The 57,148-nt window shown below is 55.8% G+C and carries 53 protein-coding genes (2 of these 53 running past the window's edge); 45 read left to right on the top strand and 8 right to left on the bottom strand.

The window, feature by feature from the left end:
- The 5 genes in view from EAO39_RS20845 to rfbC are tightly spaced (at most 37 nt apart) and all read left to right on the top strand, a layout consistent with a single transcriptional unit that may run on beyond the window.
- Positions 1 to 613, top strand: partial view of a type III pantothenate kinase gene (locus EAO39_RS20845; protein ID WP_120971595.1) — the 3' portion only. It extends 164 nt beyond the left edge of the window; only the last 613 of its 777 coding nucleotides appear in the window; its start codon lies off the left edge, out of view; it ends in the stop codon at positions 611 to 613.
- A gap of 37 nt (positions 614 to 650) precedes the next feature.
- Complete coding sequence (rfbB, locus tag EAO39_RS20840; RefSeq protein ID WP_120971594.1) at positions 651 to 1,715, top strand: dTDP-glucose 4,6-dehydratase; 1,065 nt, start codon at positions 651 to 653, stop codon at positions 1,713 to 1,715.
- Positions 1,712 to 2,611, top strand: coding sequence for a dTDP-4-dehydrorhamnose reductase (gene rfbD, locus EAO39_RS20835; protein ID WP_120971593.1), 900 nt, complete (start codon positions 1,712 to 1,714; stop codon positions 2,609 to 2,611). The genes rfbB and rfbD overlap by 4 nt, the downstream gene beginning before the upstream one ends.
- Positions 2,612 to 2,637: 26 nt before the next feature.
- Positions 2,638 to 3,525 carry a glucose-1-phosphate thymidylyltransferase RfbA gene (gene rfbA, locus EAO39_RS20830; RefSeq protein WP_120971908.1) on the top strand — a complete coding sequence of 296 codons (888 nt, stop codon included), beginning with the start codon at positions 2,638 to 2,640 and terminating at the stop codon, positions 3,523 to 3,525.
- Entirely contained in the window at positions 3,522 to 4,073 is a 552-nt protein-coding gene (gene rfbC, locus EAO39_RS20825) for a dTDP-4-dehydrorhamnose 3,5-epimerase (RefSeq protein WP_120971592.1), read from the top strand. The genes rfbA and rfbC overlap by 4 nt, the downstream gene beginning before the upstream one ends.
- 29 nt (positions 4,074 to 4,102) lie before the next feature.
- Here the strand turns inward: rfbC and EAO39_RS20820 are convergent, their stop codons facing one another.
- The 3 genes from EAO39_RS20820 to EAO39_RS20810 all read right to left on the bottom strand — a co-directional run bounded on the left by EAO39_RS20820 (position 4,103) and on the right by EAO39_RS20810 (position 6,815).
- Entirely contained in the window at positions 4,103 to 5,197 is a 1,095-nt protein-coding gene (locus tag EAO39_RS20820) for a zinc ribbon domain-containing protein (RefSeq protein WP_120971591.1), read from the bottom strand.
- A gap of 90 nt (positions 5,198 to 5,287) precedes the next feature.
- Positions 5,288 to 5,671: a VOC family protein gene (locus EAO39_RS20815; RefSeq protein ID WP_120971590.1), complete on the bottom strand. Its 384-nt coding sequence runs from the start codon at positions 5,669 to 5,671 to the stop codon at positions 5,288 to 5,290.
- Positions 5,672 to 5,702: 31 nt separating this feature from the next.
- Positions 5,703 to 6,815 carry an SPFH and helix-turn-helix domain-containing protein gene (locus EAO39_RS20810; RefSeq protein WP_120971589.1) on the bottom strand — a complete coding sequence of 371 codons (1,113 nt, stop codon included), beginning with the start codon at positions 6,813 to 6,815 and terminating at the stop codon, positions 5,703 to 5,705.
- 383 nt (positions 6,816 to 7,198) lie between these two features.
- Here EAO39_RS20810 and glyQ point away from each other — a divergent pair, with 383 nt between their 5' ends.
- The 19 genes from glyQ (at position 7,199) to EAO39_RS20720 (ending at position 28,938) form a co-directional block, all read left to right on the top strand.
- Positions 7,199 to 8,137: a glycine--tRNA ligase subunit alpha gene (gene glyQ, locus EAO39_RS20805; RefSeq protein WP_120971588.1), complete on the top strand. Its 939-nt coding sequence runs from the start codon at positions 7,199 to 7,201 to the stop codon at positions 8,135 to 8,137.
- A gap of 89 nt (positions 8,138 to 8,226) precedes the next feature.
- Positions 8,227 to 10,341, top strand: a complete 2,115-nt coding sequence (gene glyS, locus EAO39_RS20800) for a glycine--tRNA ligase subunit beta (RefSeq protein WP_120971587.1) — start codon at positions 8,227 to 8,229, stop codon at positions 10,339 to 10,341.
- Positions 10,342 to 10,422: 81 nt separating this feature from the next.
- Positions 10,423 to 11,718 carry a nucleotide sugar dehydrogenase gene (locus EAO39_RS20795; protein ID WP_120971586.1) on the top strand — a complete coding sequence of 432 codons (1,296 nt, stop codon included), beginning with the start codon at positions 10,423 to 10,425 and terminating at the stop codon, positions 11,716 to 11,718.
- A gap of 15 nt (positions 11,719 to 11,733) precedes the next feature.
- The gene (locus tag EAO39_RS20790; protein ID WP_120971585.1) at positions 11,734 to 12,681 is read left to right on the top strand and encodes a Gfo/Idh/MocA family oxidoreductase; all 948 of its coding nucleotides are present in this window, start codon (positions 11,734 to 11,736) and stop codon (positions 12,679 to 12,681) included.
- A complete protein-coding gene (gene wbpD / locus EAO39_RS20785) occupies positions 12,678 to 13,256 on the top strand; it encodes a UDP-2-acetamido-3-amino-2,3-dideoxy-D-glucuronate N-acetyltransferase (protein WP_120971584.1) in 579 nt (192 codons plus the stop codon). Before EAO39_RS20790 ends, wbpD begins: the two co-directional genes overlap by 4 nt.
- 58 nt (positions 13,257 to 13,314) lie before the next feature.
- Positions 13,315 to 14,403, top strand: coding sequence for a DegT/DnrJ/EryC1/StrS family aminotransferase (locus tag EAO39_RS20780; protein ID WP_120971583.1), 1,089 nt, complete (start codon positions 13,315 to 13,317; stop codon positions 14,401 to 14,403).
- A gap of 62 nt (positions 14,404 to 14,465) precedes the next feature.
- Positions 14,466 to 16,307, top strand: coding sequence for an acyltransferase family protein (locus tag EAO39_RS20775; RefSeq protein ID WP_120971582.1), 1,842 nt, complete (start codon positions 14,466 to 14,468; stop codon positions 16,305 to 16,307).
- A gap of 6 nt (positions 16,308 to 16,313) precedes the next feature.
- The gene (locus EAO39_RS20770) at positions 16,314 to 17,588 is read left to right on the top strand and encodes an oligosaccharide flippase family protein (RefSeq protein WP_120971581.1); all 1,275 of its coding nucleotides are present in this window, start codon (positions 16,314 to 16,316) and stop codon (positions 17,586 to 17,588) included.
- A 33-nt stretch (positions 17,589 to 17,621) separates the two neighbouring features.
- Positions 17,622 to 18,890 (top strand): hypothetical protein, encoded by a 1,269-nt coding sequence (locus EAO39_RS22795; protein ID WP_162989668.1) that lies wholly within the window; start codon positions 17,622 to 17,624, stop codon positions 18,888 to 18,890.
- The gene (gene wecB / locus EAO39_RS20765; protein WP_120971580.1) at positions 18,880 to 19,995 is read left to right on the top strand and encodes a UDP-N-acetylglucosamine 2-epimerase (non-hydrolyzing); all 1,116 of its coding nucleotides are present in this window, start codon (positions 18,880 to 18,882) and stop codon (positions 19,993 to 19,995) included. The genes EAO39_RS22795 and wecB (EAO39_RS20765) overlap by 11 nt, the downstream gene beginning before the upstream one ends.
- Positions 19,995 to 21,287 carry a glycosyltransferase gene (locus tag EAO39_RS20760; protein ID WP_120971579.1) on the top strand — a complete coding sequence of 431 codons (1,293 nt, stop codon included), beginning with the start codon at positions 19,995 to 19,997 and terminating at the stop codon, positions 21,285 to 21,287. The genes wecB (EAO39_RS20765) and EAO39_RS20760 overlap by 1 nt, the downstream gene beginning before the upstream one ends.
- Positions 21,287 to 22,438, top strand: coding sequence for an N-acetyl sugar amidotransferase (locus tag EAO39_RS20755; protein ID WP_346427113.1), 1,152 nt, complete (start codon positions 21,287 to 21,289; stop codon positions 22,436 to 22,438). The genes EAO39_RS20760 and EAO39_RS20755 overlap by 1 nt, the downstream gene beginning before the upstream one ends.
- Complete coding sequence (gene hisH / locus EAO39_RS20750) at positions 22,435 to 23,049, top strand: imidazole glycerol phosphate synthase subunit HisH (RefSeq protein ID WP_120971578.1); 615 nt, start codon at positions 22,435 to 22,437, stop codon at positions 23,047 to 23,049. The genes EAO39_RS20755 and hisH overlap by 4 nt, the downstream gene beginning before the upstream one ends.
- Before the next feature lie 3 nt (positions 23,050 to 23,052).
- Entirely contained in the window at positions 23,053 to 23,850 is a 798-nt protein-coding gene (locus EAO39_RS20745; protein ID WP_120971577.1) for an AglZ/HisF2 family acetamidino modification protein, read from the top strand.
- A gap of 8 nt (positions 23,851 to 23,858) precedes the next feature.
- Positions 23,859 to 24,902, top strand: coding sequence for a polysaccharide biosynthesis protein (locus EAO39_RS20740; protein WP_120971576.1), 1,044 nt, complete (start codon positions 23,859 to 23,861; stop codon positions 24,900 to 24,902).
- A 5-nt stretch (positions 24,903 to 24,907) separates the two neighbouring features.
- A complete protein-coding gene (locus EAO39_RS20735; RefSeq protein WP_120971575.1) occupies positions 24,908 to 26,038 on the top strand; it encodes a capsular polysaccharide biosynthesis protein CapF in 1,131 nt (376 codons plus the stop codon).
- Positions 26,039 to 26,097: 59 nt separating this feature from the next.
- Positions 26,098 to 27,228, top strand: a complete 1,131-nt coding sequence (gene wecB, locus EAO39_RS20730; protein WP_120971574.1) for a UDP-N-acetylglucosamine 2-epimerase (non-hydrolyzing) — start codon at positions 26,098 to 26,100, stop codon at positions 27,226 to 27,228.
- Positions 27,229 to 27,255: 27 nt separating this feature from the next.
- The gene (locus EAO39_RS20725; protein WP_205589455.1) at positions 27,256 to 28,434 is read left to right on the top strand and encodes a glycosyltransferase family 4 protein; all 1,179 of its coding nucleotides are present in this window, start codon (positions 27,256 to 27,258) and stop codon (positions 28,432 to 28,434) included.
- A gap of 3 nt (positions 28,435 to 28,437) precedes the next feature.
- Positions 28,438 to 28,938 (top strand): WbuC family cupin fold metalloprotein, encoded by a 501-nt coding sequence (locus tag EAO39_RS20720; RefSeq protein ID WP_120971572.1) that lies wholly within the window; start codon positions 28,438 to 28,440, stop codon positions 28,936 to 28,938.
- On the opposite strand, the gene EAO39_RS20715 is transcribed toward EAO39_RS20720, so the two are convergent.
- Positions 28,924 to 30,126 carry a glycosyltransferase gene (locus EAO39_RS20715; protein WP_240467148.1) on the bottom strand — a complete coding sequence of 401 codons (1,203 nt, stop codon included), beginning with the start codon at positions 30,124 to 30,126 and terminating at the stop codon, positions 28,924 to 28,926. The two genes, EAO39_RS20720 and EAO39_RS20715, sit on opposite strands and share 15 nt — an antisense overlap.
- A 47-nt stretch (positions 30,127 to 30,173) precedes the next feature.
- On the opposite strand from EAO39_RS20715, the gene argB reads away from it, so the two are divergent.
- The 14 genes from argB (at position 30,174) to EAO39_RS20645 (ending at position 45,853) form a co-directional block, all read left to right on the top strand.
- Complete coding sequence (argB, locus tag EAO39_RS20710; RefSeq protein ID WP_205589461.1) at positions 30,174 to 31,064, top strand: acetylglutamate kinase; 891 nt, start codon at positions 30,174 to 30,176, stop codon at positions 31,062 to 31,064.
- Between the two features lie 177 nt (positions 31,065 to 31,241).
- Positions 31,242 to 31,961, top strand: a complete 720-nt coding sequence (locus EAO39_RS20705) for a response regulator transcription factor (RefSeq protein ID WP_120971569.1) — start codon at positions 31,242 to 31,244, stop codon at positions 31,959 to 31,961.
- Between the two features lie 136 nt (positions 31,962 to 32,097).
- Positions 32,098 to 33,588: a sensor histidine kinase gene (locus tag EAO39_RS20700; RefSeq protein WP_120971568.1), complete on the top strand. Its 1,491-nt coding sequence runs from the start codon at positions 32,098 to 32,100 to the stop codon at positions 33,586 to 33,588.
- Between the two features lie 194 nt (positions 33,589 to 33,782).
- Positions 33,783 to 34,478: a nucleoid occlusion factor SlmA gene (gene slmA, locus EAO39_RS20695; protein WP_120971567.1), complete on the top strand. Its 696-nt coding sequence runs from the start codon at positions 33,783 to 33,785 to the stop codon at positions 34,476 to 34,478.
- Between the two features lie 223 nt (positions 34,479 to 34,701).
- Positions 34,702 to 35,517 carry a TetR/AcrR family transcriptional regulator gene (locus EAO39_RS20690; RefSeq protein WP_240467147.1) on the top strand — a complete coding sequence of 272 codons (816 nt, stop codon included), beginning with the start codon at positions 34,702 to 34,704 and terminating at the stop codon, positions 35,515 to 35,517.
- Positions 35,518 to 35,585: 68 nt separating this feature from the next.
- The gene (locus EAO39_RS20685) at positions 35,586 to 37,382 is read left to right on the top strand and encodes an acyl-CoA dehydrogenase C-terminal domain-containing protein (RefSeq protein WP_120971566.1); all 1,797 of its coding nucleotides are present in this window, start codon (positions 35,586 to 35,588) and stop codon (positions 37,380 to 37,382) included.
- A 51-nt stretch (positions 37,383 to 37,433) separates the two neighbouring features.
- Positions 37,434 to 37,880 carry a DUF2147 domain-containing protein gene (locus tag EAO39_RS20680; RefSeq protein ID WP_120971905.1) on the top strand — a complete coding sequence of 149 codons (447 nt, stop codon included), beginning with the start codon at positions 37,434 to 37,436 and terminating at the stop codon, positions 37,878 to 37,880.
- 69 nt (positions 37,881 to 37,949) lie between these two features.
- Positions 37,950 to 40,373: a 3-hydroxyacyl-CoA dehydrogenase/enoyl-CoA hydratase family protein gene (locus EAO39_RS20675; protein ID WP_120971565.1), complete on the top strand. Its 2,424-nt coding sequence runs from the start codon at positions 37,950 to 37,952 to the stop codon at positions 40,371 to 40,373.
- A gap of 22 nt (positions 40,374 to 40,395) precedes the next feature.
- Positions 40,396 to 41,592, top strand: a complete 1,197-nt coding sequence (locus tag EAO39_RS20670) for an acetyl-CoA C-acyltransferase (protein ID WP_120971564.1) — start codon at positions 40,396 to 40,398, stop codon at positions 41,590 to 41,592.
- A gap of 14 nt (positions 41,593 to 41,606) precedes the next feature.
- A complete protein-coding gene (locus EAO39_RS20665; protein WP_120971563.1) occupies positions 41,607 to 42,545 on the top strand; it encodes an alpha/beta hydrolase in 939 nt (312 codons plus the stop codon).
- A gap of 38 nt (positions 42,546 to 42,583) precedes the next feature.
- Positions 42,584 to 43,417, top strand: coding sequence for a thioesterase family protein (locus EAO39_RS20660; RefSeq protein WP_120971562.1), 834 nt, complete (start codon positions 42,584 to 42,586; stop codon positions 43,415 to 43,417).
- Between the two features lie 58 nt (positions 43,418 to 43,475).
- On the top strand, positions 43,476 to 44,264 hold the full coding sequence (locus EAO39_RS20655; protein WP_120971561.1) for an enoyl-CoA hydratase: 789 nt from the start codon (positions 43,476 to 43,478) through the stop codon (positions 44,262 to 44,264).
- A gap of 216 nt (positions 44,265 to 44,480) precedes the next feature.
- Positions 44,481 to 44,987, top strand: coding sequence for a thioesterase family protein (locus EAO39_RS20650; protein WP_240467146.1), 507 nt, complete (start codon positions 44,481 to 44,483; stop codon positions 44,985 to 44,987).
- A 269-nt stretch (positions 44,988 to 45,256) separates the two neighbouring features.
- Positions 45,257 to 45,853: a polymer-forming cytoskeletal protein gene (locus tag EAO39_RS20645; RefSeq protein ID WP_120971560.1), complete on the top strand. Its 597-nt coding sequence runs from the start codon at positions 45,257 to 45,259 to the stop codon at positions 45,851 to 45,853.
- 104 nt (positions 45,854 to 45,957) lie between these two features.
- Here EAO39_RS20645 and EAO39_RS20640 read toward each other — a convergent pair whose 3' ends face one another.
- On the bottom strand, positions 45,958 to 46,428 hold the full coding sequence (locus EAO39_RS20640) for an acyl-CoA thioesterase (RefSeq protein WP_120971559.1): 471 nt from the start codon (positions 46,426 to 46,428) through the stop codon (positions 45,958 to 45,960).
- Positions 46,429 to 46,515: 87 nt separating this feature from the next.
- On the opposite strand from EAO39_RS20640, the gene EAO39_RS20635 reads away from it, so the two are divergent.
- Together EAO39_RS20635 and EAO39_RS20630 are read left to right on the top strand one after the other, a co-directional pair.
- The gene (locus tag EAO39_RS20635; protein ID WP_240467145.1) at positions 46,516 to 48,315 is read left to right on the top strand and encodes an ABC transporter ATP-binding protein/permease; all 1,800 of its coding nucleotides are present in this window, start codon (positions 46,516 to 46,518) and stop codon (positions 48,313 to 48,315) included.
- Positions 48,316 to 48,412: 97 nt separating this feature from the next.
- On the top strand, positions 48,413 to 49,354 hold the full coding sequence (locus EAO39_RS20630; protein WP_120971557.1) for a 2-hydroxyacid dehydrogenase: 942 nt from the start codon (positions 48,413 to 48,415) through the stop codon (positions 49,352 to 49,354).
- Positions 49,355 to 49,517: 163 nt separating this feature from the next.
- Here the strand turns inward: EAO39_RS20630 and EAO39_RS20625 are convergent, their stop codons facing one another.
- From EAO39_RS20625 to EAO39_RS20615, 3 genes are read right to left on the bottom strand one after another with little or no spacing between them, the layout of a single operon-like run.
- Positions 49,518 to 50,555 carry a DctP family TRAP transporter solute-binding subunit gene (locus EAO39_RS20625; protein ID WP_120971556.1) on the bottom strand — a complete coding sequence of 346 codons (1,038 nt, stop codon included), beginning with the start codon at positions 50,553 to 50,555 and terminating at the stop codon, positions 49,518 to 49,520.
- A 42-nt stretch (positions 50,556 to 50,597) separates the two neighbouring features.
- The gene (locus tag EAO39_RS20620; RefSeq protein ID WP_120971555.1) at positions 50,598 to 51,896 is read right to left on the bottom strand and encodes a TRAP transporter large permease; all 1,299 of its coding nucleotides are present in this window, start codon (positions 51,894 to 51,896) and stop codon (positions 50,598 to 50,600) included.
- Positions 51,893 to 52,459 (bottom strand): TRAP transporter small permease, encoded by a 567-nt coding sequence (locus EAO39_RS20615; protein ID WP_120971554.1) that lies wholly within the window; start codon positions 52,457 to 52,459, stop codon positions 51,893 to 51,895. Before EAO39_RS20615 ends, EAO39_RS20620 begins: the two co-directional genes overlap by 4 nt.
- Before the next feature lie 283 nt (positions 52,460 to 52,742).
- On the opposite strand from EAO39_RS20615, the gene EAO39_RS20610 reads away from it, so the two are divergent.
- The 5 genes from EAO39_RS20610 to EAO39_RS20590 all read left to right on the top strand — a co-directional run.
- Positions 52,743 to 53,693, top strand: coding sequence for a LysR family transcriptional regulator (locus tag EAO39_RS20610; RefSeq protein ID WP_205589454.1), 951 nt, complete (start codon positions 52,743 to 52,745; stop codon positions 53,691 to 53,693).
- A 444-nt stretch (positions 53,694 to 54,137) separates the two neighbouring features.
- The gene (locus tag EAO39_RS20605) at positions 54,138 to 55,037 is read left to right on the top strand and encodes a transporter substrate-binding domain-containing protein (RefSeq protein ID WP_120971903.1); all 900 of its coding nucleotides are present in this window, start codon (positions 54,138 to 54,140) and stop codon (positions 55,035 to 55,037) included.
- 115 nt (positions 55,038 to 55,152) lie between these two features.
- Entirely contained in the window at positions 55,153 to 55,905 is a 753-nt protein-coding gene (locus tag EAO39_RS20600) for an amino acid ABC transporter permease (RefSeq protein WP_120971552.1), read from the top strand.
- A gap of 1 nt (position 55,906) precedes the next feature.
- Positions 55,907 to 56,578, top strand: coding sequence for an amino acid ABC transporter permease (locus tag EAO39_RS20595; RefSeq protein WP_120971551.1), 672 nt, complete (start codon positions 55,907 to 55,909; stop codon positions 56,576 to 56,578).
- Between the two features lie 146 nt (positions 56,579 to 56,724).
- Positions 56,725 to 57,148: the 5' portion of an amino acid ABC transporter ATP-binding protein gene (locus tag EAO39_RS20590; RefSeq protein ID WP_120971550.1), read on the top strand. The gene runs 314 nt beyond the window's last position; only the first 424 of its 738 coding nucleotides appear in the window; it begins with the start codon at positions 56,725 to 56,727; the stop codon falls past the right edge of the window.

The following is a 57,148-nucleotide window of genomic DNA, read 5'->3' as shown; positions in this document are numbered from 1 at the left end:
GCTGGGCTGCGTAGTGGCTGGTGATGCCGCCAAACGCCGTGTGCATGACCAGATCGAAATGATGCTGGGCTGGAATCTAGAGCCGCTGTGGGTGGTACCGTCCGCCCAGGAGGCTGGAGTGGTCAATGGCTATGACTACCCCTTGCGTCTGGGTGCCGACCGCTGGGTAGCCATGATTGGTGCGCGCCACCATATGCTGCAGCAAGGCCCCGCGCGGCCCTTGATCACCGTCATGGTGGGCACGGCAGTGACGGTGGATGCGCTGGACACAGAAGGAAACTTCCTTGGCGGTTTGATCATTCCGGGCCATGGCATCATGCTCAGAGCCCTGGAAGGGGGGACTGCAGGCCTGCATGTTCCTACGGGTGACGTTCAGCGCTTCCCAACGAACACCAGTGATGCGTTGACCAGCGGCGGCACCTATGCCATTGCGGGAGCCGTGGAGCGCATGTATCAGCATCTGTCCGAGCAATGCAATGCGGAGCCCATGTGCATCATGGCTGGTGGTGCCGGCTGGAAGATGTCACCGAGCATGACCCGACCGTTTCAGTTGATGAACAACCTCATTTTTGATGGCTTGCTGGTGATGGCGCAAAAGCGCTGGGGCCAGTAATTCTGAATGATTTACCGCTGACCGGCAGGAGCGAAAAATGATTTTTGTGACTGGCGGAGCAGGATTTATTGGCGCCAATTTTGTGCTGGATTGGCTCAAGCATGGCGACGAGCCAGTCGTGAATCTGGATAAGCTGACCTATGCCGGGAATTTGGAAAATCTGTCTTCTATTAAAAATGATCCACGACATATTTTTATTCAAACCGATATTGGGGATGGAGCGCTGATTTCTCAGCTGCTGGATCAACACCGACCGCGTGCCATCGTCAATTTTGCGGCTGAAAGCCATGTGGATCGTTCCATTCATGGACCAGAAGAATTTATCCAGACCAATGTGGTAGGAACCTTCCGCTTGCTGGAATCCGTGCGTAGTTATTGGAATGGTCTGGCGTTGGCTGATAAATCCGCATTTCGCTTTTTGCATGTGTCCACGGATGAGGTCTATGGCACGCTGTCGTCTACAGACTCTGCATTTACCGAAGACCATAACTACGCGCCCAACAGCCCTTATTCGGCCAGCAAGGCGGCATCGGATCATCTGGTACGCGCGTGGCATCATACCTATGGCTTACCCGTGCTGACCACGAATTGCAGCAATAACTATGGTCCGCTGCATTTTCCCGAAAAGCTGATTCCGCTGATGATTGTGAACGCACTGGCAGAAAAGCCATTGCCTATTTATGGCGATGGCATGCAGGTGCGTGACTGGTTGTATGTGCGCGACCATTGCAGTGCCATCCGCCGTGTACTGGATGCCGGCAAGGTGGGCGAAACCTATAACGTAGGCGGCTGGAACGAGAAAGCCAATATTGATATCGTCAAAACAGTTTGCGGGCTGTTGGACGAGTTGCATCCCCGTAAGGATGGTAAATCGTATGTCGAGCAGATCAGTTTTGTGACCGACCGACTGGGTCATGACCGCCGTTATGCCATTGATGCGCGAAAAATCGAGCGAGAACTGGGGTGGACGCCTGCCGAAACGTTTGAAACCGGTATTCGCAAGACGGTCCAGTGGTATCTGGACAACCCGCAATGGGTGGCCAATGTGCAATCTGGTTCTTATCGTGACTGGGTGCAAAAACAGTACGCAGACCAGCCATGAAGATTTGGCTCTTGGGCAAAAATGGACAGGTCGGTTGGGAGCTACAACGCAGTCTTGCTCCGCTGGGTGAGGTCATCGCTCTGGGGCGTACTGCCGAAGAGGGGCTTTGCGGGGATCTGGCCGATCTGCAGGGGTTGCAACGAACCTTGCGCCATATACGGCCAGATGTGATCGTCAATGCAGCAGCCCATACAGCTGTGGACAAGGCGGAATCAGAACCGGATCGGGCTCACCGTTTGAATGCTCTGGCGCCAGAGTTGCTGGCGATGGAGGCCAAAAGCCTGGGAGCCTTGCTAGTGCACTACAGCACCGACTATGTGTTCGATGGCAGCGGCATGCGGCCTTGGGTTGAGAGCGATGTCACCGCTCCTTTGTCGGTATACGGCCGCACCAAGCTTGAAGGCGAGCAGCGCATACAGGCCAGCGGATGTCGGCATCTGATTTTCCGTACCAGCTGGGTTTATGCCGCACGCGGCGGTAATTTTGCGAAGACCATGTTGCGTTTGGCGCAGGAGCGCGATGAGCTGAATGTCATCGACGATCAGTGGGGGGCGCCAACGGGGGCCGACCTGATCGCCGATGTGACGGCACATGCGATACGCCAGGCAATGAGCCAAAAGATGGATCTGGGTCTATACCATTTAGCGGCATCAGGGGAGACCAACTGGCACAACTACGCGAGCTATCTGATTGGTGAAGCCCAAAGAGTGCGCCCAGATATAGGCTGGAAGGTGGGGCGGATTTCAGCGGTGCCTGCAATGGCCTTCCTAAGGGGCGCGCAGCGCCCCTTGAATTCGCGCCTGGACACTCGCAAGCTCGCGGCTGCCATGCAACTCAGATTACCGGCGTGGCAACATGGAGTCGATCGATTTTTGTACGAAGTTTTATGCCTCTGAATGCGGGCAACAAGGGAAGGCGAGGTATGGAGCAAGTACGAAAAGGCATTATTTTGGCCGGCGGTACAGGCTCTCGCCTCCATCCCGCGACCCTGGCGATCAGCAAGCAACTGTTGCCGATCTACGATAAACCGATGATCTATTACCCGCTGAGCACACTGATGCTGGCCGGGATTCGTGAAATTTTGGTAATCAGCACGCCGCAGGATACACCGCGTTTTGAGCAATTGCTCGGAGATGGAAGTCAGTGGGGACTGACGTTGAAATATGCGGTTCAGCCTAGCCCCGATGGCTTGGCTCAGGCATTTTTGATTGGCGAAGGGTTTCTCAATGAGGCGCCTTGTGCGTTGGTGTTAGGGGATAATATTTTTTATGGGCATGACTTACAGGGCATTGTGAGAAGTGCTAATCAGGCGCATGAATGTGCCACGGTGTTTGCCTATCATGTGAATGATCCGAATCGTTACGGCGTCGTTGAATTTGACGGGAATGGCCGCGTTGTCTCCATAGAAGAGAAACCTCTGCAGCCCAAATCAAATTACGCTATTACTGGCCTGTATTTTTACGACTCGCAAGTTGTCGAGATTGCCAAATCTCTCAGACCTTCTGCGCGAGGAGAGCTGGAAATTACCGATGTGAACCGAGCTTATCTCAATCGTGGTCTGTTGAACGTGCAGTTGATGGGGCGCGGCTATGCATGGCTGGACACAGGAACGCACGATAGCTTGCTGGAGGCGGGGCAATTCATTGCAACATTGGAGCAGCGTCAGGGATTGAAAGTGGCATGCCCAGAGGAAATCGCTTTTCGATCTGGATGGATTGATGCTCAGCAGATCGTGGAACTGGCCAAGCCATTAATGAAGAATGGCTATGGGCGTTACCTGATGCAATGCTTGGAAGGTCGCGTGAGATGAAGCTCGTATCTACCGAAATTCCAGAGGTCAAACTAATCGAGCCACAGGTATGCTGTGATGATCGCGGGTTCTTTTTCGAAAGTTTCCGCCAGGATTGGTTCAATCAGTCCACGGGTAGCAACTACGAATTCATTCAGGACAACCATAGCCGCAGCAGCCAAGGTGTTTTGCGTGGTCTGCATTACCAGCTGCCACCTCACGCTCAGGGCAAACTAGTGCGTGTGGTCAGTGGCGCGGTTTTTGATGTGGCGGTGGATATTCGTAGCAGCTCGTCTACTTTCGGTCGATGGGTTGGGGTGGAGTTGACGGCAGAAAACCACCGCCAGCTGTGGATTCCACCGGGATTTGCCCATGGGTTCTTGGTACTCAGTGAATCGGCCGATTTTGTTTACAAGACCACCGCTTATTACTCACCGCAAGCGGATCATGGTGTCCTCTGGAATGATCCCGATATCGGCATCGATTGGCCCAAACTTGATGTCCCGTTCTCGTTATCTGATAAGGATCAGAAGCAGCCTGTGCTCAGCAGAGCTGATACGTTTGCATAATAGAAAAAAGCCGCCAAAAGGCGGCTTTTTTATTGCTGAACTAATAGAGGTGCGATCAGCAGGATCAGCAGCAGTACGGCCAGCGCGGCAAACATGATCTTCACCCAGCTATACGGTCTCTCGCCTGCAATTTGGCCGGTATAGCCGTTGGCCACAATCTGGTAGGTCTTGCTGCCGTAGGTATAGCCCACCAGCCAAACCGGCACCAGCGTGTGCTTGAAGGTGCGGCCTGAGTATTCGCGCTGCACTTGCAGATTGCGCTGCGTGTCGCCAGGCACTTGTCGGGAGCACAGACTGCGCAGCTGTGAATCCATATCCTGCTCGTTGAGCTGGGCGGCCTTGGACAGATCAACCTGATAGCGCTCCACCGTCCAGCCGCGCACGAACTCGGGTGTATAGGGCTTGAGGTCGGTGGTGGTGGGGAAGGGCTCTACCTGGCGCAGCAGCTGGGGATGCACGCCGACGGTTCCGGGTACCAGTTCATCATCAAAGAAATGCTGCAGGCTGCCTGCCGCAGGCTCCCAGCGCACATGCTGGACTTGCCGCGTTTGCGTGTTGCCGCTGGCGTCGCGATAGGTTTCGGTGGTGTAGTAATAGAAACCTGCTTCGGCTTGCCAGCGGGCGGCTGCATGGGCGTCAAAAGTCCAGTAGGGCAGATAGACGCCATGCAGCGTATCCGTCAGTGCTGCGCTTTTGAGCTTGCTGGGTGCAAACCAGCGGCTGCCATACCACTGGCGAATCTTGTCGCGAATCTGCCCGTCGCTGATCTTGAAAGGCAGAATGCTTTGCGGCGTGATGGCGTCATTGCGCTCTTCGTGCGCCACGATGGAGGGCGAGCCGCAAAAATCACAGCGCTGCGCGACCTTGCGATCCAAAAACACCGAAATCGCCCGGCAATTCTGGCACTGCACCTCATAGCGCTCCTCGGTTCCCCAGCCCCGGCCTGCGGCCGGATTGCGCAGGGCTTGCGCCAAATCCAGCTCAGCCACCTCGCGGCCCAGCTCTTCACGCGTATCCTCGCTCCAGGGTACTTGGGTGCCGCAATAAGGGCATTTTAGAGCCTGGGCTTTGGCATTCCATTCCAGATTGGCACCGCACTCGGGGCAAGGGTGCTTGCGTACCATGGAGGGCGGTGCAGCTTCAGGTGCTGCAGTGAAGGAAGAGCTGGAGGAGGTGGAGGCGGGAGGTGTAGCCACGGCAACAATGGAAAGAGGTCAGGAGGCTGGCGCGGCTTGCTGCACTTCGTAGAAGGTGACGCAATTGCCGTCCTCATCCAGAAAGCTGAACTCCTGGGTGCCCCAGGGCTGGCAGCAGAGGCCGCCGTTGGGGTGAACCGCGTTTTGGGTCAGGCACTGTGCATGGAGAGCCGCAATGCCCGCCACCTGAATGCGGCAGCTGGTCAATTTGGGAATGGCGGCATCCGTGCAGGCCCAGAAGTGCAGTTCCAGCCCGCCCAGCGAGACGATGCCGTACTCGCCGGGTTGGGCGTGTATGGATTTGGCGCCCAGCACGCGCGCATAAAACGCAACCGTGCGCGCAATATCCAGCGATGCCAGCACAGGCGTGGTACTGATAAAAACAGGGTTGGGACCAGTCATGGCAATCGCTACCTGCTATGAAGCTCTTGAATCAACCGCGCAGAAAGTCGTCAAGTGCAGCTTGGGCGATACGCCACTGGCTGCCAATCTGGCGGGCCTTGAGGTTGCCGGCCTGGATTTCGGCCATGACATCAGCTTCCGCCACGCCCAGTACTTGGGCGGCTTGGGCCGGGGTCAGCACCTGAAGTCCGCCTGTGGCGGGTGCCGCCGTGACCTGTGCCGCCTGAGCGGCCGCAGGCGAGAACGGGTCTGTGGCAGCTGTCGCACCGGCAGGCAGGCCGGCAGCACCGGTTTGCATGCTCTTCATCATCTCCTGGGCCATGCCAAAGCCCATGGCCATGGTGGCGGGAATGGTGGCTGCCGCCGCGCCTTCGCCACCGTTGGCCATGGCCTGACCCATCTGGTACTTCACATAGTCATTGAGGTTGCCGATGGCGCCCATGCTGGAGCGCTTGTCGATGGCTTGCTCCACCTCGGGTGGCACGGAGACGTTTTCCAGCAAAAAGCTGGTGATCTCCAGGCCGTACTTGTCGCTCATGGCTGGATTGATCAGCTGCAGCAGGGCATCGCCGAGTTCGCTGTAGCGCTGTGCCACGTCCAGAGCCGGCACCTGGGCCTTGGCCAGAGCTTCGGAGAAAATGCTGACGATGCGCGAGCGCATGGTGTCGGCAAACTCGTCGAGGCGGAAGTTCTGGTCCGTGCCCGCCACTTCCTTGAGGAACTTGGCCGGGTCGATGATGCGAAAGTCGTAGGTGCCGAAGGCCCGCAGACGCACCACGCCGAAGTCCTTGTCGCGCATCATGATGGGGTTGGACGTCCCCCATTTGTTGCCGGTGAACAGGCGGGTGTTGATGAAGTAGACGTCGCACTTGAACGGCGAGTTGAAACCGTACTTCCAGCCCTGGATGGTGGACAGAATGGGGATGTTTTGCGTCGTCAGCGAGTGCTTGCCTGGGCCGAACAGATCGGCGAACTGGCCGGTGGAGACGAATTGCGCCTGTTGCGACTCGCGCACGATGAGCTGGGCGCCGTTCTTGATTTCCTTGTCGTCATCGGGCCAGCGGTAGGACAGCGTGTCGCGCGAATCATCGGTCCATTCGATGATTTCAATCAGTTGCTTGGTGATGATTTTCATCAAGTCCATGGCAGGCTCCGAAAGTAGATGGCTACGAATTAGCAATAGTCCATTCTAGGAGGCAATGCCTGCCAAGCCTGCATCAAAGTCTGCTCAGCCTCTGGAAATTGTTAAAAAGTGAGCGGCTTGCGTAGGTCTTTATTGGGCGATATCCGTAAATGGCTGTGAGTTTGCTGTAGCTGCTGTATCAGGGCCTGCCAGCCTGCTGCACATTTGGAAATGTGCGGTTGCCGTATGGACTCGAAAATGCGCCTTGTGGGGCCGCGCATACGGACTACGCCTAAGTAGGATTACAGAGACTTAGAATCACCGTTCACGCGCGGTGCAAGCCGCCAGACATACCCATATAAATAAGCGCTCCAGGTAGCTCCTGATACGCGACCGACCAAGTCATGCTGACCTTCCAACAAATCATTCTGAAACTGCAGTCCTACTGGGCCGACCATGGCTGCGCACTGCTCCAGCCCTATGACATGGAAGTGGGCGCAGGGACCTCGCACACCGGCACTTTTTTGCGCGCCATCGGCCCCGAGCCATGGAAGGCCGCCTATGTGCAGCCCAGCCGTCGCCCCAAGGACGGCCGCTATGGCGAGAACCCCAACCGCCTGCAGCACTACTATCAGTTCCAGGTCGTGCTCAAGCCAGCGCCGGACAACATTCTTGAGCTGTACCTGGGCTCGCTCGAAGCCCTGGGCTTTGATCTGAAGAAGAACGACATCCGTTTTGTGGAAGACGACTGGGAAAACCCCACGCTGGGCGCCTGGGGTCTGGGCTGGGAAGTCTGGCTCAACGGCATGGAGGTGACCCAGTTCACCTACTTCCAGCAAGTGGCCGGCATTGACTGCAAGCCCGCTACCGGCGAAATCACTTACGGCCTGGAGCGCCTGGCCATGTATCTGCAAGGTGTGGACAACGTCTACAACCTGACCTGGACCGACGGCCTGAGCTATGGCGACGTCTATCACCAGAACGAGGTCGAGCAGTCCACTTACAACTTCGATCACTCGAACGTGGATTTTCTGTTCAGCGCCTTCACGGCCCATGAAGAAACAGCCGTCAAGCTGATCGCTGCCGAGCTGGCTCTGCCCGCTTATGAGCAAGTGCTCAAGGCCGCCCATACCTTCAATCTGCTGGATGCACGTGGCGCCATATCGGTAACCGAGCGCGCAGCCTATATAGCCCGCATCCGCAACCTGGCCCGTGCCGTGGGCAAGAGCTATCTGGACAGCCGTGCTCGCCTGGGCTTCCCCATGGCGCCCAAGGCCCATGCCGAGGAAGTGCTGGCCGAACTGGCCAAAGCCGCCGAGCAGCAAGCCAAGAAGGCCGCGTAACTCCGCTGTTGCGCTGTCCCAAGCCCACTATATAAGCAATTTCAGCTTTCAGCCCTTATCTGTCAAGCGCTGATAGCTATCAAAATATTATGAACGCATCGAATTTACTGGTTGAACTGTTTGTTGAAGAGCTGCCGCCCAAGGTGCTGCAAAAGCTCGGCGACGCTTTTGCCACCGTGCTGTTTGACCAGCTCAAAGCCCAGGGCTTGCTGGCCTCTACCGAATCGCGTCTGACGGCCTATGCCTCGCCGCGCCGTCTGGCCGTACACATCACCGAAGTCCTGCCACAGGGCGAAGACAAAGCCGTCTCGCAAAAGCTGATGCCCGTCTCCGTCGGTCTGGATGCAGAAGGCAAGCCCACGCCCGCACTGCTCAAGAAGCTGGCGGCATTGGGTGCTGACGAAGCCACCGCGGCCGATTTGAAGCGCCAGGGCGAAGGCAAGGCCGAAGCCCTGTTCTACGAATCCACTGCCAAGGGCGTGACGCTCACGGACGGCGCGCAAAAAGCGCTGGACGAAGCCCTGGCCAAGCTGCCTATTCCCAAGGTCATGCGCTACCAGTTGCAAGATGGCTGGAGCAGCGTGCACTTTGTACGTCCGGCCCACGGTCTGGTTGTGATGCACGGCACCGAGGTGCTGATCGGCGTGAAAGCCTTGGGCCTGACTGCCGGCTCCGCCACGCACGGCCACCGCTTTGAAGCCGCTGTAGACCCCGTTGTTATTCAAAACGCCGACAGCTATGCCGAGCAATTGCGCGAAGAAGGTGCCGTGATCGCCAGCTTCACCGAACGCCGTGCCGACATCGCCCGCCAGCTCAAAGCGGCTGCCGAGCGCGTAGGTGGCGGCGTAAGCGCTATTGAAGACGAAGCGCTGCTGGACGAGGTGACGGCCTTGGTCGAGCGCCCCAATGTGCTGGTCTGCGAATTCGAGAAGGAATTTCTCGACGTGCCGCAGGAATGCCTGATCCTGACCATGAAGGCCAACCAGAAGTACTTCCCGCTGCTGGATGCGAATGGCAAGCTCAGCAACCAGTTTCTGGTGGTCAGCAATATCAGCCCGCAAGATGCAAGCGCCGTGACCGGCGGCAATGAGCGCGTGGTACGCCCGCGCCTGGCCGACGCCAAATTCTTCTTTGACCAGGACCGCAAGAAAACCCTGGCCAGCCGCGTGGAGCTGCTGGATAAAGTGGTCTATCACAACAAGCTTGGCACCCAAGGCGAGCGCATCGCCCGCGTGCGCCAGATTGCCAAGACCATCGCCCAGCAACTGGGCAACTCAGGTCTGGGCCGCCAGGCCGACCAGGCTGCCATGTTGGCCAAGACCGATTTGGTGACCGACATGGTGGGTGAGTTCCCCGAGCTGCAAGGCATCATGGGTCGCTACTACGCCCTGAACGATGGCCTGGATGTGGCAGTGGCCGATGCCATCGAGGACCATTACAAGCCCCGCTTTGCCGGCGACGAGCTGCCTCGCGGCGATGTTGGTGTAGTTGTGGCCCTGGCCGACAAGCTGGAGACCTTGGTCGGCATGTTCGGCATAGGCAACCTGCCCACCGGCGACCGCGACCCCTTCGCCCTGCGCCGCCATGCCTTGGGCGTGATCCGCATGCTGGTGGAAAAAGATCTGGAACTGGATCTGCAAACACTGTTGGTCAGCACCTTGCCCGCCTTTGGCGACAAGATTCAGGATGCTACGCCTCAGCTGGTTGAATTCATTTATGACCGCTTGGCCAATATGTTCCGTGAACAGGGCTTTAGTGCTCAGGAAGTGGAGGCTGTGCTGGCTTTGCAGCCTCAGCGCCTGTCCGACGTGCAAAAGCGTCTGGATGCCGTGCGCGCGTTTGCTGCACTGCCAGAAGCTCCTGCACTGGCAGCTGCCAATAAGCGCGTGGGCAATATTTTGAAGAAGGCTGAGGGCTCCGTGAACGCGCAAGTTAGCGAAGCGCTGCTTGTGGAGCAGGCAGAAAAAGATTTGTACGCTGCATTGCAAGTTGTGGCACCGAAAGCCCAGCAACAGTTTGCAGCAGGTGATTACACAGCCAGCCTGCAAACCCTGGCAGCATTGCGCGCTCCGGTTGATGCGTTCTTTGAACACGTCATGGTCAATGCGGAAGATCTGTCACTCAAGGCCAATCGTTTGGGCCTTTTATTCAGGCTGCATGAAGCGATGAATCGGGTGGCGGATCTGGCAAAAATGGCCGTGTGATCTGCAGTTTATTTACCATGGCCAGGGTTATGTTCGATGCCATGGCCGTGGCGCAAGCGATTTTTAAGGAAAACTGATTCCATGAATTTTTCAGATGCCACTATCGCCATTATCGGCCTTGGGTATGTTGGTCTGCCGTTGGCGGTGGAGTTTGGTAAGCATCGTCCGGTGCTTGGCTTTGATATCAATCGGGCGCGCGTCGAAGAATTGCAAAGCGGCAAAGATCACACCTTGGAATGCACATCCGAGCAGTTACAAGCTGCGGCATATTTGCGCTATAGCTGCCAATCGAACGAATTGAAAAAATGCCATATCTTTATTGTGACAGTCCCGACTCCAGTGGGAGAGGCTAATCGGCCAGATCTCACTCCCCTGATCAAGGCCAGTCAGACCGTGGGAGCAGTTTTGAAAAAGGGTGACGTGGTGATTTACGAATCCACGGTGTACCCTGGTGCCACTGAAGAAGTCTGCGTGCCCGAACTGGAGCGCATCAGCGGTCTGAAGTTCAATCAGGATTTTTTTTGCGGCTACAGTCCCGAGCGCATCAATCCCGGGGACAAGGTCAACACACTGACCACAATCAAAAAAATCACCAGTGGAAGTACTCCTGCAGTGGCGGATGCTGTAGATGGTCTGTATCGCGAAATCATCATTGCGGGCACCCATAAGGCCAGCAGCATCAAGGTAGCGGAGGCTGCCAAGGTGATTGAAAACACCCAGCGTGACTTGAATATTGCGCTGGTCAATGAGCTGTCCGTTATTTTTGCCCGCTTGGGCATTGATACCCTGGATGTCTTGGAAGCAGCAGGCAGTAAATGGAATTTTCTGCCTTTCCGTCCAGGCATGGTGGGTGGGCACTGCATTGGTGTTGATCCCTATTATCTGACTCACAAGGCAGAGCAGGTTGGCTACCATCCTCAGGTTATTCTGGCTGGGCGACGTATCAACGACAACATGGCGCGCTACGTAGCGCGCACTACTATTCAGCGCATGCTGCAAAACGGTATGGACGTGCCGCGTTGCCGTATCGGTGTGCTTGGAATGACCTTTAAGGAAAACTGTCCGGACATCCGCAACAGTAAGGTTGCTGACATGGTGCGTGAGTTCGAAAGCTGGGGTGCTCAGGTTGTGGTGGCGGATGCCTGGGCCGATCCGGCCGAAGTGCAGCATGAATACGGTATTTCCTTGGGGCAGATTAGCCCTGAGCAACCGGTCGATGCCTTGGTTGTGGCCGTGGGACACAACGAATATCGCTCCCTTACACCTTTGCAGCTCAAAGCCCTGACACGCAGCAATCAACCTGTGCTGGCCGATGTGAAAAGCCTGTACGACCGTCATGCAATGGCCGATACCGGCTTTAGCGTGTTCCGCCTGTAAACATTGCACAACATCATGAAAAACTTCGCCCTTATTGGCGCTGCTGGCTATATCGCACCGCGCCACCTCAAAGCCATCAAAGACACTGGCAACAACCTGCTGGTGGCCATGGACGTGAACGATTCCGTCGGCATCATGGACAGCCACTTTCCAGATGCCGAGTTTTTTACCGAATTTGAAGCCTTTTCCGCCTATGTGGAAGACTTGAAACTCCAAGGTCGAAAGCTGGACTACGTTGCCATCTGCTCGCCCAACTACCTGCACCTGCCGCACATGAAGTTTGCGCTGCAAAACGGCATCGACGTCATTTGCGAAAAACCACTGGTGCTGCACACAGCCGATCTAGATACCCTTCTGCGCTACGAGGCCGCCTACGGTGCCAAGGTCAACTCCATCCTTCAACTACGTTTGCACCCCTCCATTTTGGCACTGCGCGAAAAGGTGCAGAACGCGCCTGCTGGCAAAGTTTTTGATGTGGATCTGACCTATCTCACTTCGCGCGGCAAGTGGTACCTCAAATCCTGGAAAGGCTTCGACGAAAAATCTGGCGGCGTGGCCACTAACATCGGTGTGCACTTCTACGACATGCTGCACTTCATTTTTGGCAACATCGTCAAAAACGAAGTCCATTACCGCGACGACAAAACCACAGCCGGTTATCTGGAGTATGAACGCGCCCGCGTGCGTTGGTTCCTCTCGATTGATGCCAATCACCTGCCAGCCAATGCAGTCAAGGGGGAAAAGCTCACCTATCGCAGCATCACAATTGAAGGCGAAGAGTTGGAGTTTTCCGGTGGCTTTACCGATCTGCATACACAAAGCTACCAGCGCGTGCTGGAGGGCAAAGGCTATGGCACAGAAGATAATCGCGCCGCCATTGCCACGGTGGAGGTCATTCGCACTGCGCCCATTACCACCAGTCCTGTCAACCCGCACCCACTGCTAGTCAAGGTGAGTGCATGATTTACTCCAAGCACGACAGCGCAATTGTCGATGAAGGTGCCCAGATCGGAGAGGGATCGCGCATCTGGCACTTTGTACACGTCTGTGCTGGCGCCCGCATTGGCAAAGGTGTCTCGCTCGGTCAGAACGTGTTTGTAGGTAACCAGGTCGTCATCGGCGACCGGTGCAAGATTCAGAACAACGTCAGCGTGTACGACAACGTTACGTTGGAAGAAGGCGTTTTCTGTGGTCCCAGCATGGTGTTTACCAATGTGTACAACCCTCGCTCTCTCATTGAACGCAAAAGCGAATACCGGGACACTTTGGTAAAAAAAGGTGCCACTCTGGGGGCGAATTGCACCATTGTTTGTGGGAGCACTATTGGTGAATATGCTTTCATCGGCGCAGGAGCCGTAGTCAACAAGGACGTACCAGCCTATGCCTTGATGGTCGGTGTTCCCGCTCGCCAGATTGGCTGGATGAGCGAATTCGGCGAGCAGCTGGACCTGCCGTTGAAAGGGATGGCCGAGGCGACTTGTACGCATAGCGGCGCTCGCTATGTGCTGCAAGGCAGTGTGCTGACCCAGATCCCTTGACCTTATTCCCCTGCATTGTCCCTAGCGGAATGTTGTGGGGGCAAAAAATCATAGACCCATGGACTTCATCGATCTCAAAACCCAATACCAGCGGCTAAAACGCGACATCGATGCAGGCATCGAACGCGTCTTGGTGCATGGCCAATACATACTGGGGCCCGAAGTGGCCGAGCTGGAAGAAAAGTTGGCTGCCTATACAGGGGCCAAATATTGCATCAGCGTGGCCAACGGCACCGATGCGCTGCAGATCGCACAGATGGCGCTGGGCATTGGGCCGGGTGATGAGGTCATCACTCCCGGCTTTACTTACATCGCCACTGCTGAAACCGTGGCGTTGCTAGGCGCCAAGCCGGTTTATGTGGATGTGGACCGCCGTACTTACAATCTGGATCCCGCGCAGCTTGAGGCAGCCATTACTCCGCGCACCAAAGCCATTATTCCCGTTAGCCTTTATGGCCAGTGCGCGGATTACGACGCCATCAATACCATTGCACAAAAGCACGGTATTCCCGTCATTGAGGATGCGGCGCAGAGCTTTGGTGCTACGTACAAAGGCAAGAAAAGCTGCAACCTCACCACAATAGCCTGCACCAGTTTTTTCCCCAGCAAGCCTCTGGGTTGCTATGGTGACGGTGGCGCCATCTTCACCAACGATGATGAGTTGGCCTTGGTCATGCGCCAAATTGCGCGCCATGGCCAGGATCGTCGTTATCACCATGTGCGTGTTGGAGTGAACAGCCGCTTGGATACCTTGCAGGCTGCCATTTTGTTGCCCAAGCTGGCCGTATTGGATGAAGAAATCGCGCAGCGGCAGCAAGTCGCCCAGCGGTATACCCAGTTGCTTGGCCAGCATGGCATCAGCGCTTCTCCCCATATTGAGGTGCATAACACCAGTGCTTGGGCGCAATACACCATTCAGGTGGATCGCCGAGAGCAAGTGCAGGAGCAGCTCAAAGCTGTAGGCATACCCACTGCCGTGCACTATCCGATACCTCTCAACAAACAGCCAGCTGTGGCTGATGTTCACGTGCACTTACCTGTGGGCGATGCTGTAGCGCAAAAGGTGACAAGCCTGCCCATGCATCCTTATCTGGATGAAAGCAGCATTCTGCGAGTTACCCAGGCTGTTGCCAGCGCTTGTAGTTAAAAAAATACATGTAAACCATTGTCAGGCGGTCGTTGGCTGCTATTGATTTTTAGCGCCACTTTATGAGTACCACCCATTACCGCCCAGAGATTCAGGGTTTGCGTGCTATCGCAGTGCTTGCTGTGCTGCTGTTCCACTACAACCCCGCCTGGCTGCCCGGCGGGTTTGTGGGGGTGGATGTTTTTCTGGTCATTTCGGGCTACCTTATCGTCCGCATCCTGCTACAGAAAAAGGTCCAGCCTGACTATCGGTTGACAGCTACGCTGCGCTACTTTTACATCAGCCGCATCAAACGCATTGCGCCAGCATATTTCGCGATGCTGGTGCTGGTGTCGATTTTGGCTGCAGTATTACTGCTGCCTCAGGATTTAGCGATTTACAAAAAAGGACTGAATCAAGCTGTTTGGTTTCACAGCAATAGCTACTTTGCCGGTTTTGGTGATTACTTCGCCCCAGCCACTCACGAACAGCCCTTGCTGCATACTTGGTCGCTGGCAGTGGAAATCCAGTTTTACCTGCTGGCGCCGTTTCTGGTTCTGTTGTTACCAGTCAGAGCGCTCAAGTGGATATTGGGCCTGTTACTTGTCGGTCTGACGGTCCTGACGCAATACAGGCTGAGCGTGCTGGGCATTCATCAAGATACCTATTACAGCCTGTATGCCCGCCTGCCCGAGTTTTTCGCAGGTGGTTTGATTGCTGCGCATGCACACAGTTACAAAGGTGGGCGGCACGCTTGGGCTGCGGCTGCGGGCTTGGTGCTGGTATTGTCGGCAGCTGTAGTGCAGCCTCGGTTAGGTCCCTTTCCTGGCCTGCCCGCGTTGTTGCCTGTGATGGGCGCAGCATTCATTCTTTTGCAGCCAGCGCAAGGCTTTACGCGGCGCCTGCTCGGCAGCCGTCCCATGGTCTGGGTGGGCGAACTATCGTATTCGCTCTACCTGTGGCATTGGCCGGTACTTGCTTTGCTGCGCTACTACACCGGAGAACAATTACTGGACATGTCCTCCAGTATGCTGTTCCTTGCTGTTACTTTATTGTTGGCCACCTTGTCTTTCTATCGGGTGGAGGTTCCGCTGCGAGTCAGCCGTACGGGCGCTCGCCAAGTCGTGGGCTATGGTCTGCTGACATGCGCAGCTTTGGTAACCGTACCGAGTGTGGCAACGCTCAATCGGGCGTTGTCACCGCCGCCGCTGCCCATCGAGTATCAGCGTTATGCCGATCCATCTGTTATCTGCCATGGACAGATCATTGGGGACTGCCTGCAGGGCGACTTGAATAGCGATAAAGAGGTGCTCGTGTTAGGCGACTCCCATGCTGCCATGCTTAACCTGTTTTTTGACCAATTGGGCAAGGGGTTGGGCTTCAAGGCCAGAATCATTACTGCCAGCAGCTGTGTACCTATTCAGGGGTTTGATTATCAGCGGATTGCGGAGTGGGCTCACAAGCCATGCTTAGAGCAGATCAAGCAAGTAGAAAAATATCTACATAATACCAATATGATATTCATTGCCGCTTTTTGGAGTTGGCAATTTTCTTCTGTTGAATTCAAAAATGCGTTGAATGCATTTTTGATGACGCAAAGCCAAGCAGGATCAAAGATTTATATCCTAGAGCAAGAACCTTTGCTGAGTAAGAATCCATTAAGGGCGATTCGCATAAAGGCGTTGGGGCTGGACCCGGAAATAGAGATCGACTCTGCATATCAGAAGAGCAATACCACATTGCAAGAAATTGCCGCACATCATTCAGGAGTGGTTAGTCTGAATTTCGAGAAGACAAAAATATTTTCGGAAGCACCATTTTATAAAAATATGCCTATTTACATGGATGAGCATCATCTGAATGAAGAAGGTGCCAAAACCTATGCCGCTGTGGTTAGTGCTGCATTCAAGAAAATAATGGATTGAAGCTGAATGCGAAAACTTTTCCCCAAAAGCGCTTATACACGCAACGTACTCACGCTGATGACTGGAACTGGCTTGGCACAGGCTATTCCCATTGCCATCAGCCCCATTCTCACACGTCTTTACAGTCCTGAAGAGTTTGGATTGTTTGCTCTCTATATGTCTGTCGTTTCCATTCTGGCAGTCATGGTCACTGGCAGGTATGAATTAGCGATTGTGTTGCCAAAGCGTGATCGCGATGCTATGCATATAGTCATGCTATCTATTATGCTAAGTTTTTTTGTCAGTATTATTTTATTTGTGATTATTTGGTTATTTAATGCGCGGATCACAAACTTGCTGAAAGTTCCTGAAATTTCTCCATGGCTGTATTGGATGCCGCTATCTACTCTTTTGATGGGTACATATCAAAGCTTGAGCTATTGGAGCAATCGTAAAGCTCAATACAAGCGCTTGGCTATTAGTCGTACAGCACAAGGAAGCAGCACTGCATTGCTACAACTAAGCTCTGGATCTATGACGAGTGAGGGGGCTGGGTTAATTGAGGGGGATATAGGAGGAAGAGCTTTATCTTGTGCTGTTTTGGCAAAATCAGTTTTTCATGAAGATAAAAAAATAATATTGAATATTAATAAGAAAAGAATATTTTTATTGGCGAGGAAATATCTAAATTTTCCCAAGTATTTAATATTTGCTCATGGTATTAATGCTGCATCTTTTCAATTACCTAATTTATTTCTGGGTGCTTTGTTTAATAGTGCGGCACCAGGTTTTTTCGCGTTGACTCAGAGAGTCATGGGGGCTCCTTCTGCACTTGTCGCTGGTGCTTTAGGGGATGTTTTTCGGCAGCAGGCCAGTCATTATTATGTATGTGAAAAAGAATGCGCGGAAATTTTTATTAACACACTAAAAAAATTGTTGTTGTTATCATTTTTCCCTTTTGTTATTTTTTTCTTTTTTGCACCAGATCTTTTCTCTTTTATATTTGGTCAAAAATGGGAAATTGCTGGTGTATATGCGCAAATCCTTACTCCAATGTTTTTCATGCAGTTTGTTGCGAGCCCTTTAAGTGTTATGTTCATGATTGGGGAGAAACAAAAAATTGACTTGATGTGGCAAGTAATTTTATTTACCGCTGTGTTTTTTTCATTACGTATCGGAGGTTATTATTTTGATGTTTTTGGTACTTTGATTATTTTCTCTTCTGTTTACTCATTAATGTATTTTTTGAGTTTAATTATTTCTTATAAAATAGCAAAAGGTGGATTCGCTCATAAGCAATGATTAATTCACTAGTTATTTTTATAAATGAATTTAATGTCGAGTATTCGATTTTATGGAGTTCAAAATTCTGAGGTGAATGCGATTAAAGTTATAAAAATGAAAAAGTCCAATTTTTTTGAATACCTCTTTGATCCAGAAAATTCATTAATAATTTTCATTTGGGCTATTGGTATCACTTATGGAGTGATACCTTTATTTATTTCGATATTTAGGGAGAATTCTGAATCATTTGGATTTTTATCTGCTATTACTATGGTCAGTATTATGGCGTTGTGGGTAGGAGGTAAAATTAATATTTTTGATTCTAGGTTTTTTAAGCATTCACTTCGGCTGAGCTTGTCTCCAAGAAAATTCGTTTTATTTACTTTCGGTGTATTTTTTATTTTTCTGATAGTGACTTTTTTGACCGCTCCATCTATTCCTATTTGGAGCGCTTTGATGGGTGCCGATAGCAATGAATTGAGTTCGCAAAGAGGAGCCTTTCTCAAAGGTAGAGAGGGCGTTGAGATAATATTATTATATATAAGTACTATTCTTGTAAATACAATTGTACCGTATTCAATTATAGTTTTATTTGTAAGAAAATCAAAACTGCGATTTGTTGCAACTTTTTTGTTTTTTGTTTTTTGCATTAGCTTTATGCAGAAATCATTGTTTTTGAATTGTATTTTTCCAATATTTGCTTTCCTGTCTATAAATAGGAGGTTGCATAGAAAATTCATTACTTTTTTCTTGGGGCTTATTGCAGCCCTTCTTTTGGTGACCACAGCGCTTTCTTTGCGTGGAGAGTCATTAGATCAGAATAGTGGTGGCGATTATTTTTCTGCCACTTATTCACCAAATAGTGCTCTTGATTATTTTTTGTGGAGGTCAATAGCTGTGCCTATTTTTACGGCTACTGATACATTAGTCGTTCATGAAAAAAATTTTCAAGGTGAAAATTTATGGGGTGCCACAAGTAGCTCTATTTCAGCACTATTTGGAATTGAACGTATAAATATTGAAAGGTTTGTTTTTGAACATCAGTTTGGCTCTTGGAACGAAATAGCAAATGCAAATTCAGTTTTTATGATTGATGCATTTGTTAATTTTGGTTGGTGTGGAGTTATAATTTTTGGTGTTTTTGTAGGACAAATTTTTCGATGGTTTCGTTTGTCAAATGATATTGCATTTAAGTCACTTTGGCCAATTTTTGCATTTGTATTATTCTCGGCACCTTTAATAGGTATGCTGTTAAGTAACGGATTTGCATATATGTTATTTCACTCCCTCTTTATACGTGTTCAAAAAGATGCAAATTAAAAATAGACGTACTTCTTTTAAAGTAATTACAGTTGTCGGCGCTAGACCGCAATTCGTCAAAGCGGCAGCACTAAGCCCTTCTTTACGTGCGACGAAAATGATCGATGAAATTATCGTCCATACCGGACAGCATTTCGATCATTCAATGTCCGATATATTTTTTCATGAGATGAATATACCTGCCCCTACAGTAAATTTAGGCGTGGGAGGAGGAACTCACGGGCAAAACACCGGACGAATGATCGAGGGACTTGAAAAAGTATTTTTGGAGCATAAACCAGATGGAGTTTTGGTTTATGGAGATACAGACTCCACATTGGCTGCATCAATTGCAGCCTCAAAATTGGGTTTGTATCTTGCGCATGTAGAAGCAGGGCTTAGATCATTTCGCCGTGCAATGCCAGAAGAAATTAATCGAGTATTGACAGATCATGTGTCGGATGTTCTCTATGCCCCAAGTGCACATGCAGTAGAGTTATTGGCAAAGGAAGGAATTTCGGGAGAAAAAGTTGTTAATGCTGGCGATGTGATGTTTGATGTAGTAAATCGTTTTAGTTCAGTGGCAAAAAATAGCTCGAACGTCCTTGAACGATTGTGCTTGCATCCCCAGGGGTACAATTTGCTTACGTTACATCGCAAGGAGAATGTTGATGATCCCGAAATACTGCGACGTGTGCTAGATGTCATTGGAGTATCGAGACAGCCTACAGTTTTTTTGGTGCATCCACGTACTGCCAAAATGCTGGATCATTTCGAAATTAATGTATCTCCTCTAATTCAGTTAGTTGAGCCTGTCGGCTACATTGACATGATTCGACTCATTCAGAATTGCAGTGTCGTATTAACGGATTCTGGAGGGCTTCAAAAAGAAGCGTATTTTTTGGGGCGGCCTTGCATCACTTTGCGAGATGAGACGGAGTGGACCGAGTTAGTGGATGTTGGTGCAAATATATTGGTTGGTACAGATCCGATTAAAATTGAAAAAGCTGTTGAGTCGATGATATCTTTGAATTCCGTACCATATGGAATTTATGGTCAAGGTAATGCTGCCGATTTAATTTCTCAGGACTTACTTATGCGTCTAAAGAAATTTGGAGAAAATTAATGAATATTGTTCTAATTGCTCATTATTATCCCCCAATTAATAGTTCTGGCGCGAAACGTGCAGAGTCCTTGTCAAAGTATTTCACTGCATTAGGTCATCATGTCACTGTGATCACTACTTGTAAATCCCGGGCCGATGGCGAATTTACGGAGCAGGTGCCACGAGGAGTTAGGCTTATTGAGCTTAATGGATTTGGTAGAGAGCGCTCTTCAATTGATAAGGGTGGATTATTTGAGCCCATGTATTCGGGTAAGCCATCTTGGAAGCGAATTTTAAAAGATAAGGTGATGGCTATTTTTGGTCAGTTGCCGGATCCAAGACTGCCATTTGCAATGTCATTTCTTTCTCCTTGGTTTTCCAAGCAAGCCAAAGATACGATTATAAAAGCAGATATAGTTATTGGTACAACGCCACCGTGGTCGATGGTGCTGGCTGCACTTTTTTGCAAGATTCGCTTTCATAAAGCGTGTATATTGGATTACAGAGACCATTTTAGTGAATGCCATGAAATGCCTGGGGGGCGTTTTTCTAAATGGCTGGAAAAAATTGTGGATCGCTGGCTAGTTAATTCGGCAGACCATGTCGTATGTATATCGGAGCCAATGACTAGGTATTATAAGTCTCTTACTTTAAATGTTGATACCATTCTTAATGGATATGATCATGAAATATTAAATCAGGCACGTGCTGAGAGAGATCTTATTAATGATGGGAAGGTTCGTATACGTTACATGGGTATCGTTTCACCAGGTAGAATTCCACATAATATATTAAAAGCTGTCGTTGAGATTAAGGAGAAATATCCGGAATTTTTTAAGAAGCTACGCTTTGAATTTTTTGGTAATGCCGCACTTCTTGAAAAAATTCTGATTGATGATTACTCCGAAATATCCGGCGCATTTCATTTTTTCACTCCTGTTCGCTACTTCGAATCATTGAAAAAAATTGTTGAAGCGGATTATTTGCTTTTCTCTGAAACATCTTCTAATAAAACGTTAAGTGCTCAGGGTATTTTGACTACAAAATTATTTGAGTATTTGGGTTCTGGTCGTCCAATATTGGCAGATATTTCTAAGCAAACATTGGCGGGAGATTTGTTGTGTAAATGTGGTGAGAGAAATTTAGTTAGTCAATCTTCAGAAGAGATATTTAATTTTATGTCTCAAACATCTTTTTATGATCGTGCTGAAGATGAGTTCTCTCCTCAAATTATGTCTCTTTCTAGAGAGTTTCAAGCAATGAAATATGCAGATTTAATAAATAATATTTCTGCTAATAAGCAGAAATATTAATGGGTGGTCTAATTATGATTAACTATCAGATATGTACCCACTGCATCATGGATACCTCTGACCCTCGTATCAAATTCGACGATCAAGGGGTTTGTGAATACTGCAACAACTTTACAGCCACCATTCTGCCCAATTGGGATACCGGTGCACAAGGCTCTGCGGCTATTGCGCACATGGCTGAGCAGATAAAAGCTGACACAAAGGGCAAAGAGTTCGATGCCATAATTGGCTTGAGTGGTGGTTTGGACAGCTCTTACGCAGCCTATATAGCAGTAAAAAAAATGGGGTTGCGTCCTTTATTATTCCATGTGGATGCAGGATGGAATACTGATCAGGCCGTCGGTAATATTGAAAAATTAGTCGATGGCTTGGGTTTGGATCTTTACACAGAGGTGATTAACTGGGAAGAGATGAAGGATTTGCAGGCAGCATTCCTTAAATCCGGAATTCCAGATCAGGATCTTCCCCAGGATGCATCGTTTTTTTCCTCGTTATACACGTTCGCCAGGAAACATAATATCAAGCATGTGATTACTGGATCAAACTTCTCGACGGAATGTTGCCGTGAGCCTGAAGAGTGGGGCGGGTACTTGGGGATAGACACAATGCTTTTCCATGATATTCATCGTCAGTTTGGTAAGCGTCCGCTGGAAACTTTCCCACTTAAAGATATATTGGTTTACAAGCTGTTTTATCAGAAGATCCTGGGGATGAAGGTTCATCATCCATTGAACCTTGTTCCCTTTGTCAAGAAGGATGCGGAGGATGAACTGGAGCGTTTGTTTAATTGGCAGCGCTTTCAACACAAGCACCATGAATCGCGCTTTACTCGTTTTTATGAGGACTACTGGCTCCCTCGCAAATTCGGATTTCATAAGCGCCGCGCACACTTCTCCAGCCTGATAATGACTGGGCAAATGACTCGTGACGCTGCTCTTGAGCGTATTGCAAAGCCCGAGATGGATGAACATTTTCTGCAGCAGGAATTCGAGTACGTCGCCCACAAGCTGGATCTGACTGTCGATGAATTGCAGCAGATATTCGATGCACCTAACAAGACCTATCGTGACTATAAGAACAAGCGGTGGCTGATTGGCTTTGGGGCCAATGCAATGCGCTGGTTGGGTCTGGAAAAGAGGTATTTCCGTTGATTCGAATCATTGACTATGGTGTCGGGAACATCCAAGCGTTTCTGACCGTGTTCAAACGCCTGGGCTTGGAGGCTTCACGTGCCCGCACTCCTGAGGAGCTGGAGGGGGCTACGCGTCTTGTGCTTCCGGGTGTGGGAGCATTTGACCATGCAATGGGGCTGTTGAATGAATCGGGCATGCGGCCGCGTCTAGAAGAGATGGTGCTGGCGAAGCAAGTGCCGGTGATCGGCATCTGTGTAGGAATGCAGATGCTTGCCAGTGGCAGTGATGAAGGCGAGCTTCCCGGATTGAACTGGGTGCCGGGGCATGTCAAGGCATTTGCATCTACGCCTGAATCAAAGAATTTACCAATGCCGCACATGGGCTGGAATGACATTCAGGTTCGGCCGGGGCATAAGCTATTCAACGAATTTGAGCCAGAGCCGCGCTTTTATTTTCTGCACTCGTACTATTTTGATGCCGATGACAAGGCTGATGTCGCCGCCACTGCAGAATATGGTGTGAGCTTTGACTGCATCGTATCGAAGGGGAACATCCACGGTGTGCAGTGTCATCCAGAGAAGAGCCATCATTTTGGTGCCAGGCTCTTGAAGAATTTTGTGGAGTCTTGAACCATGTTACGTCCCCGCATCATTCCTTGCTTGCTTATACATAAAGGTGGACTAGTTAAAACCCAGCAGTTCAAAGCGCCTAAGTATGTGGGTGATCCCATTAATGCCGTCAAGATCTTCAACGAAAAGGAATCCGATGAGCTGATGGTTATCGATATCGATGCAGCGGTGAACAGGGCTCAGCCCAACTATGCTTTGATTGCAAAGCTGGCGGCAGAGTGTCGCATGCCTCTATGTTATGGCGGCGGGGTTACTACCGCTGAGCAGGCGTCAAGAATTATCGATCTTGGCGTTGAGAAGGTATCTGTCAGTTCCGCAGCTATCTCCGACCCATCGCTGCTCACCCGCATGGCCAACGCGATTGGTCGGCAAAGCGTTGTTGCGGTGCTGGATGTGCGCAAGAAGACGGGATTTTTCAGCAAAGGCTATGAGCTCTGTACTCACAATGCAAAGACCACGCACAAGCTGGATCCGGTCGCTTTTGCACGACAGTTGCAAGAGGCGGGAGCAGGTGAAATTGTGATTAACTCCATCAACCATGATGGTGAGATGAAGGGCTACGACATTGAACTTGCCAAACAGATGCGGGCTGCAGTCAATGTGCCGCTGACAGTGCTAGGAGGGGCGGGCTCACTTGAACATATTGGAGACCTGCTGGGTGCCTGTGGAGTGATCGGTGCTGCGGCGGGAAGCCTGTTTGTTTTCAAGGGGCAGTACCGCGCAGTACTGATTAGTTATCCGACACCACAGCAAAAAGATGCTCTGTGCCGAGAGGCCCTGGGCATGCAGCATAAATCTTGAGTTGAACCATGTTTACTAATAAGACCCTTCTGATCACCGGTGGTACCGGCTCTTTCGGCAATGCCGTACTCAAGCGTTTTCTCGATACGGACATCGCTGAAATTCGCATATTCAGTCGTGATGAAAAGAAGCAGGATGACATGCGCAAGCGCTACAACAGCGCCAAGCTAAAGTTCTACATTGGCGATGTGCGTGACGAACGTAGCGTAGAGCAGGTGATGCGCGGCGTGGATTATGTGTTTCATGCAGCGGCGCTCAAGCAAGTGCCGTCGTGCGAATTTCATCCCATGCAGGCAGTCCGCACCAATGTGCTTGGAACGGAGAACGTGCTGGAAGCCGCAATCAAGGCTGGCGTCAAACGTGTGGTCTGCCTGAGCACCGACAAGGCGGTGTATCCCATAAACGCCATGGGTATCAGCAAGGCCATGATGGAAAAAGTAATGGTCGCGGCCAGTCGTAACCTGGAAGGCTTGGGCACGGTGATCTGCGGCACGCGCTATGGCAATGTGATGGCATCGCGCGGATCGGTGATTCCGCTGTTTGTTCAGCAGGTATTTTTTGGAAATCCCATCACTATTACCAACCCCGCCATGACACGCTTCATGATGACGCTGGCTGACGCGGTGGATTTGGTGCTCTATGCCTTCGAGCATGGCAATAACGGCGATATCTTTGTGCAGAAAGCTCCGGCTGCCACGGTGCAAGTGCTAGCGCAGGCTGTGTTGGAGTTGATGGGAAAGCCTGGCCATCCTGTGCATACCATCGGCACTCGTCATGGAGAAAAACTCTACGAAGCCTTGCTGAGTCGCGAGGAGTTGGCCTGTGCAGAGGACATGGGCGATTACTACCGTGTTCCGCCAGATGGGCGAGACCTAAACTATGCCAAGTTCACAGAGCAAGGTGAGGATCGCCTGACCGAAACCTCCGAGGAAGAGGACTACAACTCGCACAACACCCAGCGGCTGGACGTGGAGAGTATGAAGCACTTGCTGCTCAAGTTGGACTTCATGCAGCGGATTGCGCGTGGGGAATACGCCGAAGCTGAGGAGTAAGCACTGTGAAAAAGGTATTGATCACGGGTGCCAATGGCTTTGTTGGCAAGAACCTGCAACTGCATCTGGCTGGGCGCAAGGATGTACAGGTACTGAGCTTTACGCGTGAGAGCGATGTGGCTCAACTGCCCGGTTTGCTGCAGGAGGTGGATTTCGTTTTCCACCTGGCGGGCGTCAATCGGCCGAAAGACCCGCAGCAGTTCGCTACCGGCAATGCCGAATTGACACAGGTGCTGTGCCAGGCGGTTGCGGCGGTGGCCGCAGAGACGGGGCGAAAGCTCCCCGTGGTGTGCACCTCGTCCATCCAGGCGGCGCTTGACAACCCCTACGGGCAGAGCAAGCGCTCGGCCGAGGATGCGCTGTTTGCCCTGCAGCGCACGGCAGGCGTGCCGGTGCATGTCTTCCGTTTGCCCAATGTCTTTGGCAAGTGGTGCAAGCCCAACTACAACTCTGCCGTGGCGACGTTCTGCCACAACATTGCGCGCGATCTGCCCATTCAGGTGAATGATCCTGAGGCGCCATTGACATTGGTCTACGTGGACGATGTTGTTGAGCGCTTCATGCAGCTCATGGACGGTGCGGATGCCATGGTCGATGCCGATGGCTTTGCTGCCGTGACGCCGCAATACACCACGACTGTGGGTCAGCTCGCCGCCCTGATACAGGCCTTCAAGGATAGCCGTGGCACGCTGATGACCGAGCGGGTAGGGACGGGCTGGATTCGGGCGTTGTATGCCACTTATATCAGCTATCTGCCTGTGGAGTCTTTTACCTACACTGTGCCTCAGCATGGGGATCCGCGAGGTGTTTTCGTGGAGATGCTCAAGACACCGGATTGCGGTCAGTTCTCTTTTTTCACGGCGCACCCCGGCGTGACGCGCGGAGGGCATTACCACCACACGAAGACCGAAAAATTCCTCGTGATCAAAGGACAGGCGCGTTTCAAGTTCCGCCATATGCAGACAGGTCAAGCCCATGAGCTTGTCACCAGCGGTGACAAGGCTGAGATCGTGGAGACAGTGCCAGGTTGGACGCACGACATCACCAATATCGGCTCTGACGAAATGATAGTCATGCTTTGGGCAAACGAGGTATTCGACCGCGCTCGGCCGGATACCTTTGCTTGCCTGCTGTAACCAGCTTCTCTGAGCGTCCGGTGAGCCTGGGCGTCAGAACCCCTTCTTCCAGATTCCAAATGAAAAAACTCAAAGTCATGACCGTGGTCGGTACCCGGCCTGAAATCATCCGTCTTTCCCGTGTGTTGGCTCGCCTGGACGAGAATTGCGAGCATGTTGTGGTGCATACGGGTCAAAACTACGACTATGAGCTGAACCAGATCTTCTTTGATGACCTTGGCATTCGCAAGCCGGATCACTTCCTGAACGCTGCGGGCGGCAGCGCTGCAGAGACCATCGGCAAGATCATTGCCGCCATGGATGCCGTGTTGATAGCCGAGCAGCCCGAGGCGCTGCTGGTGCTGGGTGATACCAACAGTTGCTTGTCGGTGATTCCTGCCAAACGACGCAAGGTCCCGATCTTCCACATGGAGGCGGGCAACCGCTGCTTCGACCAGCGTGTTCCTGAGGAGACCAATCGCCGCATCGTGGATCACACGGCTGATATCAATCTCACCTACAGCAGCATTGCGCGTGAGTATCTGCTGCGCGAAGGCCTGCCACCGGATCAGGTGATCAAGACCGGTAGCCCAATGTTCGAGGTGCTGACGCATTATCGCGAGCGTATCGATGCCTCCGATGTGCTACAGCGGCTGGGACTGCAGCAGGGAAACTTCTTCGTGGTCAGCGCGCACCGCGAAGAGAACATTGAGTCCGACCGCAATTTCAGCAAGCTGGTACAGGTGCTCAACAAGGTGGCCGAAGTTTACGGTTTGCCCGTGATCGTCTCCACGCACCCACGCACTCAGAAGCGGGTGGAAGCGATGGGAGCACAGTTTCATTCCTCGGTGCAACTGCTCAAACCGCTGGGCTTCACGGATTACAACAAGCTGCAGTTGTCTGCGCGGGCGGTGCTTTCCGACAGCGGAACTATCAATGAGGAATCGTCCATTTTGAACTTTCCGGCCCTGAACCTGCGCGAAGCCCATGAGCGTCCGGAAGGCATGGAGGAGGCTGCTGTGATGATGGTGGGTTTGGAGGTGCTGCGGGTGCTGCAGGGGCTGGCGATTTTGCAGAACCAGCTACGGGGCGACAAACGACTGTTGCGCCAAGTGTCTGACTACAGCATGCCGAACGTAAGCGACAAGGTAGTCCGTATCATTCACAGCTATACCGATTATGTGAATCGGGTGGTATGGAAGAAATACTGAGACTGGTCGTGAATAATGAAAATAGCCTTGATCGCTGACACTTTTCCTCCCTTGCGAAATTCCGGGGCAGTGCAGTTAAGGGACTTATCGCGTGAGTTTGTTGCTCAAGGCCATCAATTGACGGTCATTCTTCCATCATGGGAGATTAAGGAGGACTTTCTTCTTGAGGAAATGGAAGGTTTCCAGGTCCTGAGGCTGAGGTCCCCAAAAACCAAGGACGTCAATTACGCGAGAAGAACACTGTCAGAATTTTTGATGCCATTTTTCATGAAAAGGGGCTACAAAAAGACCCCTTTGTGTGACGAAAAATGGGATGGGATTGCTTGGTATGCTCCTTCCATATTTCATGCTCCTTTTGTCAATTACTTGAAAAAATCCAGCGATTGTAAAGGTTATCTGATAATAAGAGATATATTCCCTGAATGGGCTGTTGATATGGGTCTGATGGGTAAAGGGATTGTTTACCGCTTCTTCAGTGCAGTGGCCCGCTATCAATATTCTGTGGCTGATGTCATCGGCGTTCAAACTCCTGGAAATCTTTCATATTTTGAAGATTGGAAGACGAACAAGAGGAAAAATCTAGTTGTTCTTCAGAACTGGCTGGCAGATACGAAGCCAGATAGTTGCTCGATATTTATTAATAGGACAACTCTGGCGGGGCGAAAAATATTTGTTTATGCGGGAAATATGGGCGTCGCTCAGGGTATGGACATCCTGATAGATTTGGCAGATAAACTTAAAGATCGACGCGATATTGGGTTTTTGTTTGTTGGTCGTGGCAGTGAGGCAAAAAGGCTTGCCGATGAAGCGAGTAAAAGGTCTTTGAATAACATAGAATTCAAGGATGAGATTCATCCCGATGAGATTCCTGCGCTTTATGCACAATGCTCCGTAGGTATTGTTTCTTTGGATCAGAGGCACAAATCCCATAACATTCCAGGAAAATTCCTTTCCTACATGCAAAGTGGTATTCCCGTTCTGGCAAACATCAACCCTGGAAACGATCTTGCGGAGATCATAAGGGGCGAAGGTGTTGGTGTAGTTTGTGAGAATGCTGATATCCTGGATCTGGAGTGCAAAGCCAAAGCCTTGATCAATTCTGTCGAGACGGATGCCTATTTCGAAAAGAGATGCAGGGCCGTATATGAAAGAATGTTTTCGCCTTCGCAGGCTGTCAGGAAAATTGTCCAGGAACTGGAAAGCTAATATATGTCGGTACGAGTTTTCTCTGAGGATTTGATGAGCTTATTGATAGATGAGGCCGAAGCCAATCCTAGAAGACGAAAGCATAAGAATCTGCATGCTGACTACCAAGAGGCATGCCAGCGGTTCTTCAATGCGATTGAGCCCGATAGCTATCTAAGGCCTCACTACCACGGACCCTATCAGGGGGCAGAAACCTTGATTGCCATCAAGGGCTTGCTGGCTTTCATGGTTTTTGGAAGCGAAGGTGAAGTGCAGGCAGTTCACCTATTCGGCGCGAGAAATCACGCAGATGAGCCGGGCGTGGCCGTGGGGGTCGAGGTTCAGCCGGAGCAATGGCACACAGTTATTTCACTTGAAAGTGGCTCTATATTGCTCGAAATAAAGGGTGGCCCATTTGATCCTGAAGCTCCGAAGTACTTCGCCCCCTGGGCCCCCGAGGAAATGACACAAGAAGGTGAAATTTATCTGGAAGCCTTGAAGAAGCACGTTTCACTTCCTGGGTAGCCATCTAAAGAATGCCAGCTTTCGATAGAACATCAAGTAGCATAAAAAACTAAATATGAAAGATGCAGCAGTCAAAAGCTTGCTTTGGTAAGTCATGACCGCCAATGAACAAGGGATTGTTGCATAAATCCAGAGAAATGGGGCGGTCAACCCATTTTGCATTGACTTTGAAAAATTGGCAAATATCTTTCGTGCCCAGCGTTTGTTGGCTAGAGAGTGTAGATGAAAGAAATCCGGCTCAGTTGGACTATACCCTTCGCGTAAGGCTCTTCGTAAAATACTAAAGCCTACTTCGATAATTGGGTACGAGCAAATCAGAAGGCTAGTCCATGGCGAAACGGAATGATTCCGCTCCGGGAGCAGAACGGCAATCCAGGCCAGCGTAAATCCTAGAAAATAGGCGCCACCATCACCTAAAAATATTTTTCCTTTGGGCCAGTTGACAAAGAAGAAGCCTGCAACGGCACCTGCAATAATCAGGCAAGTGAATGCAAGCGGGATATCTCCTACCTGCCTTGCGATAACGCCGAATGCCGCCAATATAATCAATGCAGTGCCCGCCGTCAGGCCATTTAGTCCATCAATGATATTGATGGAGTTGGCAACGCCGCCTACAGCGATGGCGGTAAAGATGACGGATATAACGGTAAAACTCAGCAAAAAATCAATGCCAGGAACATCGACATGGGTGAGTGATGTACCTGTAATTCCCCAACCTAAAACACCCGAGGCCATGGTGGCGAGAAGGCGGATTTTTACGGAAACTTTTTTAGTCAAATCCTCCAAGAGGCCAAAAATAAAAGCAGGGATGCCAGCCATCAAAATGGCGCTAAGAATCATTCTCTTTTCTGCTGCTGCAGGGTCATGGCTGGAGGCGGCGAAGCCTGCAAAGACGCCTATTGCAATACCTATACCACCAATTCTCGGAGTTGGGGTAGTGTGAATTTTTTGAACCCCGTTACTCGAATCCATGGAGAGGCTACCATGCCATTTTTTCGTAAAAACTAAGAATAGACATGTGGCAAATGATGCAAGCAGAGCAATAAATGCGTCATATCTTATTAATTCAAAAAATGAAAATTGACTTGAGAACATGTGGCTTTTCGTGGTGGAACTAACTTGCTGGCCTGACGGCGGCCACGGGGTCCGTTCGAACTGCAATGGTAATTGCGGCACAATGCGGTCCATCTTTATTGATCATTGTCCCACGTGACTGAGCATTAGCACCCATGACCATCGACCCCATCACCCACATCGCCCCCCGCGACAAAGCCGAAATTCTGGCGCAGGCACTTCCCTATATTCGCAAGTTCCATGGCAAGACCATGGTGATCAAGTATGGCGGAAACGCCATGACGGACCCTGCCTTGCAGGCCGACTTTGCAGAAGATGTGGTTCTGCTCAAGCTGGTCGGTATCAACCCGGTAGTGGTGCACGGCGGCGGGCCGCAGATTGAGGCGGCACTGGGGCGTCTGGGCAAGAAGGGCGAATTCATCCAGGGCATGCGCGTGACGGATGAAGAGACCATGGAAGTGGTGGAGTGGGTGTTGGCTGGCGAGGTGCAGCAAGATATCGTGGGTCTGATCCATCAGGCCGGCGGCAAGGCTGTGGGCCTGACGGGTCGTGACGGCGGGCTGATTCGTGCCAAGAAGCTCAAGATGCTGGATAACAAGGATCCGAGCATCGAGCATGATGTGGGCCAAGTGGGCGATATCGTGGCCATTGATCCCAGCGTGGTGAAGGCGCTGCAGGACGATGCCTTCATCCCCGTCATCAGCCCCATTGGTTTTGGCGAGGAAAACGAGAGCTACAACATCAATGCCGACGTGGTGGCGAGCAAGCTGGCGACGGTGTTGCAAGCTGAAAAACTGGTGCTTTTAACCAACACTCCCGGCGTTCTGGACAAGGCCGGCAAGCTGTTGACCGATCTGACAGCGCGAGAAATTGATGGTTTGTTTGCCGATGGCACGATTTCCGGCGGCATGCTGCCCAAGATTTCGGGCGCTTTGGATGCTGCCAAGGCCGGCGTGAATGCGGTGCACATCATTGATGGCCGCGTGCCGCATGCCATGTTGTTGGAGATCCTGACCGATCAAGCCTACGGCACCATGATTCGCAGCCACTGAGTTTTGGTTTAGCTGTCAGGCCCTGACGCAGGGTGCTAGCCCGAGGTGAGCACTTGCGGAACGCGTTACGATCCACTACTGTCGCGCGAGGCCTTTATTTGAGTGCGGTCCTGTCATCAGGTCCTGCAGCAAGCCGCCTTCGGGCGGCTTTTTGTTTTTTGAGCTAGGTAGGACTGTATGCGTTTGCTTCTGGTGGAAGATGATGTGATGGTGGCCAGCGGTATCAAGCTGGGTCTTTCTGATGCTGGTTACGCCGTGGATTGGGTGGGCAGCGCCGAGCGTGCACTGGAGGTGCTGGCTTCCGAAGCTTTTGATGTGGCGGTGATCGATATCGGCTTGCCGGGGATTAACGGGCTGGAGTTGACTCGCCGCTTGCGCAACAGCGAGATGGAGAGCAAGGCCATGCCGGTGCTGATTCTCACGGCGCGCGATGCCTTGCAGGACCGGGTACAGGGCCTGGATCTGGGTGCGGATGACTATATGGTCAAGCCCTTCGAGTTGCCCGAGCTGCTGGCGCGCCTGCGTGCCCTCATGCGTCGCTCGCAGGCAGCGACGTCCGCTGTGCTGAATTTTGGCTGCATAGAGCTCGATACCGCAGGCCGCCGGGCCGGTGCCCGCCAGGCGCAGCAAGACGGCGAGAGCGAAGGCAAGCTCTTGCCTATCGACCTGGGCCCGCGCGAATGGACGGTGCTGGAGTATTTGCTGCTCAATGCCCCCAAGCCGGCCAGCAAGGACAAGCTTTTGCAGGCCTTGACCGGCTGGGATCGCGAAATCACGCCCAATGCCGTGGAAGTCTATGTCTCGCGCCTGCGCAGCAAGCTGGAGCCTCATGGCGTGGCGCTGCGCTCCATTCGCGGCTTTGGCTACCGACTGGAGCTGATGCCTGAAGCGGGCTGATAAAAGTAAAAGTAATAGCTGCTTGCGTATGCATTGTTTTGATTGTGAAATCAAACAAGATTGAAATCGTTTCAATGAATGCGCATGCTGCTATGGTTTTTATAGTTTCTGTGCATTTTTCTCACGACTTGGCGCCATGACCGCGAATCTGCGTTTACGCCTGCTGGTGCTGCTGTTGGTGCCCCTGGTTTTGCTGGCACTTATGGGCGGCTGGTTCAGTTACAGCTCGGCAGATGCAGCGTCCACCCAGCACGACCAGCGCCTGCTGCGTCTGCTGCCAGCCTTGGCAGACTCCGTGCTGGCCCCCTCGATTGCCGAAGGCACGCCGCCTCTGGTATCACTGGCGCCTTCGGTGGAGGATTTCCTGCGCGGTCAGGGCGACGAGGTGGGCTATGCCATCGGCGATCTGAATGGCAACGTGGTGGCCGGCGATACCTGGATCAAGTTCGACGTGCCCGGTACTGCGCTGGCCGAGTTTCACAGCCAGGAGCATGACGGCGTCACCTACCGGGTGGGCGTGCTCAAGGCCGAGACCTATGGCGCGGGCGAGATGGTGGTGATGCTGGCCGACAGCTCCGATGTGCGCCAGCAGTGGGTGCGCCAGCTGCTCATGCATGTGCTGCTGCCCAACCTGCTCTTGATTGCCGGTGCCGCCGTGGCGATTTACTGGTCGGTGAGCCGAGCCTTCAAGCCTTTGCACAAGCTCACACAGGCCGTGGAGCGCCGCTCGCCGCGCGATCTGAGCCCGATTGACGAGACAACCTCGCCCGAGGAAGTGCGGCCGCTGGTGCACTCGCTCAACCGCTTGTTCTCCCTGGTCAATGCCCAGGCCGAAGGTCAGCGCCGCTTTGTGGCCGATGCGGCCCATCAGCTGCGCACCCCGCTGGCTGCGCTGCAGGCCCAGGTGGAAGCCTGGGCGTTGAGCGGGCAGGAGGCGCAGCGCATTGCCAAGCGCACCGGCGCAGAGGCTCAGGTGGTGCTCAGCGTGGCGCAGATCGAGCAGTTGCGAGACGCCACGCGTCGCACCTCGCAGCTGGCGCGCCAGCTGTTGGCTCTGTCGCGGGCCGATGCTCGTAATGCGGAGATGCAGCCGATTCAAAAAGTCGAGCTCAAGGACTTGTGCGAGAGCATGCTGGAGCTATTCATTGATAGCGCTTCCAACAAGGGCCTGGATTTCGGTTTGGAGGTTGAGCCGGTGTGTGTCTGGGGTCACAGCTGGCTGCTGCGCGAGTTGGTCTCCAACCTGGTGGAAAACGCCATCAAATACACGCCCGAAGGCGGCAGCGTCACCTTGCGTTGCGGCCAGCGCCAGACGCCGCTGGGCACGGATGATTCCGTGCTTCTGGGTCTGCCTGGCGTCAGGGGCTGGGCTTTTGTGGAAGTCGACGACGATGGCCCGGGCGTGCCCGAGGCCGAGCGTAGCCAGATCACCCAGCGCTTTTATCGGGCCCAGGGTGTGGTGGGCGAAGGCACGGGTCTGGGTCTGGCGATTGCCGACGAAATCGCGCAACTGCACCAGGGTGCGCTTAGTTTTGATGAAGCAAGCAGCGGGAAAGGTTTGCTGGTCAGACTTGAGTTGCCGATTCAAGCTCCAGCGGAGAGCACTGATGATGGCAAGGTGCTCTAGGAACGGGTATTTCTCGGTTAACCTTGAAGATTGGTGAGAGCGGCGGTTATCCAAGGGCGGCGGGAGCATTGCAAATCAGTTGCAAGCAAATTTCCAATGAGCTTGGCTGCCTGACAACCTGCCGACAGAGGGGCAGCTTTGTGCTTATCGGCGCAACAGGCTGTGAGAAAATTGTTATAAATATTGAATCGCCTATGTCTGAGTCTGAAGTTCTGTCACCCGTATCCAATCCTGACAATGCAGCGGAGGACTTGTCCGCAACTCCTGCCATGGCCCCGGCTCGCAAACGTCCCAAGCCTGGCGAACGTCGCGAGCAAATCCTGCAGGCTCTGGCCGCCATGCTGGAAAAGCCCGGTGCCGATCGCATCACCACGGCTGCGCTGGCTGCCCATTTGGGCGTGAGCGAAGCGGCTTTGTACCGTCACTTCGCCAGCAAGGCCCAGATGTTCGAAGGCTTGATCGAGTTCATCGAGCAGTCTGTGTTCACGCTGGTGCAGCAAATCGTGGGCCGCGATGTACCCGACGCGCCGCATGACGCCATCGAAGGCGCGCGCAATGCCAACCGCGTGATTGCTCTGCTGCTGCAGTTCGGTGAGAAAAATCCCGGCATGGTGCGCGTGATGGTGGGCGATGCCATCGTGTTCGAGCATGAGCGTCTGCAAGCCCGCATGAACCAGTTCTTTGACCGTATCGAATCCACGCTGCGCCAGTGCCTGCGCCCTGCAGCCGGAGCCATGGGCTCGGCCGCGCCTACGGCCGAGGCCTCGGTGGCTGCCAGCGTGCTGGCTTCGTTTGCTCTGGGGCGTTTGCAGCGTTATGCACGCTCGGGCTTCCGCCGCCTGCCTACCGAACATCTGGATTCCAGTCTGGCCATGATGGTGGTCGTGTAAGCCGCAAGCGCTTCATGTCTTTCAAAAACGCCGCAGCCGCAAGGTTGGCGGCGTTTTTTCATGGCGGATCAAACAGCGGTGTGACGTCGGCTGGAGTGGCTGAAAGCAGGTAGGGAGCGGGAAAACCAGGGGATGATTTATTTAGGTATTTACCCTTGAGGCACTCGGAGTTGCGGCAGAACTTGTGCAAAATAGAACGAACGTTCGTTTTATTGGATTTTTCATGGCTTCGTCGTCCGTCTCCCGTCCCAACTCCGCCCGTGCTGCGGCCCATGCGCCTAGTCGTGCTTCCAAGCGCCAGGCGGATGCTGCCGATGCTGCTGGCAATGCGGTGAGCAAGTCTCGCAAAGTGGCCACAACTGCACAAGCCGTGGACAACACTGAGGCCCAGGAGAGCTTGGCGCTCGAAAGCCGTGCCGCCAAATCGAGCCGCGCCCTGCCCAAGGGCCAGCAAACCAAGGCTGCGATTGTGGAGGCGGCACTGAATCTGGCCACGCACATCGGTCTGGAAGGCATGTCCATCGGCGCCATTGCCGAGCTGACCGGCATGAGCAAGTCCGGCGTGTTTGCCCATTTTGGCTCACGCGAGGAGCTGCAGATCTCTGTGGTGCATGAGTACCACGACCGCTTTGAACAGGAAGTGTTCTACCCGGCCCTCGATGCCCCGCGCGGTATTCCGCGTCTGCGGGCGCTGTTCGACAACTGGATGAAGCGCACCTCCATCGAGATTGACTCGGGCTGCATCTACATCAGCGGCGCCGTGGAATTCGATGACCGCACCGGCCCCGTGCGCGATGCGCTGGTCGAATCCGTCAGCACCTGGCATGCCGCCATGCGCCGCACGATTGTGCAGAGCCGCGACTGCGGCGATCTGCGCGCCGATGTGGATGAAAACCAGCTGCTGTTCGAAATCCACGGCCTGATTCTGGCCCTGCATTACGAGGCCAGATTTCTGCACAGCGAAGGCTCGCTGCAACGCGCCCAAGCGGGCTTCAACAATATTCTGGCCCGCTACGCCAGCGAGCCGCCAGCGGCCTGAGCAAGGCCGGTCGCCGCGGCATTCAAGCCACCATTCAACGCACAACCCATCATCACAGGAGAAGACAAATGCCCAGCTACAACCCGCCTCTGCGCGATATGCAATTCCTCATGCACGAGGTTTTCAAGGTCACCGAGACCTATCAGCAAATGCCCAAGCATGCTGAGGTGGACGTGGACACCATCAACGCCGTGCTGGAAGAGGCGGGCAAGTTTGCGGCCCAGGTGACCTTTCCGCTCAATATCAGCGGTGATGCCGAGGGTTGCACGCTGGACAAAGCCACCCATGAAGTCGCCACACCCAAGGGCTTCAAGGAGGCTTATGCCCAGTTTGTCGAAGGCGGCTGGCCTGCGCTGTCCTGCGATCCTGAGTACGGCGGCCAGGGCCTGCCCGTGGTGCTGAACTCGGCGCTGTACGAAATGCTCAACAGCGCCAACCAGGCCTGGACCATGTACCCCGGCCTCTCGCATGGAGCCTATGAAGCCCTGCACGCCTACGGCACGCCCGAGCAGAAAAAAACCTATCTGGGCAAGCTGACCAGCGGTGAGTGGACCGGCACCATGTGCCTGACCGAACCACATTGCGGCACCGATCTGGGCATGTTGCGCAGCAAGGCCGAACCGCTGGCCGATGGCACTTACAAGATCACCGGCAACAAGATTTTCATCTCGGCCGGCGAGCACAATTTCACCGACAACATCGTGCACCTGGTGTTGGCCCGTTTGCCCGATGCGCCCGTGGGCTCCAAGGGCATCAGCCTGTTCGTGGTGCCCAAGTTCCATGTGAAGGCAGACGGCAGCCTGGGCGAGCGCAACCCCATCTTCTGCGGTGCGCTGGAGCACAAGATGGGCATTCACGGCAATGCCACGGCCCAGATCAATATCGACGGCGCCATCGGCACCCTGGTGGGCGAGCCCAACAAGGGCCTGCAAGCCATGTTCGTGATGATGAATGCCGCGCGCCTGGGTGTGGGCAACCAGTCGCTGGGCCTGACCGAGGTGGCGTTCCAGAACGCTTTGGCCTACGCCAAGGACCGACTGCAGATGCGCAGCCTGTCCGGCGTCAAGGCCAAGGACAAGCCGGCCGATCCCATCATCGTCCACCCCGATGTGCGCCGCATGCTGATGACGGCCAAGGCCTATGCCGAAGGCGGCCGCGCCTTGTCCACCTTCAGCGCCTTGCTGATCGATACCGAGCTCCACCACCCCGATGAAAAAGTGCGCAAGGACAGCGCCGAGCTGGTGGCCTTGCTGACCCCCATCGTCAAGGCCTTCATCACCGACAACGGCTGGACCGCGACTACGCTGAGCCAGCAGGTCTTTGGCGGCCATGGCTTCATCACTGAGTGGGGCATGGAGCAGTTTGTGCGCGACAACCGCATCAACATGATCTACGAAGGTACGAACGGCGTGCAGGCGCTGGATTTGCTGGGCCGCAAGATCCTGGGCAACCAGGGGGCCACGCTCAAGAAGTTCGGCAAGCTGATTGCCAAGCTGGTGGAGGAAGAGGGCGTCAACGAAAAGATGAGCGAGTTCATCACGCCCATCGCCGTGCTGGGCGATCAGATGACCAAGTTCACCACCGAGATCGGCTTCAAGGGCATGCAAAACCCCGATGAAGTGGGCGCCGCTTCCGTGGACTATCTGCGTGTGGCAGGCCATCTGGTGTTTGGCTATCTGTTTGCCCGCATGGCCCAGGTGGCGCTGCGCGAGATTGCCAGCGGCAATACCGATGCCTTCTATCTGGCCAAGCTGCAGACCGCGCGTTTTTACTTCGCCAAGCTGTTCCCCGAAACCGCCACGCTGATGCGCACGGCGCGCGCGGGCAGCAAGTCCCTCATGGATACCGATGCAGCTCTGGCTTAAATAGCAGCTGGCGCACCTTGGTCTTGAAACTCAAATGCTTTTTGCATGGAGATCCATATGAATAAAGCGGTAGCAGCTCTGTTTTGCGTAGCAACTCTGGCCTCGGCTTCGGCCTGGGCGCAGATGACGCCCGTAGGCACATGGCGCAGCATGGACGAGAAAGAGAACACGCCCAAGGCGCAGGTGAAGATCAGCGAATCTGGTGGCGTGGTCACCGGCAAGGTCGAAGCCCTGCTGCGCAAGGGCGCTGATCCCAACCAGCTGTGCACCGAGTGCAAGGATGAGCTGAAAGACAAGCCCATGGTGGGCATGACGCTGATCAGCGGCGTGAAGAAGGCCGAGGGCAAAGACGTCTGGGAGGGCGGCAAGATTCTCGACCCCGAAAACGGCAAGACCTACACCGTGCGCCTGACGCCAGTGGACGATGGCAAAAAGCTGGAAGTGCGCGGCTCCATAGGCCCGTTCTGGCGCACCCAGACTTGGGTCAGAGTTCAATAATTCTCAAGACAAAACAGCCAGCGCAGGCGCGTGTGCGCTCATGCGCTGGCCCTCAATGGAACATCACACATGTCCCGATTCAATGTGAAGAAAGTCGCCGTGCTGGGCGCTGGCGTGATGGGTGCGCAGATTGCGGCCCATCTGGTCAACGTCAAGGTGCCCGTCATCTTGTTTGACCTGCCAGCCGAGGAAGGTCCCAAGAGCGCGATTGCCGAGAAAGCCATCGCCAATCTCAAGAAGCTCAAGCCCTCGCCCATAGGTGTGGCCGAAGATGCCGATCTGATCCAGCCCGCCAACTACGAAGAGCATATGAAGCTCTTGAAGGGCTGCGATCTCATCATCGAAGCGATTGCCGAACGCATGGACTGGAAGCTCGATCTGTATCACAAGATCGCGCCCTTTGTGGCCAAGCATGCGCTGCTCGCATCCAATACCTCGGGCCTGTCCATCACCAAGCTGTCCGAGGCACTGCCCGACGCCATCAAGCCGCGCTTTTGCGGCATCCACTTCTTCAACCCGCCGCGCTACATGCCGCTGGTGGAACTGATCAACACGCCCACCACCAATGCCGAAGTGCTGGACCAGCTCGAAGCCTTTGTGACGACGGGCCTGGGCAAGGGTGTGGTGCGCGCGCACGATACGCCCAACTTCATTGCCAACCGCATCGGCATTGCCGGCATGCTCTCCACCATCAAGCAGGCCGAGAACTTTGGTCTCTCCTATGACGTGGTGGACGACCTCACGGGCAAGAAGCTGGGCCGGGCGTCCAGCGGCACCTTCCGCACCGCCGATGTGGTGGGCCTGGACACCATGGCCCATGTGGTCAAGACGCTGCAGGACAACCTGAATCTGGACGCTACCAAAGGGGCTGCGCAGTTCGACCCCTTCTACGGCAACTTCGGCACGCCGCCCGTGCTGGCCAAGCTGATCGCGCTGGGCAATCTGGGCCAGAAGACCAAGGCGGGCTTCTTCAAAAAAGTGGGCCGCGACATTCTGCAGTTCGAGCTGGACAGCGAGGACTATGTGCCTGCCGGCGGCAAGGCCGACGAGGTCTATGGCCGCATGCTCAAAAAGCCGGCCGCCGAGCGTCTGAAGCTGCTGCGCAATGCCGAAGGTAAGGAAGGCCAGTTCCTCTGGGCCATCTTGCGCGACAGCTTTCACTACGCGGCCATCCACCTGGAGAGCATTGCCGAATCCGCCCGCGACGTGGATCAGGCCATGCGCTGGGGCTTTGGCATGAAGCAAGGCCCGTTCGAGCTGTGGCAGGAGGCTGGTTGGCTGGAAGTGGCCCAGATGATCCAGGAGGACATTGATGCCGGCAAGGCGCTGGCCCAGGCGCCTTTGCCGAAGTGGGTGTTCGAAGGAGCGGTGGCCCAGGCCGGTGGCGTGCATACGGGCGAAGGCTCCTGGAGCCCGGCGCTGAAGAAATTTGTAGCGCGCCGCGTACTGCCGGTCTACGAAAGACAGCTGTTTCCTGAAAAACTGCTGGGCGAGGCCAATCTGCCCGACTGGCAGAGCGCGGGCACGACGATTGCCGAATCCAAGGCGCTGCGCACCTGGACGCTGGACGGTAAGGTCTTGATCGCCAGCATCAAGAACAAGATGCACGCCATCAGCCCCGAAGTCATGGAAGCGCTGATGGAAGCCGTGGATGTGGCCGAGAGTGAATTCGACGCCATGGTGATCTGGTCGGGCGACACGCCTTTCAGCGTGGGCGCCGATCTGGAAGCCACCATGCCGGCCTTTGTGATCGGCGGCGCCGATGCCATCGAGAGCATCGAGCAAGAGCTGCAGAACCTGATGCTGCGCCTGCGCTATGCGCAAGTGCCCGTGGTGTCGGCCATTCACGGGCTGGCGCTGGGCGGCGGCTGCGAGCTGGCCGTGTACTCGGCCCGCCGCGTGGCCCATATGGAAAGCTATCTGGGCCTGGTCGAAGTCGGTGTGGGCCTGGTGCCCGGTGCCGGCGGCCTCACCTATCTGGCCCGCCGCGCGGCCGAGAACGCCGCCACCAGCACCGGCAAGGATTTGCTGCCCTTCCTGACCGAAGGCTTTACCGCTGCCGCCATGGCCAAGGTGGGCATGAGCGCCATCGAATCGCGCAAGCTCGGTTATCTGCTTGATAGCGACATCGTGGTGCCGCACAAGGATGAGGTGCTGTTTGTCGCCATCAACGAGGCCAAGGCCATGGCCGCCGGCGGCTGGCGTGCTCCGCTCAAGCGTCCCTTCCCGGTGGCAGGTCGCAGCGGCATTGCCACCATCAAGGGCTCGCTGGTCAATATGCGCGACGGCGGCTTTATCAGCGAGTTCGACCAGCATGTGGCGGGACTGATTGCCAACGTGGTCTGCGGCGGTGACGTCGATGCGGGCACGCTGGTGGATGAGGCCTATCTGATGAAGCTGGAGCGCCAGGCCTTCTGCCATCTGATTGCACATCCGAAAACGCATGAGCGAATTCTGGGCATGCTCAACACCGGCAAGCCGGTGCGCAACTAAGGCGAAGCGAGGAGATTCGAAAATGAAGCAAGTACAAGACGCCTATATCGTTGCCGCCACGCGCACGCCCATCGGTCGCTCGCACAAAGGCTATTTCCGCAACTACCGGCCCGACGATCTGCTGGCCACCACGTTGAAGGCGGCGCTGGCCCAGGTGCCGGGCCTGGATCCGGCCGCCATTGAAGACATCATCTGCGGCTGCGCCATCCCTGAAGCCCAGCAAGGCCTGAACGTGGCGCGCATTGGTGCCGTGCTCGCGGGTCTGCCCAACAGCATCGGCGGCATCACGGTGAACCGCTTCTGCGCCTCCGGCCTCTCTGCCGTGGCCATGGCCGCCGACCGCATTCGTGTGGGCGAGGCCGATGTGATGGTGGCCGCTGGAGTGGAAAGCATGAGCATGGTGCCCATGATGGGCAATGCGCCCAGCCTCTCACCCAGCATCTTCGAGCGCGATGGTGATGTGGGCATTGCCTACGGCATGGGGCTGACGGCCGAGAAAGTGGCCCAGCAATGGAAAGTCTCGCGCGAAGCGCAGGATGCGTTTGCACTGGAATCGCACCGCCGTGCCATGGCGGCCCAGCAAGCGGGAGAGTTCAGCGATGAAATCACGCCCATCGAGGTGACGGACCGCACGCTGAATATCGCCACCGGCGAGACCGTTGTCAGCACCCGCAGCGTCAATCTGGATGAAGGCCCGCGCCCCGATACCAGCATCGAAGGCCTGGCCAAGCTGCGCACCGTGTTTGCCGCGCGCGGCTCGGTCACGGCGGGCAATAGCTCGCAGACTAGCGATGGTGCCGGTGCCTTGATTCTGGCCAGCGGTGCGGCCGTGCAGCGCTTTGGCTTAACGCCGCTGGCACGCTTTGTCAGCTATGCCAGCCGGGGCGTACCGCCGGCCATCATGGGCATAGGTCCCATCGAGGCGATACCGGCCGCGCTGCGCTATGCGGGCCTCAAGCAAGAGGATATCGACTGGTACGAACTCAACGAAGCCTTTGCGGCCCAGTCTCTGGCGGTGATCAACACGCTGGGTCTGGATGCCTCCAAGGTCAACCCCATGGGCGGTGCGATTGCCCTCGGCCATCCGCTGGGCGCCACGGGCGCGATTCGCGCCGCCACCGTGGTCCATGCGCTGCGCCGCAAGCAACTCAAATACGGCATGGTGACCATGTGCGTGGGCATGGGTCAGGGCGCAGCCGGCATTTTTGAGCGCGTCTGAGTCTTGAGCCGCTGATGCAGCCGTCTGTACCTCAGGCTGTGCAATGGACGGAGACGGCCTTGCCCGTCTCCTCACATGCGGCCGATCTGGTGCTGCGCCAATGCCAGCCCGTCCATGCGGCGGCGCTGGCGCAGATTGTGGTGGCGCCCGCCATGGGCGTGCCGCAAAGCTATTACCAGCCGTTTGCGCGCTGGCTGGCCGAGCAGGGTTTTGGCGTCACCACCTTCGACTATCGGGGCCAAGGCCTCTCGCTCAAAGGCCCGCTGCGCGATGCCAAGGCCGATGTGCTGGACTGGGTGCAGGACTGCCAGCAGATCGCCGTCCAGATCAAGCAGCAGTTTGCCGATCAGGCGCTGATCTGGATTGGCCACAGCGTGGGCTCGCAGCTGCCGGGCCTGGCCTCGATTCCTTTGCCGATCGACGGTCTGCTCTCCGTGGGCAGCGGCAGCGGTTACTGGCGCGACAACGCTGCGCCCACCCGGCGCGTGGTGCGGCTTTTCTGGTGGGGTGTGGCACCCGTGCTCACGGCCTTGCTGGGTTGCTTTCCGGGCCGCAAGCTGGGCATGGTGGGCGACTTGCCTGCCGGTGTGCTGTGGCAGTGGCGGCGCTGGTGTCTGCACCCTGACTACGCCATAGGCGTGGAGGGCGAATGGGCTGCGGATGCCTATGCGGCGGCCCGCTATCCGCTGCATGCCCTCTCGTTCGAAGATGACGAGATGATGTCTCTGGCCAGCACGCAATCCCTGGTGGGCTGGTATAGCAACGCCCCCAGCCAGTTGGAGCGTGTGCCGGCCCGTCTTTCCCCCACAGGCCGCATAGGCCATATGGGGTATTTCCGAGCCGAAATGAGTGAGCTACTGTGGCGGCCTTTGCTGCCTCTGCTCGAGCAATGGCGGCAGTCGGATCGCAGTCCAGGCAAACCCTTGTTTGGGCTGTTTGAGTCACCTGCTTGACGCAATTCATTACCGCCCTTGGGCAACACTGAAAGCTTATGAGCACGAACACACATCCATTCGATAGCGCCATTGCGCTGGTTCCCACCGGCGTGCCCGGCCAGTATCAGGGACAGTCTTCGCGGGACTACTGGAATATGGTGGGGCCGTATGGCGGCATCACGGCGGCGGCGCTGGTGCAGGCTATGCTGCAGCACCCGCAGTGCCTGGGCGATCCGGTGTCCATCACCGTCAACTTCGCTGCGGCCATGGGAGCGGGGCGTTTCGAGATCGATGCCAACCCGGTGCGTACCAATCGTTCGACCCAGCACTGGTTGCTGACCGTCAAGCAGGCCGCAGAAGATGGGGTGATGCAGGTGGTGACCACGGCCACCGCCATGACGGCCCTGCGCCGCCAGACCTGGAGCGCAAGCGATGCGCCCATGCCCGTGGTCAAGGCCCCGGCCGAGGCTGAGCGCGTGCCCGCGCTGGTCGGTGCGGTGGAATGGCTCAACCGCTACGAGATGCGTTTTGTGGACGGCATGCTGCCCATGAAGGAAGACGGTGCCGAGCGCGACAGCCTGACGCGGCTGTGGGTGCGCGACAATCCACCGCGCCCGCTGGATTTCGCATCGCTGGCCGCCGTCTCCGATGTGTTCTTTCCGCGGGTATGGCTGCGCCGCGCGGCGCGCGTGCCTGCGGGCACGGTGTCCATCACGGTGTACTTTCATGCCGGCCGTGAGGAGCTGGCCGCAGCGGGCGAAGGCCTGCTGCTGGCGCAGGCGCGCGGCCAGGAGTTTCGCAACGGCTTTTTTGACCAGGCGGCCCAGCTGTGGAGCGAAGCCGGCGTGATGCTGGCCAGCAGCCATCAGATCGTCTATTACAAGGAGTGAGCCGCAAGACTGCGGCTGCCTTCTTGATTCCCAATCACCCCCATTACCGAAAAAACTTATGAGCGATACCAAGCAAGACCTACTCGTGCATACCGAAGAGGGTGTGTGCACCATCACCTTCAACCGCGTGGACAAGAAGAACTCCTTTACCGAAGCCATGTACAGCGGCATGGCCGAGGCACTGGTGGCAGCCAAGGCCGATGCGGCCGTGCGCGTGGTGGTGTTCCAGGGCGATATCGCCATCTTCAGCGCCGGCAACGACATCGGCGACTTTCTGAAGCAGGCCTCCAACCCCGGCGCCATGGGGGCCGAGGCTCCGGTGTGGCGTTTTCTGCAGGAAGTGTCGGCCTTTCCCAAGCCGCTGATCGCTGCCGTGTGCGGCCCGGCCGTGGGTATCGGCACCACGCTGCTGCTGCATTGCGATCTGGTCTATGCCGGTGACAACGCGGCTTTCTCTCTGCCTTTCATCAACCTGGGCGTGTGCCCCGAAGCTGCCTCCAGCCTGCTGTTGCCCCAGATGCTGGGCTATCACCGCGCAGCCGAAGCCTTGCTGCTGGGCGAGCCCTTCCTGGCCGAAGCGGCGCTGGAAGTGGGTCTGGTCAACCGCGTCGTGCCGCCCAATGAGTGCAACGGAGTAGCCCAGGCCCAGGCCAAGAAGCTGGCGCGCAAGCCCCTGTCTTCGCTGATCGAGACCAAGCGCCTGCTCAAGGGCGGCCAGGCCAAGGCGGTGAGCGAGCGCATTGTGGAAGAAGGTGCCAGCTTTGCCCGCATGCTGCGCGAGCCTGCAGCTAAGGAAGCTTTGACCGCCTTCATGGAAAAACGCCACCCTGACTTCAGCAACTGCTGAAGTCAGTCTTCGCGCAAGCGGAGCGAACGCAGTGAGGGTGGCAGAGTTTTCACCAAAAACGCCATCCAGACTTCAGCAACTGCTGAAGTCAGTCTCCGCGCAAGCGCAGCGAACGCAATGAGGGTGGCCGTTTTTCACACAAACGCCACCCTGACTTCAACCTGTGCGATACCAAGCCGCCAGTTGCTGGCGGTTCATCCAACCAGCGGTTTCTTCATGACATCCAAGCCCACGATGCATCGCAAAGAGGCCCAGGCAGCGGCCGTTCAGTTCGAGCCTGAATTTGTCGCCGGTTTGCGCGAGATTTTCGAACTGCGCGTGGCCTTCAATCAGACCATTGGCCTGAAGATTGCCGACATCACGCCCACGCTGGTGCAAGGTCATATCGCCATGCGGCCCGATCTCATCGGTCATGCGGCATATGAGCGCATTCATGGCGGCGTCATCAGCGCGGGGCTGGATTCCATGGGCGGCCTGGCGGTGATGGCCGCCATTGCGGCGCGGCATATGGAGGACACGCCCCAGCAGCGTCTGCAGCGTTTCTCGCGCCTGGGCACGATTGATTTGCGCGTGGACTATATGCGGCCCGGCATCGGAAAGGCGTTTTTGCTGCGTGCCGAGGTGCTGCGCCTGGGCTCGCGCGTGGCCAATACGCGCATGGAGTTTCTGTCCGAGGCCGGCGAGCTGCTATCCGCGGGGTCTGCGGCCTATATCGTCTCCTGAAACGAGAGTTGCAAGCGCATCCAGATCAATGATTTCGATAAAGACTGATTGAATTTTTAAAGCAGTGCAAACGCAGCCAGCTATCAATCTGAAAGCGTTGCGGCTTGGCGCTGTCAGGATGCAGCCAAATCCTTCATTTGGTGAGATCAGGCAATGCTTGCAAGTACATGCTACAAGTGAATGGTTTGGTTACCGATATTGCGAGATAACGGCAGTTGTAGCCACTTGTCATGCCTAGGATACGGTTTTTCTGACAAGGAGATTCAGGCATGGCTGTGCAGAACCCGTTTTTTGGCAAGCGCGATACCGACACTTTCCCTCCCCGCAGCACCACACCGGGCTTGACTCCCTCCGGCAGCAGCTTGGCCGGAGCCGGCCCTGCAGGGGTGAACAATCTCGCCTCCAATGCCCGCAGCACTTCTGTGCCCGTGGCGGCCCCGGTCTCGGTGCCTGATTTCGCAGCCCCCGATACGGGCGGCAGCAAGCTCACGGTAGGCCCTAATATCAAGCTCAAGGGCGTGGAAATCACCGACTGCGACACTCTGGTGGTCGAAGGCACGGTGGAGGCGACGATGAATTCGCGCGTCATCCGCATTGCCGAGCAGGGCGCTTTTCACGGCACGGCCGAGATTGATATTGCCGAGATTCGTGGCGAGTTCAACGGCACGCTGACCGTGCGCGAGAAGCTGGTGATTTTTGGCACTGGCAAGGTCAGCGGCAAGATTCGCTATGGCAAGGTGGTGATCGAGGAGGGTGGTCAGCTGTCCGGCCAGATCGAAGCCGGCATCAGCGGCAAAACCGCACCCCTGTTCTCTGCCAAGCCCGTGGCAGTGGAGAGCGTGGCACAAGCCGTATCTGCCGCCTGAGCGCACTGCTGCCAGCCAACAAAAAAGCGACCTGTCTAGGTCGCTTTTTTCATGGGGCACCGGCTAACGCGGGTGATTGCAGCTGATGCCCAAGGCAGGCGTGCTCAATCCTTTTTGGCGGCGGCGCTTTGCTTGTCCAGCTTTTCGCGCCAGGCGCGGGTCTGGGGCGTGTCGGGCAGGGCCTGGGGCTTGCCCGTGGCATCGATGGCCACATAGGTCAGGCGGGCTTCGGTGACCTTCACATAGTGGCCCTGGTCCGAGAAGCGTTCGGCAAACACTTCCACGTTCACCGTCACCGAGGTGCGGCCCACGTGCTGCACGCCGGCATAAAAGGACAGGATGTCGCCCACGCGCACCGGCTGTTTGAAGATGAATTCGTTGACCGCCACCGTCACCATGCGGGTGTGGCTGATACGCTGAGGCAAAACTGAGCCCGCCAGGTCCACCTGGGCCATGACCCAGCCGCCGAAGATATCGCCATTGGCGTTGACATCTGCGGGCATGGGCACGACTTTGAGTACCAGTTCCTTATCTTCGGGCAAAGGTTGGGAGGGGAGGTCTGGACGTGGCGGCATGTGCACAATCGGGGGAAAACAAAACTCCTTGAATTGTCCTCTATGCGTCGTGACAGCGGTAGCTCTAAGGATTTACCCTTAGATTCCATGGCAGCATCTGCTGCACAAACTGAAAAATCCAAAGACTGGAATGCAATCGGGCGTCTGTTGCCTTATCTGTGGCAGTACAAATGGCGCGTAATCGCCGCGCTGCTCTTCATGATTGGCGCCAAGCTGGCCAATGTGGGCGTGCCGGTGCTGCTCAAGCATCTGGTCGATGCGCTGGACATCAAGCCCGGCCAGGCCCAGGCCTTGTTGGTGGTGCCCGTGGGCCTGCTGGTGGGCTATGGCTTGCTGCGCTTTTCCAGCACCATGTTCACCGAGCTGCGCGATCTGGTCTTTGCCAAGGCCACGCAAGGCGCATCGCGTGCGATTGCGCTGTCCACCTTCGAGCATCTGCATGCTCTGTCGCTGCGTTTCCATCTGGAACGCCAGACCGGCGGCATGACTCGCGACATTGAGCGGGGCGTGCGCAGCACCGAGTCACTGATTTCGTACTCGCTGTTTTCCATCCTGCCCACGCTGATCGAGATGGGCCTGGTGCTGGGCATTCTGGCCCTGCGCTTTGATGTGTGGTTTGCCGTCATCACCTTGTCGGCACTGGTGTTCTACATCTTCTTCACGGTCACGGTGACCGAGTGGCGCACGCGCTTTCGCAAGGAGGCCAATGCGCAGGAGTCTGCCGCCCATACCAAGGCCATTGATTCGCTGCTGAACTACGAGACCGTCAAGTACTTCAACAACGAAAAATTCGAGGCCGAACGCTACGACGAAAACCTGGAAAAGCTGCGCCGCGTGCGTCTCAAAAGCCAGACCACGCTGAGCATGCTCAACTGCGGTCAGCAGCTCATCATCGGCTCGGCGCTGGTGGCAATTTTGTGGCGCGCCACGCAAGGCGTGGTCGATGGGCGGCTGACGTTGGGCGATCTGGTCATGATCAACGCCTTCATGATCCAGCTCTATATTCCGCTCAATTTTCTGGGCGTGATCTACCGCGAAATCAAGCAAAGCCTGACCGATCTCGACCGCATGTTTTTGCTCATGGACAAGGAGCGCGAGGTGGCCGACCAGCCGGGCGCGCTGCCGCTGCAGATCAGCAACCCGCCTCCGGAAGTGCGCTTTGAGAGCGTGCAGTTTGCCTACGACCCGGCGCGGCCCATCCTGCACGACGTGAGCTTTACCATTCCCGCCGGCAAGACGGTGGCCGTGGTCGGTCCTTCGGGTTCCGGCAAGAGCACGCTGGCGCGCCTGCTGTTTCGCTTCTATGACGTGCAGTCCGGTCAGATACGGATTGCCGGCCAGAACATCCGCGAGGTGACGCAGACCAGTGTGCGCGGCGCCGTAGGCATCGTGCCGCAAGACACGGTGCTCTTCAACGACACGGTGGAATACAACATCGCCTACGGCCAGCCCGGCGCCTCGCATGCGCAGGTGGTGGCCGCTGCCAAGGCGGCGCGGATTCATGACTTCATTCACAGCACGCCGCAAGGCTATGCCACCCGCGTGGGCGAGCGCGGCCTCAAACTCTCGGGCGGGGAAAAGCAGCGCGTGGCCATTGCCCGCACCTTGCTCAAGAACCCGCCGATCCTGATCTTTGACGAGGCCACCTCGGCTCTCGATAGCGCCAACGAGCGCGCCATCCAGAATGAATTGCGCTCTGCCGCCCACGGCAAGACCTCGCTGGTGATTGCCCACCGCCTCTCCACCGTGGTCGATGCCCACGAGATCCTGGTCATGGACAGCGGCCGCATCATTGAGCGCGGCACGCACGAGGAACTGCTGGCCGAGGGCGGGCGCTATGCCAGCATGTGGAATCTGCAGAATTCGGGCGAAGCGGCGGACGTGTAAGCCCATTGCTGGCGGTCGCAGCGGCCTGATCAGCCAGGGCAGACAATGGCTTTTTTGTGATGGCGCGGTCCTGTGTACCAGGCCGGCCCTTTGAGCCATGAAGCCTGCCCTGCTTGTTCTGAATCTCCAGGTTCCCACCCATCTGCAACAGATGGCGCAGACCTTTCCCGACTTTGAAGTGATCTATGCCCCCGAGGCCGATCAGTGCGAAGCCGCCATAGCGGCGCATGGCGCGCGCGTGCAGTGCGTGTGCACGATTGGCTCCACGGGCCTGTCGGCGGCCCAAATGCAGCGCATGCCCAAGCTCTCGCTGGTCTGTGCCATGGGCGCGGGTTACGAGAACATCGACGTGGCTTATGCCAAGGCGCATGGTATTGCGGTGGGCAACGGCGCAGGCACGAATGACGAGTGTGTGGCCGATCACGCCATGGGCTTGATGATTGCGGCCGTGCGCGGCATTGTTCGTTATGACAAGGCCACGCGCGCCGGCACCTGGCGTTCGGCCTTGCCGCTGCCGCCCAATGTGTCAGGCAAGCGTCTGGGCATTGTGGGCCTGGGCACGATTGGGGCCAAGATCGCCAAGCGTGCTGCGGCCTTCGATATGCCTGTGGGCTATCACAACCGCAAACCGCGCGAAGGCGTGAGCCACCAGTACTTCGATAGCCTGCTGGCGCTGGCCGCCTGGGCCGATGTGCTGCTGGTGGCCACACCTGGCGGTGCCGGCACCTCGCACCTGATCAACACCGAGGTGCTTGAGGCGCTGGGCGAAAAGGGCTTTCTGGTCAATATCGCGCGCGGTTCGGTGGTCGATACCCAGGCCCTGGCCGAGGCGGTGCGAAGCGGTCGTGTGGCCGGTGCAGGGCTGGATGTGTATGAAAGCGAGCCGCTGCCGCCCCAGGAGCTGCTGGAGCTGGACGCCGTGGTGCTGACGCCCCATGTGGCCGGTTGGTCGCCCGAAGCGGTGCAGAACTCGGTGGACCGTTTCATCGCCAATATGCGCTGTCATCTCGATGGCCAGCCACTGGTGTCGCCCATTTGATCTGCTATTGATTTGAAAGCTTTATGCGCTTGATATGAGTTGATTTCAGGATGGATTCAATTTGAAATCAAGACAGAACAAACGCTACATGCTCTGCTAGCGATAGCAATAAAAAATCCCCGCACGGATTGCTCCGGCGGGGATTTTTCATGGGCGGCTCAGATTACTTCTGGCTGGCGGCAATGGCTTTTTCAGCCTTGTCCACCAGAGGCGCGCCGACCTGGCTCTTCCACTTGTCGTACACGGGGCGGGTGGCCTTCACAAAGGCTTCGCGCTCGGCCGCCGTCGGCGTGGTGACGGTCACGCCCAGGCTGGTGAGTTCCTTGATCAAAGGCTTGTCGGCTTCCACCAGTCCCTTGCGGGCAATGGCGATTTCTTCCTTGGCGGCATCCAGCGCGGCTTGCTTGACGATGGCCTGGTCGGCAGGCGTCCAGCTGCTCCACACTTCCTTGTTCACCACAAAGATCAGCGGGTCGTTCATGTAGCCCCACATGGTCAGGTGCTTCTGGCCCACGGTTTGCAGCTTGGCGGCCATGTACACGCCGATGGGGTTCTCCTGGCCGTCCACGGCGCTGCTGGCCATGGCGGGCTGGGCATCGGCCCAGCTCATCTGCGTGGGGTTGGCGCCCAGGGCGGTGAAGGTATCCAGGAACAGGGGCGAGCCCACGACGCGGATCTTCATGCCTTTGAGATCGGCCGGTGTCTTGATGGCGTGCTTGGAGTTGGAGATTTCGCGGTAGCCGTTCTCACCCCAGGCCAGGGGCACGACGCCGCCTTTTTCCAGGGTCTTGAAGATTTCCTGGCCCACTTCACCTTGGGTCACGGCATCCACTGCCTTGAAGTTGGGGAAGAGGAAGGGCATGGAGAACAGGTTCAACGACTTGACCTGGGGCGACCAGTTGATGGTCGAGCCCACGGCCATGTCGATCACGCCCTGGCGCAGAGCCGAGAACTCGCGTGTCTGGTCACCCTGCACCAGCGAGGTGCCGGGGTAGAGCTTGATGTTGATGCGGCCCTGGGTACGTTCGCGCACTTTGTTGGCCCACAGTTCGCCACCCTTGCCCCAGGGGAAGGCCGTGCCCAGCACCAGGGACATGCGGTACTCGCTCTTGTACTTGGTCTCAGCCATGGCCATGGGCGAAGCAAAGGCGAGGGCCGCAGCGGCCGCCACGGCGGTGGTCAGGAATGTACGCAGTTTCATTGATTTGTCTCCCTTATAGAACTGAAAAAATCGAATCGCGAATCAATAGCCCAGTTTTGCCGGCAGCCACAGGGCCAGTTGCGGGAAGGCAATCACCAGCAGCATCACCAGGAACATGGCCAACAGCATCCAGCCCACCCAGCGCACGGTCGATTCCATGCGCACGCCGGCGATGCGGCAGCTGACCATCAGGTTCACGGCCAGCGGCGGCGTGAACTGACCCAGTGCCACCTTGAGCGTGAGGATGACGCCAAACCAGACGGGATCCCACTGGTAGTGGTTCATGATGGGCAGCAGCAGGGGCACAAAGATCAGGAAGATGGAAATGCCGTCGAGGAACATGCCCACGGTGATCAGCAGCAGTATCAGCAGGCCCAGCACGCCGTACTCGCCCAGACCGGAGTTGACGATGGCATTGGCCACCGGATCGATCACGCCCAGCGTGGACAGCGAGAAGGCAAAGATGCCGGCCAGCGAGACCACCAGCAAGATCACGGCCGACAGCTCGCCCGCTTCGCGCAGGATGGTGTAGAGGTCACGCACGCCAATCGTGCGGTGGATCACCATGCCCACGAAAAGGCCGTAGAAAACGGCCACCACGGCGGCTTCGGTGGGGGTGAACCAGCCCATGCGCATGCCGCCCAGAATCAGCACTGGGGCGGCCAGGCCCCAGGCCGCTTCGCGCAGACTTTTCCAGAACGGTGGGCGAGGCATGGAGGCTTCGAGTGCGCCCATCTTGTGCTTGCGGGCCATCCACACGGCGGGCACGATCAGGGCGATACCGGCCAGCAGGCCCGGAATCATGCCCGCCGCGAACAGCGCGGGCACCGAGGCGCCGGGCACCAGCACGGAATAGATGATGAAGGCCACGGAAGGCGGAATCAGGATGTCGGTGGCAGCAGCTGCTCCGACCACGCTGGCCGAGAAGCTTCTGGGGTAGCCGGCGCGGCTCATGGCCGCAATCATCACGCCGCCCACAGCCGCCGCATTGGCGGGACCGGAGCCAGAAATTCCGCCCAGAAACATGGCCACGGCAATCGCCACCAGCGGCAGCATACCGGGGCCGCGACCGACGATGGCCACCGCAAAATTGACCAGACGCAGGGCCACGCCGGAACGGTCGAAAATCGAGCCCACCAGCACAAACATGGGAATGGCCAGCAGCGGATATTTACCCAGGCCGGCGTAGAAATTCTGCGGCACGGCCAGCAGGCCAAACCATTGCGTATCGGCATTGGCCAAGGCGATGGCGGTGGCACCGGCCAGGCCCAGCGCGGCGCCAATCGGCACGCCGATGAACATCAGGCCCAGAAAGGCGACAAACAGCAAGGTAGCAATCATGCGATCTCCTTGCTGTGATCTTTTTCCACGGGCTCTTCGGTAAAGGCTCCGGGCTTGCCCTGGCGTATGAACAGGCCGATGGCGCGCAAGGTCACCAGCGTGGAGACTATGGGCAGCCAGATGGAATACCACCATTGCGGCAGACCAATGCCGGGCGAGGTTTCTTCAAATCGGAAGTCATCCCAGACCACGCGCACGCTGAGCACGGCGATCAGTGCAAACAGCAGCGCCACCATGGCCGAGCCAAAGCGCGCCAGCGCTTTGCGGCGGGCGAGCGAGCCGCTGTCGGAGAAAAATTCGATGCGGATATGCTGGTCGCGGGCCACGGCGGCAGAACCCGCCACCAGAGCCAGCAAGATCATCAGAAAAACGGAAATTTCTTCCGTCCAGGCGAACGAGGAATTGGTGAAATAGCGCACCAGAACGTTGGCAAAAGTGATCAGGGCGAGTGCCGCCATGATGATCACGGTGAGCCAGTCTTCAATGCGCAAAGAACGGGGTTCGTCCGGGCGTGCACCAGAGCTAGGTGCACCGCCATCGGTCTCGGGAGGTGTGGAGGGCATGAACGCGGGAAGTCAGAAAAACACACATGGGTCGAGGCGCGCTTGCAGGAAGCACGCGATCTGCGTGCGCTCTTGAAGTGATGCGTCCTTATGCTGTCCCTCTGCCGCCGCGGCGTTGTGCACCGAGAGGCATGGAGCTTGAGGCATCGGGTGGAGGCCTACAAACATTATCAAGGTATCTATGTCACATAGCTAACTTCTGGTGACAGGCATTTCCCTAGCTAGCGGTGGTTCAGACAGCTTGCTGCACTACCCTGGTGCAGGGCAGCGGATAATGGGGCTTATGGAAACCAAATGGCTTGAAGATTTCGTCAGTCTGGCTGAAACGCGCAGTTTCAGCCGCTCGGCTCAATTGCGCCATGTGACGCAGCCCGCTTTTTCGCGCCGTATCCAGGCACTGGAAGCCTGGGCGGGCACAGATCTGGTCGATCGAAGCTCCTACCCCACACGTCTCACGCCTGCGGGCAAGACCATGTACGAGCAGGCGCTGGAGATGCTGCAGTCGCTGCAAAGCACCCGTACCATGCTGCGCGCCCATGTGAGCGCGGGCAAAGGCATGGTGGGCTTTGCCGTGCCGCATACGTTGGCGTTCACTTTTTTCCCCAACTGGGTCTCGGCCGTGCATGAAAAGTTCGGCCCGTTCCGCAGCCGGCTGTTTGCGCTCAATGTGCACGATGCCGTGATGCGCCTGGTCGAGGGGGGGTGCGATCTGCTGATTGCCTACTACCACTCATCCCAGCCATTTCAGCTGGACCCGGCGCGCTACGAGATGGTGAGCTTGGGGCATGAAGTGCTGGCCCCGTACTCCAAGCCCGATGCGAGCGGCAAGCCGATTTTCGTCCTGCCGGGTCGCCAGGGTCAGCCGCTGCCCTATCTCGGCTATGCCGCCGGCGCTTATCTGGGCCGCGTGACAGAGCTGATTCTCAAAGAAGCTTCCGAGGCCGTGCACCTGGAGCGTGTCTACGAAACCGATATGGCGGAAGGCCTCAAGGCCATGGCGCTTGAAGGTCATGGTGTGGCTTTTCTGCCTTACAGCGCCGTGCGCGGCGAGCTGGAAAGCGGTCGTCTGGTCAGTGCCGTACCGGCTGGCATGAAAGGCTTTCAGATGGACATGGAAGTACGCGCTTACCGGGAAAAGCCCGCAGGCGATGCGCCTCAAGGCGGAGCCGCTGCGCTGTGGACCTTCCTCAAGGAGCAGGGCGAGACGGCCAACGGCGAAGCCAGAGCGGTCTGAGGCCGCAATCGCGCATTCACTCCATTCAATCGCAGGGGCCCAACGGGCCCCTTTTTCATGGCTTGTTCAAGCCCATCGGGCGATGAATTGCGTATTAGGGTTATGCCTAGGGTTTACACTGAATATGCAAGTTGTGCATAAGGCCTTTTATCATCGGCATTGGCTTTTGGTAGCACTAAAGCATTAGAGTGCGCCTCTTGCAAGAAAAACGCGGTTGTTTGTGGCACAGGCTTTGCTAGTGTTCTTCTGGACTGAAGTAGGTGTTTGCATTGCCTGCCTGGACTAGGGGAAGTACTAGAAATGTTTGCCGCCCAGCTGCGTACAAGACTGCACAATGTGTTGAGTTCCGTCCCATTCATCAGCATTGGCCGATTCGCCCACGAGGCGTCGGCCGTGTGGCTGAACCAAGAGAACGTTTTCCGTCCTTACCATCAGGAGATTCGTATGAAGAAGCATTTGTTGGCCATCGCCGTAACTGCACTGGCAGCTAGCAGCGTATTTGCCCAGAACAATGACACTCTGGCAAAGATCAAGTCCTCGGGCAGCGTCACCTTCGGTGTGCGCGAATCCTCCGGCCTTGGCTATACGCTGGGCAACGGCAAATATGTGGGCTTTCATACCGAGATGGGCGAGCGCGTACTGCACGACATCCAGAAGCAACTGGGCATGAGCAAGCTGGAAATCAAGTATCAGCCCGTGACCTCGCAAAACCGCGTGCCTCTGGTGCAAAACGGCACCGTGGATATCGAGTGCGGTTCCACCACCAACAACACGGCCCGCCAAAAGGATGCCGCTTTTGCCTTCACCACCTATGTGGAAGAAGTGCGCATTGCCACCCGTGCCAATTCCGGCATCACCGGCATCAAGGATCTGAACGGCAAGACGCTGGTGACCACCACCGGCACAACTTCGGTGCAGACCCTGCGCAAGAACAAGCGCGCCGATGGCCTGACTTTCAAGGAAGTCATGGGCAAGGACCACGCAGACAGCTTCCTGATGCTGGAAACCGGCCGTGCCGACGCCTTCATCATGGACGGCTCCATCCTGGCCGCCAACATCTCCAAGTCCAAGACGCCTGCCGATTACAAGATCGTGGGCGAAGTGCTGTCGGTGGAACCCATCGCCTGCATGATGCGCAAGGACGACCCCGCTTTCAAGAAGGCCGTGGACGACTCCATCGCCCGCCAGGTCAAGGACGGTTCGCTGGCCAAGCTGTATGACAAGTGGTTCATGCAAGCCATTCCTCCCAACAACGTGAAGATTGGTCTGCCCCTGTCCGCTGCGACCAAGGATGCATGGGCCAATCTCAACGACAAGCCCATGGAAGCTTACGAAGTCAAGTAAGCCCCCAGCATAGGTAACGCCCCTTCTGACTGGCGGTTCGAAGGGGCGTTTTTGTTGAGCGGATGGTCGGCCTTGGGCTGCTCCATCCTGAATTGAAGAATGAAGAGGTGCTCGTATGAGTTGGGATTGGCAGGTGTTCTGTCAAGACACCATTACCCAAGAGGTCGGGCAGAGCTGTTTTGGTAAAAACGGCGACATCACCTACTTGGACTGGATGATGTCTGCCTGGGGTTGGACAGTGTCGGTGTCGCTGCTGTCGCTGTTGATTGCCTTGATCATTGGTGCGGTCATCGGTACCTTGCGTACCCTGCCTGACCGGCCGTGGATTGTTCGCCTGGGCAATGCTTGGGTCGAGCTGTTCCGAAATATTCCTTTGCTGGTCCAGGTCTTCATCTGGTATCACGTGATTCCGTCGATCTTCCCGGCCATGAAGGCGCTGCCAGGCTTTGTGCTGGTGGTGTTCGCCATTGGGTTTTTCACGTCGGCGCGTATTGCCGAGCAGGTGCGTTCGGGCATTCAGGCCTTGCCACGTGGCCAGCGCCATGCCGGTATGGCTGTGGGCTTCACCACCTTCCAGACTTACCGCTATGTGCTGCTGCCCATGGCATTTCGCATCATCGTGCCGCCGCTGACCAGCGAGGCCATGAACGTGTTCAAGAACTCGTCCGTGGCGTTTGCCGTGTCCGTGACCGAGCTGACCATGTTTGCCATGCAGGCACAGGAAGAAACTGCGCGTGGCGTGGAGGTGTATCTGGCCGTGACGGTGCTCTACATGATCTCCGCTTTTGCAGTCAACCGCATCATGGCTTTTATCGAAAAGCGTTCGCGCGTTCCCGGCCTGATCGCCGCCAGCGGTGGAGGTCACTGATATGAATCTCAACCTCGACTGGTCTTTCTTCTCCTGGGACTTGTACAGCAACTTCGTTCTGAAGGGTCTGTATTTCAGTCTGTTCCTGACCGCAGTGGCCACGCTGGGCGGCATCTTCTTCGGCACCTTGCTGGCGCTGATGCGTCTGTCGGGCAAGCAGTGGCTGGTTCTGCCGGCCACCATCTATGTCAACGGCATGCGTTCCGTGCCGCTGGTGATGGTGATTCTGTGGTTCTTCCTGCTGATGCCCATGCTGATCGGCAGACCGATTGGTGCGGAGACCTCGGCCATCATCACCTTCATTGCCTTCGAGGCGGCCTACTTCTCTGAAATCATGCGGGCGGGCATTCAGTCCATTCCGCGTGGCCAGGTGTTTGCAGGCCAGGCTATGGGCATGACTTATGGCCAGAACATGCGTCTGGTGGTGCTGCCCCAGGCTTTCCGTAACATGCTGCCGGTGCTGCTGACCCAGACCATCATCCTGTTTCAGGATACCTCGCTGGTCTACGCCATTGGTGCTTACGACATGCTCAAGGGCTTTGAAATCGCGGGCAAGAACTATGGCCGCCCCATCGAGTCCTACCTGGCTGCAGCACTGACCTATTTTGTGATCTGCTATGCGCTGTCTTGGTTCGTCAAGCGCCTGCATAAGAAGATTGCCATTATTCGATGAAATACCCCCTGAGTCGCTTCGCGCCTTCCCCCTTGAAGGGGGACGACGGCCTTTGCTGCGGGGCGGCCCTTGCTGGCCGTCCTCTCGCCTTGGCTGTAAGAGTTGCAGGCGCCGCGATGGGAAATTGACACGAATCGGAGTGAAAAATGATTGAACTCAAGAACGTTTCCAAGTGGTACGGCAGTTTTCAGGTGCTGTCCGACTGCTCCACCAATATCAACAAAGGTGAGGTGGTGGTGGTGTGCGGGCCTTCGGGCTCGGGCAAGTCCACGCTGATCAAGACCATCAACGCGCTGGAGCCCTTCCAGAAGGGCGAGATCTTTGTGGACGGCACGGCTGTGCACGACCCCAAGACCGATTTGCCCAAGCTGCGCAGCCGCGTGGGCATGGTGTTCCAGCACTTTGAGCTGTTCCCCCATCTGTCGGTGACCGAGAACCTGACCATCGCTCAGATGAAGGTGCTGGGACGCAGTGCAGACGATGCCAAGAAGCGCGGCCTGAAGATGCTGGACCGTGTGGGCCTGACAGCCCACAAGGACAAGTTTCCCGGCCAGCTGTCTGGTGGTCAGC

The sequence above is a fragment of the Comamonas sp. lk genome, from assembly GCF_900564145.1.
Lineage (GTDB): Bacteria > Pseudomonadota > Gammaproteobacteria > Burkholderiales > Burkholderiaceae_C > Comamonas.
The sequence above is the reverse complement of the archived record's forward strand: the minus strand, read 5'-3'. Positions and strand labels throughout refer to the sequence as shown.

Excerpts from the sequence above, each read along its gene's own strand:
- EAO39_RS20780 (WP_120971583.1), top strand. The coding sequence starts at position 13,315 with ATGGACTTCATCGATCTCAAAACCCAATACCAGCGGCTAAAACGCGAC.
- EAO39_RS20665 (WP_120971563.1), top strand. The coding sequence starts at position 41,607 with ATGCAGCCGTCTGTACCTCAGGCTGTGCAATGGACGGAGACGGCCTTG.
- rfbC (WP_120971592.1), top strand. The coding sequence starts at position 3,522 with ATGAAGCTCGTATCTACCGAAATTCCAGAGGTCAAACTAATCGAGCCA.
- EAO39_RS20635 (WP_240467145.1), top strand. The coding sequence starts at position 46,516 with ATGGCAGCATCTGCTGCACAAACTGAAAAATCCAAAGACTGGAATGCA.
- EAO39_RS20620 (WP_120971555.1), bottom strand. The coding sequence starts at position 51,896 with ATGATTGCTACCTTGCTGTTTGTCGCCTTTCTGGGCCTGATGTTCATC.
- glyS (WP_120971587.1), top strand. The coding sequence starts at position 8,227 with ATGAACGCATCGAATTTACTGGTTGAACTGTTTGTTGAAGAGCTGCCG.
- glyQ (WP_120971588.1), top strand. The coding sequence starts at position 7,199 with ATGCTGACCTTCCAACAAATCATTCTGAAACTGCAGTCCTACTGGGCC.
- rfbB (WP_120971594.1), top strand. The coding sequence starts at position 651 with ATGATTTTTGTGACTGGCGGAGCAGGATTTATTGGCGCCAATTTTGTG.
- EAO39_RS20650 (WP_240467146.1), top strand. The coding sequence starts at position 44,481 with ATGACATCCAAGCCCACGATGCATCGCAAAGAGGCCCAGGCAGCGGCC.
- EAO39_RS20720 (WP_120971572.1), top strand. The coding sequence starts at position 28,438 with ATGTCGGTACGAGTTTTCTCTGAGGATTTGATGAGCTTATTGATAGAT.
- EAO39_RS20775 (WP_120971582.1), top strand. The coding sequence starts at position 14,466 with ATGAGTACCACCCATTACCGCCCAGAGATTCAGGGTTTGCGTGCTATC.
- EAO39_RS22795 (WP_162989668.1), top strand. The coding sequence starts at position 17,622 with ATGTCGAGTATTCGATTTTATGGAGTTCAAAATTCTGAGGTGAATGCG.
- EAO39_RS20715 (WP_240467148.1), bottom strand. The coding sequence starts at position 30,126 with ATGGACCGCATTGTGCCGCAATTACCATTGCAGTTCGAACGGACCCCG.
- EAO39_RS20595 (WP_120971551.1), top strand. The coding sequence starts at position 55,907 with ATGAATCTCAACCTCGACTGGTCTTTCTTCTCCTGGGACTTGTACAGC.
- EAO39_RS20685 (WP_120971566.1), top strand. The coding sequence starts at position 35,586 with ATGCCCAGCTACAACCCGCCTCTGCGCGATATGCAATTCCTCATGCAC.
- EAO39_RS20790 (WP_120971585.1), top strand. The coding sequence starts at position 11,734 with ATGAAAAACTTCGCCCTTATTGGCGCTGCTGGCTATATCGCACCGCGC.
- EAO39_RS20795 (WP_120971586.1), top strand. The coding sequence starts at position 10,423 with ATGAATTTTTCAGATGCCACTATCGCCATTATCGGCCTTGGGTATGTT.
- EAO39_RS20690 (WP_240467147.1), top strand. The coding sequence starts at position 34,702 with ATGGCTTCGTCGTCCGTCTCCCGTCCCAACTCCGCCCGTGCTGCGGCC.
- EAO39_RS20600 (WP_120971552.1), top strand. The coding sequence starts at position 55,153 with ATGAGTTGGGATTGGCAGGTGTTCTGTCAAGACACCATTACCCAAGAG.
- EAO39_RS20630 (WP_120971557.1), top strand. The coding sequence starts at position 48,413 with ATGAAGCCTGCCCTGCTTGTTCTGAATCTCCAGGTTCCCACCCATCTG.
- EAO39_RS20660 (WP_120971562.1), top strand. The coding sequence starts at position 42,584 with ATGAGCACGAACACACATCCATTCGATAGCGCCATTGCGCTGGTTCCC.
- EAO39_RS20705 (WP_120971569.1), top strand. The coding sequence starts at position 31,242 with ATGCGTTTGCTTCTGGTGGAAGATGATGTGATGGTGGCCAGCGGTATC.
- EAO39_RS20820 (WP_120971591.1), bottom strand. The coding sequence starts at position 5,197 with ATGGTACGCAAGCACCCTTGCCCCGAGTGCGGTGCCAATCTGGAATGG.
- EAO39_RS20615 (WP_120971554.1), bottom strand. The coding sequence starts at position 52,459 with ATGCCCTCCACACCTCCCGAGACCGATGGCGGTGCACCTAGCTCTGGT.
- EAO39_RS20755 (WP_346427113.1), top strand. The coding sequence starts at position 21,287 with ATGGGTGGTCTAATTATGATTAACTATCAGATATGTACCCACTGCATC.
- EAO39_RS20810 (WP_120971589.1), bottom strand. The coding sequence starts at position 6,815 with ATGGACTTGATGAAAATCATCACCAAGCAACTGATTGAAATCATCGAA.
- rfbD (WP_120971593.1), top strand. The coding sequence starts at position 1,712 with ATGAAGATTTGGCTCTTGGGCAAAAATGGACAGGTCGGTTGGGAGCTA.
- rfbA (WP_120971908.1), top strand. The coding sequence starts at position 2,638 with ATGGAGCAAGTACGAAAAGGCATTATTTTGGCCGGCGGTACAGGCTCT.
- EAO39_RS20740 (WP_120971576.1), top strand. The coding sequence starts at position 23,859 with ATGTTTACTAATAAGACCCTTCTGATCACCGGTGGTACCGGCTCTTTC.
- EAO39_RS20700 (WP_120971568.1), top strand. The coding sequence starts at position 32,098 with ATGACCGCGAATCTGCGTTTACGCCTGCTGGTGCTGCTGTTGGTGCCC.
- wbpD (WP_120971584.1), top strand. The coding sequence starts at position 12,678 with ATGATTTACTCCAAGCACGACAGCGCAATTGTCGATGAAGGTGCCCAG.
- EAO39_RS20670 (WP_120971564.1), top strand. The coding sequence starts at position 40,396 with ATGAAGCAAGTACAAGACGCCTATATCGTTGCCGCCACGCGCACGCCC.
- EAO39_RS20760 (WP_120971579.1), top strand. The coding sequence starts at position 19,995 with ATGAATATTGTTCTAATTGCTCATTATTATCCCCCAATTAATAGTTCT.
- EAO39_RS20645 (WP_120971560.1), top strand. The coding sequence starts at position 45,257 with ATGGCTGTGCAGAACCCGTTTTTTGGCAAGCGCGATACCGACACTTTC.
- wecB (WP_120971574.1), top strand. The coding sequence starts at position 26,098 with ATGAAAAAACTCAAAGTCATGACCGTGGTCGGTACCCGGCCTGAAATC.
- EAO39_RS20655 (WP_120971561.1), top strand. The coding sequence starts at position 43,476 with ATGAGCGATACCAAGCAAGACCTACTCGTGCATACCGAAGAGGGTGTG.
- EAO39_RS20770 (WP_120971581.1), top strand. The coding sequence starts at position 16,314 with ATGCGAAAACTTTTCCCCAAAAGCGCTTATACACGCAACGTACTCACG.
- EAO39_RS20745 (WP_120971577.1), top strand. The coding sequence starts at position 23,053 with ATGTTACGTCCCCGCATCATTCCTTGCTTGCTTATACATAAAGGTGGA.
- EAO39_RS20815 (WP_120971590.1), bottom strand. The coding sequence starts at position 5,671 with ATGACTGGTCCCAACCCTGTTTTTATCAGTACCACGCCTGTGCTGGCA.
- slmA (WP_120971567.1), top strand. The coding sequence starts at position 33,783 with ATGTCTGAGTCTGAAGTTCTGTCACCCGTATCCAATCCTGACAATGCA.
- EAO39_RS20675 (WP_120971565.1), top strand. The coding sequence starts at position 37,950 with ATGTCCCGATTCAATGTGAAGAAAGTCGCCGTGCTGGGCGCTGGCGTG.
- EAO39_RS20640 (WP_120971559.1), bottom strand. The coding sequence starts at position 46,428 with ATGCCGCCACGTCCAGACCTCCCCTCCCAACCTTTGCCCGAAGATAAG.
- EAO39_RS20610 (WP_205589454.1), top strand. The coding sequence starts at position 52,743 with ATGGAAACCAAATGGCTTGAAGATTTCGTCAGTCTGGCTGAAACGCGC.
- EAO39_RS20625 (WP_120971556.1), bottom strand. The coding sequence starts at position 50,555 with ATGAAACTGCGTACATTCCTGACCACCGCCGTGGCGGCCGCTGCGGCC.
- wecB (WP_120971580.1), top strand. The coding sequence starts at position 18,880 with ATGCAAATTAAAAATAGACGTACTTCTTTTAAAGTAATTACAGTTGTC.
- EAO39_RS20605 (WP_120971903.1), top strand. The coding sequence starts at position 54,138 with ATGAAGAAGCATTTGTTGGCCATCGCCGTAACTGCACTGGCAGCTAGC.